We start from the raw sequence: 57,671 nt of genomic DNA, 5'->3' as shown, positions 1-57,671 counted from the left end.
GGAACCCACCTCGACCCCGCTGTCCCAGCGGACGCCCGCGCCCCCCGGCACGGCGAGGGCGTGGATGGTCCCCGTGGAAGGAAGGAACCCCGCGGCCACGTCCTCGGAGGTGATGCGACACTCGATGGCATGCCCCTCCATGGGGATGTCGCTCTGGCCGAAGGGGAGCGACTCCCCTCCCGCAACCCGGAGCTGCCATTCCACGAGGTCGATCCCCGTCACCAACTCCGTGACGGGGTGCTCCACCTGAATGCGCGTGTTCATCTCGAGGAAGAAGAACTCCCCGTTCTCGAACAAGAACTCGACCGTTCCCGCCCCCACATAGGAGACGGCCTCCGCCGCCCGTACGGCCGCTTCCCCCATGCGCGCGCGCTGGGCCGCATCGAGCACGGCAGACGGTGCCTCTTCGACGAGCTTCTGGTGGCGCCGTTGGATGGAGCATTCGCGCTCACCCAGGTGCAGCACCCGCCCTCGGCGATCGCCCAGGACCTGAATCTCGATGTGTCGCGGGCGCCCCAGGAAGCGTTCCAGGTAGACCGCCCCATCTCCGAAGGCACCCTTCGCCTCGCGCGAGGCGGCCTCCAGAGCACGGGCCAGGTCAGCCGGGCCCTCGACCACCCGCATCCCCTTGCCACCCCCACCGGCCGAGGCCTTCAGGAGCACAGGGTATCCGATCTCCTCCGCGAGTCGCGCGGCTTCTTCCGCGTCCTGCACCGCGTCGACCGCGCCGGGCACGATGGGAACGCCGGCGTCCGCCATGCGACGCCGGGCCTCCGTCTTGTCCCCCATGGCCGTGATGGTGTCCGGGTCGGGACCCACGAAGACCAGCCCCGCCTCCTGCACGGCCTGTGCGAAAGGTGCCCGCTCGGCGAGAAAGCCGTACCCGGGATGGACGGCGTCCACGCCCGCCCCGAGCGCCACCTCGACCAGGCGATCGCCCCTCAAGTAGCTCTCGCTCGCGGCGGCGGCGCCCACACAGACCGCGCGGTCGGCCAGACGGACGTGGGGAGAGCGGCGATCGGCTTCGGAATACACCGCAACGGACTCGATCCCCAACTCACGGCAAGCGCGAATGACCCGGACGGCGATCTCGCCCCGATTCGCGATCAAAACGGACTTGAGCACCGACGCGGGCCTCCTGAGAAACGGCGGCGCTCCCGACCGTCCGGCCGGGAGCGCCTGCAAGGTAGACCCGAGGCCCGGAGGAAGGAATCCCGCTTCCCCGGGCGATGCAGCCGTGGTTCTACCGAGATCGATGGCCCTCCACTCTGGTGCGGCTCCGGTCCCTCAGGACCTCGAACTCGATGGGCTCGTCGTCGTCGTAGGAGCCGAGCACCCGCCACACGTCGCGGGGCTCGTCAACGGTCCGGCCGCCGATCGCCAGGATCACGTCTCCGGCCCTCAGGCCGAGGTCACTGTCCTCGTCGACCGCCAGCACGAGCACGCCCGCCTCCGCCCCGAAGTAGCGTCCCAGATCGGCGTCGAGCTCCCGCAACTCCAGTCCCAGGCCCCAGTTGGGACCGCCGAACCCCATCTCGGGGGTGAAGAGGCGAACCCGGTTGCCGGCCCCACCGAGGTTGAGCTCGCGAACCCGGTTGCCGAGTTCGCGGGCGTCGCCCAGAGCCAACAACGGCTCCGTCCAGACCCCGCTCGCTTCTTCCACCTCCACGGTCACGGTGCGCTCATCCCCATCGCGGAGATAGGTGACCTCGACGCGGTCGCCAGGGTCCCAGGTTCGGGCGAGCGCCATGAGCCGATCGAGCGGGCTTTCCTCATCGCCCTGACGGAAACCGCGGCTCCTTCGGCCCTCCAGCGGCTGATCGAGGTCCTGGCCGTTGATGGCGACGATCACGTCCCCTTCGCGCAGGCCGGCCGCGTCGGCCGGGCTTCCCTCGGTGACTCCGGTGATCCTCGCTCCCCGCTCATCCGCATCCAGGGTGAGGCTCACGCCCATACGCGCCCGGGCCATCCCAAACGTCCGGACCTGAACGCCGGGCGCGGCCCGCCAGTTGAACTCTCCGCTACACACACACTCGCGCTCGGGCGGGTCCTCCTGGGCACCGAGGTTGGCCGCCCCCACCCCACTCGCCGTCGCCGCCAACGCGAGGCAGGCCGTGAGCGCCCGCCCCTGAACCATCCCTTTCATCGCCCCTCCTCGAATGAACCACGAAGTCCAGGGATACGACGCGCGCGGGGTGGCAGAGAGTTGCCGGGGGGCCGGCGCACCAAGGGCTTCCCCAGCGGGACGCTACAGAGGGATGTTGCCGTGTTTGCGCGGCGGGTTGCTGTCGCGCTTGCCCTGGAGCATGTCCAGGCCCGAAACCAGCCGACTCCGCGTGTCACGCGGGTCGATGACGTCGTCGACATACCCACGCGCCGCTGCCACATAGGGATGGGCCAGCTTTTCGCGGTACTCGGCCATGCGCTCCTCGGTGGCAGCCGCGGGGTCGTCAGACTCCGAGATCTCCTTCCGAAACAGGATCTCCACGGCTCCCTTGGGGCCCATCACCGCGATCTCGGCCGTGGGCCAGGCCAGGTTGAGATCGCCGCGGATATGCTTGGAGTTCATCACGTCGTAGGCACCGCCGTACGCCTTGCGGGTGATCACCGTCATTTTCGGAACGGTCGCCTCGGCGAACGCGTACAGGAGCTTCGCTCCGTGCCGGATGATCCCACCATGTTCCTGGGCCACACCGGGCAGGAACCCCGGCACATCCTCGAACACGACCAGCGGAATGTTGAACGCGTCGCAGAAGCGCACGAAGCGCGCACCCTTCTGCGACGAGTCGATGTCGAGGACGCCAGCGAGCACCTGCGGTTGGTTCGCGACGATGCCAACCGCATGCCCACCGAGATGGGCAAACCCCGTGATCAGATTGGGAGCGAACAGACCGTGCACCTCGTAGAACACGGCGTCGTCCATGATCTCGCGGATCACCTCGTGCATGTCGTAGGGGCGATTCGGCGAGTCCGGTACGAGGTCGAGCAAACGCTCCGACCGGCGGTGGGGAGGGTCGGAGGTGTCCCGTCGCGGAGGAGACTCCAGGTTGTTCTGGGGCACGTAGCGCAGAAGATCACGCACGGCAGCCAACGACTCCGCCTCGGTGTCGTGCACGAAGTGGCACACACCCGATCTACTCGCATGCACGTCCGCGCCGCCCAAGCTCTCCATGTCCACGTCTTCGTGCGTGACGGTCTTCACCACGTTCGGACCGGTCACGAACATGTACGAGATCCCACGCACCATGTAGACGAAGTCGGTGATGGCGGGAGAATAGACGGCCCCACCGGCGCAGGGCCCCAGGATCACGGACACCTGGGGTACCACTCCAGACGCGAGCGTGTTGCGTAGGAAGATGTCGGCGTACCCGCCCAGGGAAACCACCCCTTCCTGGATCCGCGCACCACCGGAGTCGTTCAGTCCGATGATCGGTGCGCCATTCCGGACGGCCAGATCCTGGAGCTTCACGATCTTCTCGGCGTGGGCCTCGGACAGCGAGCCACCGAACACCGTGAAGTCCTGCGAGAAGACGTAGACCAACCGGCCATGCACCTGCCCGTAGCCGGTCACGACACCGTCACCCAGGACGCGCTGTCCCTCCAGTCCGAAGTCGTGGGAACGGTGGGTGACGAACCGGTCCAACTCCACGAAGGAATCGGCGTCGAGCAGGAGGTCGATGCGCTCGCGGGCGGTCAGCTTTCCGCGCTTGTGTTGCGCCTCGATCCGCGCCCGTCCCCCGCCCTCGAGCGCCTTCTTGCTGAGAGCCTCGAGGCGCTGGAGCTTCTCTTCCACCGACATGCCGACGACCCGCTAGTTGAAGGTGCGTCCCAGGTAGCGGAGTTGTCCGTCCCGGATTTCGTAGAGTTGGTGACGGCGAACGATCTGCCCGTCCTGGATCGAGATCCGGCCGGTCGCCCCCGGAAAATCGCGGATGCCTTCGAGCTGAGCCTCGAGGTCGGCAGGCGTGCGAGCCCCGCGGCCCAGCGCCTCGAGGATCAGCGAGGCTGCATCGTATCCAAACGCGGGGATGGGGCTCCGCAGCGTCTTACGCACGACCTGTTCGTAGCGCTGCACGAACTGCTGGTATTCGGGGCTCTCCCCCTCGGGATCGCGGGCCGACGCCACGACCACGCCGTCCAGGTGGCGACTGTCGACGCGGTCGAGCACTTCCGGGCTGGCCCAGGCCCCCGTACCCAGGATCTGTACGCCCAGGGAATCGAGCGCGAAGAACGAGACCTGCGGCGCGATCAACTCGACGTCCGACTCCGGCACGGGCAACACCAGCGCCTGGGCCTCGAACTCGGCTACCGCCGTCAGTTGCTCGCGGAAGAACGTGGTACCCGGGTCATAGGTGTACTCCCGCACTTCGCGGGCGAGGCCTCCATCCGCGTTCTGGAAGGCAGCCCGAAAAGCCTGCGCGTCCGCCTCGGCGATCGGCGCGCGTGGGTACACCACCGCCACACGCTGGTATCCCTCCCGCGCCGCGTACTCGGCAAGGGCGCGCGCAGCTCCGGGGTCGTTGCTCCCGAGGGAGTAGACCCCCCGCATCTCGGGCACCCGCTCGGCAGTGGGAGACACCAGTGCGAGTCCGGTGGTGCGCGATCGCGCCGCAGCATCCAGCTGACGATCGAGCAGCGGCCCGATCACTCCGAGCGCGCCGGCTGCCTCCAACTCGTGGAGAGAGCGTTCTGCGCGGGCAGGGTCCCCGCCATCGTCGCGGACCTCGAGTCGCACCGGGCGCCTCGACTCCTGCGCGCGGGTCTCGAACGCGACGCGAATGCCCTCCTCGATGGCCGCGGCGTACTCCCGGAGGACAGGCGAGCCCGTGGTCGGCAGGATGGCACCCACCGCGGCGTCTCCACCCAACACCGTCTCGGCGTTCCCCTCCACCAGCGACTGAGCGACCCGTCGGTCCTCGGGCGTGAGCGACTGCTGCAACAGATCGCGCCCGATCTGAGCGGCTCGCGCGACCTCGCCGCGGAAGTACAGTCCGACTGCCGACTCGAGACGCACCAGCCGACCGAACACCGTCTCGGGCACTGTTTCCGACAGCGCCAGCAGCGTGTCGGTGGGTGTGCGCCGCACCAGCGCCTGCGCCAACGGGAGAGCCTCTCGTTCCACGGCGCCCGCGTCGCCACCCTCGAGCCGCAGCAAGGTCCGGAGCCCCGCGATCGGCTGACCGGCGTCCTGGGCGTTGCGCGCAGCCAGCAAACCTGCCTCGCCCCGACGGGAGTCGCCGCTGGGAAGAAGCTCCACGTATCGGTCGGCATCGGCCGCCGCGGCCGCCGGGTCCCCGAGCTGCTCCTCCGCAGTCGCGCGCAGCCAGAACGCCCGTGACGACCCAGGGACGGTCCCCCAGTCGTCGATGACCTCGGTGGTCAACCTGCGAGCGGTCTCTGCGTCACCCCCCTCCAAGGCGACGCGTGCATCGGTCAGCAGTCGCTCCGCGGTCGCCCCGCCGCCGCTGGGAACGGCACCCCGTTCGATGGCCGGATCGACGGGGCGCGGTTGCGCAGGGTCCTCACCCGAGCCGGCCTGAACGGGGAAACACCCTACCAGCAGAACTGAGCCGGCCAGCAGGGCTCTACGCACGAACCGCCCAGCCGCCAGCAGGCGACCGGGCGATTCGAGAAGCAGGCCAACGGAGAGGCGCACGCCCACCGTCACTCCGTCACTCGGAGGCGCCCGCCGGCTCCGGTTGGGTGTCCTCGTCGGACACCTCCTCAGCGACCGGCGCCGGCTGTTCCACGCGGCGCCCGGGCTTGCGCTCGGGAATCGTCGTGACTTCGAGCACGATGCGGCGATTGGTGGCGTCGGACTCGAGCACCTTGACGTCCACGGTCTCGCCCGGGGCGTAGTACTCGTCCAAGCGCTCGGGATCTTCCACACCGGTGTGCGTCGGCGGGACGAAGCCTTCGATGTCGTCCCCGAGATCCACCACCACGCCGCCTTCCTGATTCCGAACGACCGTGCCCTCCTGCTCCACTCCGGGAGCGAAGCGCTCCACGATCTGGGGCCAGGGATCATCCAGCAGTTGCTTGATCCCCAGGGAGATGCGCTTCCCTTCCGCATCCACATCGAGGACCATGACCTTCAACTCCTGCCCCTTCTCGACCACCTCCGACGGGTGCTCGACACGCTTGGTCCAGCTCATGTCGGAGACATGGACGAGCCCGTCGATGCCCGGCTCGATTTCGACGAAGGCCCCGAACGACGTGAGGTTGCGCACCACACCATCCAGCACGGTGCCAGTCGGATACTTGACGGGCAGGGCCAGCCAGGGATCCTCCTCGATCTGCTTCATGCCCAGCGAGATCTTCTCGTCGGACGGATCGACCTTCAGCACCACGGCCTCGATCTCGTCTCCGATGTTCACGAGCTTGCTCGGATGCCGGACGTTGCGCGTCCAGGACATCTCGGAGATGTGCACCAAACCCTCGACACCCTTCTCCAGCTCGATGAAGGCCCCGTAGTTGGTGATGGATACCACACGGCCACGAACGCGCGAACCCACCGGGTACTTCCGGTCGATCTCCGTCCAGGGGTACGGAAGCAGCTGCTTGAGCCCCAGGGAGATGCGCTCGCGATCCCAGTCGATGTCCAGGACCTTCACGTCGAGCTCCTGGCCGATCTTCACGACTTCGGAGGGATGCCCGACCCTGCCCCACGACATGTCGGTGATGTGCAGCAGGCCGTCGAGCCCGCCCAGATCGATGAAGGCACCGAAGTCGGTGATGTTCTTGACCACGCCGGCCCGTACCTGACCGACCAGCAGCTCCTTGACCAGCTTCTTCCGCTTGGACTCGCGCTCGGTCTCGAGCAGCACGCGCCGCGAGACGACGATGTTCCGGCGGCGCTTGTTGAGCTTGATGATCTTGAAATCGTAGGTCTCGCCCAGCAGGTCCTCGATGTTGGGAACGCGCCGCAGGGCGATCTGCGATCCAGGCAAGAAGGCGTCGACGCCCATCAGGTCGACGGTGACGCCTCCCTTGATCTTCCGGCTGAGCGTGCCTTTGACGGGCCGGTCCTGCTCGTAGGCTTCTTTGATGCGCTCCCAAACGCGGAGGAAGTCCGCCTTCTTCTTGGAGAGCACGACGACACCCTGCTCGTCTTCCAGGCTCTCCAGCAGCACTTCGATCTCGGCACCGGGCACCAAGGTGGCCGGATCCTTGAACTCGTCGAGCGGAACGGTTCCTTCGCTCTTGAAGCCGAACTCCAGGATGACGTTGGTGTCGGAGACGCGAAGCACCTTGGCCAGGACGATCTCGCCCTCTTTGACCTCTTGCAGGGTGTCTTCGTAGTCCGACAGCAGCTTGGCGAAGTCGTCCCGCGAGATGGAGAGATCGTCGTCGCCGTAGGGGTCGTCGAGGAGATGCGGGTCGGCGAAGCCGATGGAGGGAGTCGTCTGGGCCATGAACCATCCGTGAGCCGGGGCGGCTCTTCTGCCGGGCGGGTGCCGTGGGCGGCCCGGGTTGGGGTACACGTACCGTGGGTCATTCGCCCACGCACGCAGTCCCGGCTCCGGAACGCTCCGAATCCGGGACAGATCAGAAAGCTAGATGCGGTGGCTCAGGGCGTCAACCGACGCACAAGCCCAATCACGGCATCGACTTGGGCGTCGAAGTCCAGCCGGCTCGTATCGATGACATGGGCGTCGGGCGCGGCCCTCAAGGGAGAGAGCTCCCGGTGGGCATCGGCGAAATCGCGCCCCTGGATCAGGGACGCCTCCGCGATGATCTCCTCCGGTGAGGGCGGGTGAGCCTGTCGCTCCAGTAGCCTGCGCCGTGCGCGCTCGTCCAGGTCCGCGGTGAAAAACACCTTCACCTCTGCGTCCGGGAAGACGACCGTGCCCATGTCCCGACCGTCCGCGACCAGTCCCCCGCCCCGGGCCGCGTCCCGCTGCAGCCGCAGCAGCACCGCCCGAACCGCGGGAAGTCCCGAGACGGCGGATACGTGGGCCGTGACCAGGGGGCTCCGCAGGGCCGCGTCCTCGACGATTTCCCCTCCGAGCAGAACCTCCACGCCGTCCGGCCCCGGACGGGCCGAGACCCTCAGGCCTTCCAGTTCCCCCACGCTCATGCGCTCCCAGGTGCCCAACGGCCAGCCCGAGCGCAGCAGGGCCAAGGTCAGGGCCCGGTAGAGCGCGCCCGAGTCCAGGTGGCGGAACCCCAGCCGGCGGGCCACTTCGCGGGCCGTGGACGACTTCCCGGAACCGGCGGGCCCGTCGATGGTGACCACCGGCTGCCGGCTGCCGGTGGAGGGACTCCAGCCCGCCGCTCGGATGCGCTCCAGCTGACCGAAGAATTCGGGGTACGACACGGCCGCCACGGAGGGATCATCGACTTGGATCGTCGACCCGGGCAGTGCCGCCAATACCCCGAAGGATAGAGCGATCCGATGATCGCTCCGCACCTCGACGCGTCCGCTCAACGCTGCGGCAGTCCCTTTCACCGAGAAGCCGTCGGGGAGTTCCTCGGCCTCCACCCCCACCGCGCGCAGGTTGTCGACCACCGCCTTGATCCGGTCGCTTTCCTTGACGCGCAGTTCCCCTGCACCGGTGACGCGGGAGGTCCCCTCGGCGCGCGCGGCCAGCACCGCGAGGATCGGGAATTCGTCGATGACGCTGGGGACCTCCTCGCTCGTCACTTCGACGGCACGCAGCGGAGAGGGCCACACCACCAGATCGCCACAGGGCTCTCCGGCCAGATCGCTGCGCCCGATCAGCTCGATGCGCGCCCCCATGCGCTCCAGGATGGCCAGCAGGCCGGTCCGGGTGGGATTGAGACCGACGGAGCGGAGCCGCAACGGTGGACCCGCCGGTCGCAGCAGTCCCCAGGCCACCCAGAACGCCGCCGCCGAGAAGTCGCCCGGCACCCGCCAGACCCGCGCCGCCAGCTGCGCAGGTGGCTCCCGCATCTCGATGCGCCAGGCACCCTCGTGCCAGTGCTCGATGAGCGGGACGCCGAGGGCCCTGAACATGCGCTCCGTGTGGTCCCGGGAGCGCCGCGGCTCGGAGAACAACACCCAGGCGCCGCTGACCAGCCCGGCGAACAGGAGCGCGCTCTTGACCTGGGCGCTGGCCACGGCGGAACGGTGATCGAGCGGCCCCAAGCTTCCCCCGATCACCTCGATCGGCAGGCGGCCCGGAACTCCGAGGAACTCGAAGCGCCCCCCCATCGCCGACAGCGGGCGGGTCACTCGCTCCATGGGTCGCCCGCGCAGCGACGCGTCGCCATCGACGACCGCGCGGAAGGGGCACGCAGCCAGCATGCCCAGCACCAGGCGGGCGGTGGTCCCCGAGTTCGCGCAATCGAGCGGGTGGTCGGGGGCCCGCAGGCTCCGGATCCCTCGCCCTTCGATGGATACCCCCGAGGCCGACAGGTCACCGACTTCGACACCGAGCGCGCGCAGCACCGACGCCGTCGCCTGCGTGTCCGCGGAGACCAATGCACCTCGCACCGTCGAGGCTCCCTCGGCCAGGGCGGAGAGAAGCAACGCCCTGTGGGTGATCGACTTGTCCCCGGGGACGTCCAGTTCGATCACAGGCCGCGGTCCCGGCCGCGGGCGTCGGCCGCCACAGGCGCCGACACCAACTCCTCCTCCGGGAACGGAACCTCGATCACCAGCCCGTCATGAGCCACCGAGACCGGCGTGAAGACGCGAGCCGCCTCTTCCTCCAACGTCCCCGGCGAATCCGAATAGCGCGCCGAGACATGGGTCAGAACCAAGCGGCGAACCTCCGCCTCTCGGGCGACCTCGGCTGCCTCGCGCGCCGTCGAATGGAACGTCTCGCGGGCCCGCCCGACCTCCTCGTCGGAGAAGGTGGCTTCGTGCACGAGCAGGTCCGACCGCTGCGCCGCCTCGATCACGGAACGGCACGGGCGCGTATCGCCGGAAAAGACGATCTTGCGCCCCGGCCGGGGATCGCCCACCACCTCGTCCGGGCGCACCCAGCGGCCCTCCTCCACTTCCACGGGTTCGCCCCGGTGCAGCCGCCCGAACAGGGGCCCCGGAGGAACTCCCAGCGCGCGAGCGCGCTCGACGTCGAAGCGCCCCAGGCGCTGCTCTTCCTCCAGCGTCCACCCGAACGCCTGCGTACCGTGCTCCACCGCGAACGGACGGACCTGGTACCCGTCGCGAACCACGCCCTCACCCGCCGCCAGCTCGCGGATCAGGACGGGGAACGGAACCCGTTCGACCCCGAGCGATGTGGTCGCCTCCAACACCGGCGCCGACCGGGGAGGGCCGAACAGGTGGACTGGGTCGGTGCGCCCCTGCAGCCCCAGGGTGCGAAGCAGGCCGGTCAGCCCCAGGAGGTGGTCGGCGTGGATATGGGAGAAGAAGATGTCCCGGACCCCGAACCCGGTGCCGTACCGCATCATCTGGCGCTGGGTCCCCTCGCCGCAGTCGAACAACATCAGATCGCCCTCGCGTTGAACCGCGAAGGCGCTGACGCCGCGTCCGACGGTCGGTCGGGCTGCGGCCGTTCCCAGGAAGGTGACTCGGATCACGGCGGTCGGCTCGGCTGCCACAAGAGAACCGAACGCTCGCACGGGGGTCAAGCGCTGGCGCCCCTTTTGGCTGCGGCCCTCGAACCGTATCCTGCGATCATCCGACCCGAGCCCGGAGCCCGTCATGTACGACCGCCGCCAGTTCCTCGATGCGATCCGCTACCCCGCCGCCGCTCTGGCCATCGGCGGCCGCTTCTCGGCACCGTCCTTCCGGCGTTCGGCTCCGGAGATCATGCAGGATCTGGCGGCAACGCCGGGCACCCCCGCAGAGGTAGCCGCCAACGAGGACTTCTGGTATGAGGTGCAGCGTGCGTTTTCGGTGGACCGCTCGCTGGTCAACTTCAACAACGGTGGCGTGAGCCCCTCGCCCATCTGGGTGCAGGAGGCCATGAAGCGTCACCTCGACTACTCCAACGAGGCGCCGGCCTACACGATGTGGCGGATCCTCGAACCCCAGCGGGAGACGGTGCGCCAGCGCTTCGCTCGCGAGTGGGGGGTCGACACTGAAGAAATCGCCTTCACCCGCAATGCGTCCGAGGGCCTGCAGACCATGCAGCTCGGGATCGACCTGCAGCGCGGGGACGAGGTGCTCACCTCCACCCAGGACTACGGCCGCATGATCACGACCTTCCGGCAGCGCGAGCGCCGCGAGGGAATCGTGATGCGACAGATTCAGCTACCGGTCCCTGCCGAAGACCCGTCCGAGGTCGTGCGCCTGTACGAGGAGGCCATCACTCCGCGCACTCGCATGATCCTCATGTGCCACATGATCAACCTCACGGGTCAGATCCTACCCGTGCGGGACGTGGTGGCCATGGCGCGGCGGCACGACATCCCCGTGGTGATCGACGGCGCCCACGCGCTGGCCCACTTCGATTTCAAGCTGTCGGACCTCGAGTGCGACAACTACAGCACCAGCCTGCACAAGTGGCTGTTCGCACCGCATGGAACCGGGATGCTCTACGTGCGTCGCGACAAGATCGAGGGCGTGTGGCCCTTGATGGCCGCTCCCGAGGGAATGAACGGGAACATCCGCAAGTTCGAGGAAATCGGAACCCACCCGGCAGCGAACTACCTCGCCATCGGTGAGGCACTCACCTTCCATCAGGGTATCGGGGCGGCTCGCAAGGATGCGCGTCTGCGCTACCTGCGTGATCGCTGGGCCGACGCGCTCCTGCAGCACGATCGCATTCGGCTCAACACCAGCCAGAAGCCGGGCCTGGCCTGCGGCATCGCCAACGTACAGGTCGAGGGCATCGATTCGGCCGCGTTGACCGAATGGCTCTGGTCCACGCATCGGATCCTGGTCGTCGCCATCAAGCACGCCGAGTTCGAGGGCCTCCGTGTTTCTCCGAGCGTCTACTCGAGCCTCGAGGAGGTCGATCGCTTCATCGAGGCCATGGAGACGGTGGTGAAGCGAGGCATCCCCGCATGAGGGGCCTCGCGCTGGCACTCGCCTTCGTGGCCGCGGGTGCCGGCGCCGTCCACACACGGCTCGAGTGGAGTCGCCCCGCGGCGGACGAAACCCTCGACGAGGCTCCCCTGGAGATCCGGCTGCGCTTCTCCACGGCGATTCAGCTCCTGCTGACCCGCCTGGAGTTGAGGGCGCCGTCCGGGGCCTTGGTCCCCTTGGGCTCGCCCGAATGGGTGCCGGGCTCGGACGAACACGAGGTCCGGGTGGCGATCCTCGAGCCGCTCGGATCCGGCCTTCACCAGGCATCGTGGGGAAGCGCCGGTCCCGACTCCCATGCGATCGAAGGGGACTTCGCGTTCACGGTACGGGCCACTCAGTCCGTGGCTCCCACAGCTGCCGCGCAAGACAGCGCGAGCGTGGTGACGCCACTCCCCGGGCCGGCCGCGACGACCCCGCCCGCTGCAGGGCGGAGTGCCGCCCCCCCGTGGGACCCGGTGGGCGTGGCCGGACGTTGGATGTTCCTCCTGGGGACCATGCTGATGATCGGCATCGTGGCGTTCCGTTGGAGCGTCGTGGCGCCTTCGGCGAGCCGTGGGGAGACCGCCCTCGCCGAGGCAGCCCGTCGGGGCCTCCGGGGAATCGGCTGGGCAGCCATCCTGATGGCGCTGGCCGGCGCGGGGGTACGAGCGTACGTCCAACTCGCGTCGACCCGGGTGGGCCCGGCGGCGGTGCTGTTCCAGAGCCCCTGGGGATGGGGGTGGTGGCTCGGCGTTGCTGCGGCGTTGCTCTTCGGCACCGGTTTGCAACTCGCGACCCGGACCTCCACGGGCCGCCCGGGATGGCTGCTGGCGTCGGTCGGAGCGCTCGCCGCCGGCGCGGCACCCGCCCTGGCCGGACACGCGTGGGGGTACGAGGGCGCACTACGTCCCTGGGTGGTGGTCGCCGATGTGCTCCACGTCCTGGCAGCGGGCACCTGGATGGGCTCGCTGGCGGTGCTCGCCCTGGTGGCGCTCCCCCTCCTCCACCGCGCCCGCGATGCGGACGGACGCGTGGCCGTGCTCCCGCTCTGGGTGGCGGGGTTCTCGCGGGTCGCTCTGGCGGCTGTCGCAGTGATGGCGATCAGCGGTGGCTTCAACGCTTGGACCCGGCTGGGGTCCTTCGGCGCGCTCACTGCGAGCGAGTACGGTCGCACGCTGCTGATCAAGCTGGCCGTTCTGGCCGGCGCGGGAGCACTGGGGTTCTACAACTGGCGGGTCGTCAAGCCAGCGCTCTCGGAGACACCGCGCACGTCCCTCCTGCGGATCCCGGCGCTGCTGGAACTCGCCCTGGCCCTGGGTGTCCTCCTGGTGACCAGTGCGCTGGTGGTCAGCCCCCTTCCCTGAGGGGCGTTCATCTTTTTCCCGAAACGAGGCACCGATGCGACGGGTGCGGATCTCGGTTCCCGACCTCTCTTGCGGCCACTGCGTCCAGGCGGTCCGCACCGCCCTGGAGCCCCTCGCGGGGGTCTCCGATGTCGACGTGTCCCTGGAGCGGAAGGAAGCCGAGGCATCCGTGGCGGAAGGGGTGGGCGACGAGGTCATCCTGGACGCCGTGCGCCGCGCCGGATACACCCCGGAGGTCGCATGACTTCAGCGCATCTACTTGTGTTGAGCGTGGCCGTTCTCGGCTGCCAGCCCTCAGAGCCCCGCGCGTCCGAGGAGACCGGATCGCTTCAGGCACAAGCAGATACGATCTCCTATCTCCAGTTGTATGAGAGTGGTGTTCCCTACGGCGAGTTCATGGCTGCCGCCGAAAGGCGCAGGGAGACCTGGCAAGCGAACTACGCGCGGGCCGTGGTGGCGCCCCCCCTTCTGAAGCGCGCCGCGACGGTGGGCCCGGTGCGGCTGCTGGTGGTCGCCGAGGACTGGTGCGGTGACTCCGCCAACACCATCCCGTATCTGGCGCGCCTATCGGAAGAGGTACCCAACCTTTCGCTCCGTATCATCAACTCGGAACGTGGCCGCGCCGTGATGGAGGCACATCGGACGCCGGACGGGAGAGCAGCCACTCCGACCGTGGTGGCCCTCTCGGAGTCCGGCTCCGTGCTGGCGTGTTGGGTCGAACGCCCCGGCGTGCTCCAGACCTGGTACCTCGAGAACGAGCCGAAGCTCGGTCGGGACGAGCTGCTCGCGCAGAAGTACGACTGGTACGACGGGGACCTGGGGGAAAGTACCGTCCGAGATCTGATCGAGTTGCTTGAAGCCGCCAGGAGTGGAAGTACTCGCTGCCCGGGAGCCTGAAGCCTCCCCGGGGTCGCCTCCGACACCGTTCGGGGATCATATGCCGGGGGTGGGAGTCGAACCCACACGGGCCGAAGCCCCGGGGAGTTTAAGTCCCCTGCGTCTGCCGTTTCGCCACCCCGGCCCCTGAACCGGTGCCGTTCGCGCAGAAGCGTCGCCTCCGCTGCGCCGAGGCGCAACGCCGTTGCGAACGGGGCTGCTGCGGCCGCTCACGGCACAGAACTTGTCCCCTACCCGTCGGTTTACCGATTGCATCCCTCAACCACTGCCCACCCCGGTCGTGCCCACATCCATCGCCCACATGATCGGCGGTTACACCGCAGTCGAGCTCGCCGGGGCCAAACCCGGGCACGACGCCCGTGCTCGCATCCTCTGGGTGCTGGGCCTCTCCATCGTCGCCGCCAACGCGCCGGACCTCGACTTTCTCCCTGGCCTCGTCACCGGCACCTCCACCGCGTTCCATCGAGGGCCTACGCACTCCCTCCTGGCCACACTGTTGGTCCCGCTCCTCCTCGCGCTCGTGACCAGGCGCCGGAGCGGAGCGCCATGGGCCGTCTTCCTGGCCGGCGCGGCGGCATACGGCTCGCACGTGCTGCTGGATCTCCTGGTCCCCGACCCACTGGGGGACGGCGGACTCCGGTTGTTCTGGCCGTTCTCGCCCCAGATCGTACGCTGGCAGTTGGGATGGCTGGAGTCGCTGGACTCGCTGCGTGCCGTCGACGCCGTGGGTCTCAACGTCAGCTTCGTCCGGACCCTGTTGAGCGCGGCCGGAGTTCGCGTCTTCCTCGTGGACGCGATCGTGGTTGCGCCCCTCTTGCTCCTGGTGCCCCTCGCACGCGGGCTACGTCGGTTCCGCCGCGCCGCGGGTGCCACGCCCGCCCGGCCCGCTAACGCCGGGTGAACGTCACCCTCAGACCGTCCAGGCGGTAGGTACGCGCCCCGGGGTCACCTGAGGCGATTCCAATGCTGACCCAGGCCGTCTCCTGCTCCACGCCGGTATCGAAGTTGACGGTGGTCTCGCGCGGAAACCACCGGAGGCCGGGACCGCCGCTGGCGTCCAGCGTTCCGTCCACGGTCACCGCGCCGCTTGTAGAGGGCGGCTGGGAAGAGACCTGTACGATGGCTGACCAAGGCGCGACCCCGGTGGAGTCCTCAGTGCCCACCTGATACGCCAGATCGACCTGGTATTCCTCTTCCGCGGCCACGGTGAAGGCTCGTTCGATCCACACGCGCCCCGTCCCTGTCGAGTCGCTCAGGAAGATCTTGAGGGAAGCCTGGCCCTCGACCGCTGCCCCGCCGTCGACATCCACACTCCAGTTGACGGCCGGACTGATCGACCCAAGCGCCGCGGGGGTCCATCCCTGCAATCCGCCCTCGAACGAATAGGTCTCATCGATTTCCGGGACGATGGTGATGTCCCCCGGATCACAGATGCCCGCCCAGGATGCCCCCAGGAGGGCAACCCCGACCACAGCATGACGTGCCTTCACGCTCCACCTCCGGTTCCCCGACGTCTCGGCAATATAGCGGCCAGGAGGGGAGGCAGGCCTGGCCCGCCGACGCCATGGAGGGGATGTCAGGGATTGAGCCGCGTGACCACCCAAACGCCCGAGCTCCCCCCCCGGTCGTAGCGGAAGCGATCGTGAAGGCGGTATTCCCCGGCCTGCCAGAACTCGATGGAGCCAGGGCGTACGCGGAAGCCCGACCAATGGGGCGGGCGGGGCACGTCGCGACCCGCGTAACGCTGTTCGAGTTCCTCGACGCGTCGCAGCAGCTGATCCCGTCCGCCGAGGGGTTGACTCTGATCCGACGCCCAGGCCCCCACCTGACTGCCTCGAGGCCGGCTGGCGAAGTAGGCGTCTGCCTCCTCGGGGCTGACCGGTTCCACGCCCCCCTGAACGCGCACCTGCCGCCCCAGAGGCTCCCAGTGGAAGGTGAGCGCGGCCCTGGGGTGGATTCGGAGCGCTCGGCCTTTGGCCGAATCCAGGTTGGTGTAGAACACGAACCCGCCGTCTTCGACCCCTTTGAGCAGGACGATCCTCCCCTGCGGATGCCCGTCCTCTCCCAACGTGCTCAGGCACATCGCGTTGGCTTGAGCGATGGCAGGATGCGCCTCCGCGTCCGCGAACCAACTACGAAACTGATCGATCGGGTCGTCCGCCAACTCCGCGCGTTCCAGCCCCACGTCAGCGCCCTCCGATTTCGGTGGCAAGCTCCGCTCCCGGTGGAAGATGGCGTTCGCGGCAGCGCGTCGCACCTGCTCCTCCGCGCGCCTGTCCCCTTGAAATTCGACCACATAAGACATTATGATCGTTTTCGCGGGATATAGAAGCCCACGTGCTGCATATAACTCGTCTATGTGGTCCTTCATGAGCGATATCACCCTCTCCACAGCGGAAGCAGCCGATCTCCTGGGTGTCCACCCGTCGACGGCCAAGCGCTGGCTCGACGAGTCCGCCTCCGGCGTCGATCGCACCGAAGGTGGGCACCGTCGTGTAGGACTGTCCGAGTTGCTCGCCCTGGCTGAGCACAAGGGCGGCAGCACCTTCCTGGCTCCGTTCACTCCCTTCGAAGCTCACGCCTGGCAGGCGATCCGTGAGGAGGAGACCTCGGCCAACGGGGTCGCGTTCACCGAACTCGCCGTTGGCTGGCTTCTGTACGCCGACCCACGTCGCATCGGACTGCTCTTCGAGACCCTCGCGCGGAGAGCGCGCCTTCCGTTCGAGCGCCTGATCGACGGCCCCCTCACCCACTTCATGCACGCTGTCGGGGACGCGTGGCGGCAGGGTCGCCTTCGGGTCGCGGACGAGCATCTCGTGACGCAAATGCTGCTGGAGTCTCTCATCCGCGTGGGCAGCCGCTGGTCGGAGCCCATGGCGCTCCGCGCCGACGCCCCCCAGTCCGTGGTGGCGTGCGCCGAAGGCAACCTCCATCAGCTGGGCGCCCTGTCTGTTCGACTCACACTCGAGCGTTTCGGATGGCGCGCCTGGTACCTGGGGCCCGACGTCCCCGTGGCCGAGGTGCTGTCCGCTCAGCAGAGTCAGGATGCATCTCTGGTCTGCATCGCATTTGGCGCGAGCCAGTGTCAGGCGGATGTGCTCCGCTGTCTCGACGCGACCGAGCGCATGCTCTCCGAGCGGCCCGCGAGCTTCCGTGTTGTGCTCGGCGGTCCGCCGTGCACTCCAGAGGTGATCGCCGGACGAGCCCATCCCTTTGCGAGCCTGGACTGCCTGAGCTCGATGCAGGCGCTGGCCGATTGGCTCGGCGAGCACCACGGGGAGGGCCGTTGAAGGCATCGCTCTCCTCCCATCCGGAAGGGCGCGGCATGCTGCCACGCTCGCTGTGGCCTCTGGCCGTCTTCACCGCCCTCTCCCTCGCAGGGTACGGCACCTTCGCACTGGCCCCTCAGCGCATCCCCTCTTCGATGCCCGCGGTGATGCGGTTCTACCAGATGTCGTTCGAAGTCTCGGCGCAGGCGCACATCGTGGTGGCGTTGCTCACCGCACTGTTTGCGCTGCGACGAGCCGCCGGATGGCGCTGGCTTCGCGCACTGTTGGCGACCTCCGGTCTGGCCTTCCTCTCGGAGTGGGTCGGCACCGGCTACGGCCTGCCGTTCGGACCCTACCGGTACACCGGGCTCCTGGGCCCGCGGATCGGCGGCAGGGTTCCGTGGAGCATCCCGATCAGTTGGTTCCTGATGGCGCTTCCGTCCTTTCTGCTGGCTCGTCACGCGTTTCGCCGGCGTGGCCGTGCCCTGCGCCTGGTGGCGGGTGCGGCGCTGCTGACGATCTGGGATCTCGCTTTGGATCCCGCCATGAGTCACCTGATACCGTACTGGGTGTGGGGGGAACCGGGCCCGTACTACGGCATGCCACTGGTGAACCTCGTGGGGTGGATGCTGACAGGGCTGGTATTGATGATGGTCCTGGAGCGACTCGGAGCGGCAGACTGGGGCACTGCGCTCCCCCCTCAGTGGCTCCGCGGCTACTACACCCTGATCCTGGCCATGCCCGTGGGCATGCTGGCGCTCGCCGGTGTCTGGGGCGCGGTGGCGGCCACCGGCCTGGCCTTGGTGCTCTGGGCCGTGAGCGCATTGCCTGAACGCGCGGCGCAGGCGGTGCTCCCTTCGGAGAGCGCTGCTTGAACGCGCCGGTCGCCCGCGCGGACGCGTCCATCTCGGCCTGCGTGCGCAGCGAACTCACCCGCGTGGCCCGCGCGCTCGCAGCCGAAGGACTTCCGGTTCCGTCGCTGCAGGGACAGCTCCACCGGCCCGCGCTCGCGGCCCTCGTTGCCGGGGAGGCATCCCTCCCCGACGGATTCTGGATGGCCGCCCTCGCGCTGGAGATGGTCCATGAAGCCTCCCTCATCCACGACGACATCGTGGATGAAGCGAGCACGCGCCGCGGTGCCCCCACGCTGGTGGCTCGCAAGGGAGTCGCCGGCGCCCTCATCGGTGGGGATCTACTGCTGACCGCCGCGTACGTGATCGCGCAGCGGAGTGGACAGCCGGGATTCGCTCGCCATTTCGCGGAGGCCGTCTTCGCCACCGTCGACGGCGAGCGCCGGCAGGGTGCCACCGCCGGTCAGCGGCTCACGCTCGATGAGTACCACGCCATCGTCGAACGCAAGACCGGCGCGCTCTTCGGCTGTGCCGCTCGGCTGGGTGCCGGCGCGCGCGATCGGGGCACGCACGCGGACTGGGAACGCCTGGGTGTGGAGTTGGGAGCGCTCTACCAACAGGTGGACGACCTGCTCGACTACGTGCCGGGAGCCGGCACCGGAAAACCCTCACTGCAGGACCGGCGCCAACGCAAGTGGACGTGGCCGCTGGCCTGCGTCGATGGGCTCGCCTGGGACGCACCGCCCAGCACGCTCCCGACGACCGCTCTGCAGCGCTGCGTCTCGAACCTGGTGGAGCAGGCCGAGGGGCTGGTGGAGAAGGGCGCTGATCTCGGCTGTGACCAGATCCAGCTACGCGCTCTGGTCGAGCGCTGGCTCCGGCCGGCGCGTGTCGCCTTGCCCGACGTCGCTGCGCCGCGGGGCCTCATCGTTGGTACGGTGCGGGCGAGCGCGGCCATACCGTCGCGCATGCTGGCCAGAGGCGACTCCCGATCGGCCTTGTTGCGCGCGCATTCGCAGTCCTTCTGGCTGGCCTCGCGCCTCTTTCCCCGAGAGGTGCGCCACCGCGTGGCGGGCGTCTACGCCTACTGCCGCATGACGGACGATCTCGTCGATCAGGCCGACCCCGCGCGCAAGCAGGAGACCCGGGCGGACCTCGATGCGTGGCTGGTGCTGTCAGAAGACGCCTTCCGGGGAGCGCGGACGGGGTGCGCGCTCCTCGACCAGGTGATGGGCGACATGCGCGCGGCCGCTGTCCCGTTCCAGTACGTCGAAGACCTCATCGCGGGCATGCGAATGGACCTGGAGGACCGGACCTACGCGACCATGGGGGAGCTGCGAGTGTACACCTACCGCGTCGCATCAGTGGTGGGAGGGTGGCTGACCGAGTTGTTCGGCGTCCACGATCGCTGGACCCTGTCCCGCGCCGCCGCGCTCGGGCACGCGATGCAGCTGACCAACATCCTACGTGACGTCGGAGAGGATCTGCGGGCGGGCCGGATCTACCTCCCCACGGCGGCTCTCTCCTATCACGGTCTAGGCCGGGACGACCTGTGGGCAATGGCCGAAGGGCGTCAGTCGATCGATCATCGCTACCGCCAGCTCATGCAGGAGCTGATGGCCATCGCGGAGGCTGACTACGCGGCTGCCTTCGAGGCGATTCCTCGTCTGCCGACCTTCGCGCAACGACCGGTCGCCGCGGCCGCGCGGATCTACATGGGCATCCACGCGGCCATCCGCCGCAACGGCTATGACTCGCTGACCCGACGCGCGTTCACGGGCTGGGCAACGAAGGTCCGTTTGGCGCGCACCGGACTCCGTGACCTCCAACGGCAGCGCAGCACGGAGCTCGACGCAGCTCTGTCTCCTGGCGATGTGGCCCTCTGGATTCCGGCTTCCCTCGAACGCGGCGCAGTGGCGTGAGTCGAGCGATCGGCGTGTTGATCTCCCTGTTCTCGCTCGTGCGTCCCCTTTCCGCGCAGGATCCTCCTCCGCCTGAGCCGGACCTGCCCGCGGCGGAACTGCTGCTGGAGCGCCTGCGTGCTCTGGACGAGCGGACGGATACCGATGCGAGGTCACTCCTCTGGAATCGTCTCCGCACTCAGTATGTGTTGGCGGTGGCGCGGGAGGAGTGGATCCTCGAAGCACAGCAGACACTCGAGGCTTTGCGCAGTCCGGGCGCGGATCCCTCCGGGCCCGAGACATCGCGCATCCAGGCCTACGACGGCGCGCTCGAGGTGGTGCGCGGGAAGCATGCATTCTGGCCGCGGTCCAAGCTCAACCACGTACGTCAGGGATTGGAACTGCTCGACGCTGCAGTCGATCGGAGTCCTCGGGACGTGGAGGTCCGCAACCTTCGGCTCCTCAGCACCTTCTACCTCCCGTTCTTCTTTCGCCGCGGTGACTCTGCCCGGGCGGACCTGGAAACCCTGGCGAGTCTCCTTCTGGAAAGCCCCGACGCCCTTCCTCCTGAGGATCTCGTGCCTGTCATCGACTTCGTGCTCGAGCGCGGCACGCTCGCCGAGGAAACCTCCACCGCCCTGCGTAGCCTGCGCGCCCGCCTCGCAGCCGCGTCGGACGCACAGCCTCGCTGACGGTGTCGACTCCGCTGGCGTGGGCGTTTCTCGACCGACTGCTCCTTCCAGTACTTCTACGGTCGCTGCACGCGGTTCGGATCCTCGGAGCGCCGACGGCCCTCGACGCCACTCGCCCGCTCCTGATCGTGGCCAACCACGCCAGTTGGTGGGATGGGTTCCTCGTGCAGCGTCTGGCTCGTCGCCTCCGGCCGGTGGCACAGCTCCACACGATCATGCTGGAGCGTGAGCTGCGACGAGCACCCTTCTTGCGCCACACCGGGGCCTTGGGGCTGGTTCCGGGATCGCTGGCCTCGACGCGCTCCCTCCTGAAGCGCCTCCACGCGCTGCGCCGCGCCTCACCCGAGTTGGTGGTGCAGGTCTACCCCCAGGGTCGCATCGTCCCGTCTCGGCGGCGTCCCTTGGGGTTCCAACGGGGCGTGGGAGCGATCGCCCGGGCATTGGTCGATCCCATCATCCTACCCGTGGGCCTCCACCTCGAGCCGCTCAATCATCCGCGCCCCACGGCGTTCGTCGTTTGTGGCCCTCCCGTGCCGGACGGACGCACTCCGAGCGCGGAGGAGCTGGAGGACCACGTGACGCGAGGCCTTGACCGCTTTCTGGCGCGGATCGACGAGGCGGGCGAGCACTGGAGCGATCCAACCCAAGAGGATCCACAATGAGAGTAGCAGTGATCGGAGGGGGCTTCGGCGGCCTGGCGCTGGCGATACGCCTCCAAGCGGCGGGCGTATCTGTAAAGCTGTTCGAGAAGAGACCGCGCCTGGGCGGGCGCGCCTACCAACTCCAGGAAGACGGGTACACCTTCGACATGGGCCCGAGCCTCGTCACCGCTCCCCACATCCTGGACTCCGTGTTTCGCGCCGCGGGTCGCCGCCTCCTGGACGAGGTCGATCTGGTACCGCTGGACCCCTACTATCGCGTGTTCTTTCACGACGGTAGCTCAATCGACTACGTCGGCGATCCCGAGCGGATGAAGGCGCAGATGCAGGCGTTCAGCTCCGTCGACGCCGAACGCTTCGACGACTTCATGGAAGCGATCCAACCGATCCACCAGTCCGTCATCGAGGACCGACTGGGAGGCCGCCCCTTCGACACCGTGGGTAAGCTGCTCCGCTTCGTTCCCCGCATGCTGCGGATGGGCGCGCATCGTACGGTCACGCGCTTCGTGGAGCGCTTCTTCGAGGACCCCCGTCATCGCTTCCTCTACTCGTTCCACCCTCTGTTCGTCGGTGGGAATCCCTTCGCGACCCCGGCGATCTACCTGATGATTCCCTATCTGGAGCGAGAAGGGGGCGTCTGGTTCGCCAGAGGGGGCATGTACTCCCTGGTCGAAGCCCTCGAGCGCACCTTCCTGGCAGCGGGTGGCGAGATCGCCACCGGCACGGAAGTGGATGCGATCCACGTCGAGGGTGGTCGAGCCCGCGGGGTCCGGGTGGGTGGCGTCGTCGAGCCGTTCGACGCGGTGGTGAGCAACGCGGACGTAGCGCACACCTACGGACACCTGCTCCGCGGGACGAAGCGTGGACGCTGGTCCGACCGCCGCTTGGCCGGACTCGACTACACCATGAGCTGCGTCGTGCTCTATCTGGGGGTTCGGCGCACCTACCCCCAGTTGGCCCATCACACGCTCATCCTGAGCGAACGGTACCGCGGCCTGTTGGACGACATCTTCCGCCGAAAAGTCCTCTCTGGGGACTTCAGCATGTACCTGCACGTACCGACTCGCACGGACCTGGCGATGGCGCCGCCCGAATGTGAGAGCATGTACGTCCTGATCCCGGTTCCCCACCTGGGCGCGGACGTCGACTGGCGGACCGAAGGCACGCCCTTCGCCGACCGCGTCATCGCGTTCCTCGAAGACTGGGGACTGGAGGGACTGCGTGACGCGATCGAGGTCCGACGCATCTTCACGCCCCTCGATTTCGAACAGCAACTGAACGCGCATCTGGGAAATGCCTTCGGACTGGTCCCCCGCTTCACCCAGACCGCGTGGTTCCGTCCGCACAACCGCAGCGAGGATGTGGCGGGGCTCTACCTCGTGGGCGCGGGAACGCATCCCGGCGCGGGGGTGCCCGGCGTGCTGCTCTCCGCCGAGGCGACCTACGAGGCCATGCGCGCCGACCTGCAGCTACCCCCCGCGTGGGACGACCGGGAGCCGGGTCGCGTCGCCCTGCTGGAGGACACCACGGAAGCGACCGTGGCTGGGCGCTGAGCCGGGCTCGCCCGCCCGGTCCATGGTGCGACCGCGGGAGCCGACGCGCGCTTCGGCGCGGTCCTGTCCGCATCCACCCCTATTGGGAGGGCGACGCACCCTCCATCTCTCCCAGTTGGAACCGGAAGGAGTCTTCCAGAGCGGGCCGCAGGAAGCGATAGCCGGACTCCTGCGCGCGGGCAGGCATCACACGCTGACCGTGTAGCAGCAGTTCCTCGCCCATCTCGCCGAAGATGGCGCGCACCGCGGTCTTGGGAACCGGCAGCAGCGTGGGCCGCCTCAGCACCTGGCCCAGGATCGTCGTGAAGGTCGCGTTGGTGACCGGCTGAGGCGCGGTGGCATTGAGGACGCCACGAAGCGTCGGCCGGTGCATGACGTGATAGATCAACCCGACGGCATCATCGAGGTCGATCCAGCTTACATATTGCCGGCCGCTGCCCAAGCGGCCCCCGGCGCCCATCTTGAAGGGAAGGATCATCGTCCCCAGCGCACCGCCGGCGGGGCTGAGAAGCATGCCGAGACGGAGCAGCACCACCCGAGCCGAGCGTCCACGCAGGGGCGCCCAGGCCGCTTCCCAGCGCTTCGTCACCTCCGCAAGGAACCCGCGGCCCTCCCGGGCATCCTCCGTCAACACTTCGTCGCCCCGGTCTCCGTAGACCCCGATCGCCGACGCTCCGATCACCACTTTGGGGGGACGGCGGAGCATGGAGACCGCCCGCGCCATCGTCCGGGTGCCGCCTTCGCGGCTCTCGAGAATGGCGCGCTTTCGCTCGGCGTTCCACCGACCACCGGCAATGGACTCACCTGCCAGATGGACGAGGACGTCGATGCCCTCCAACCCGTCGAGATCCACGTAGTCGCGCTGCGGACTCCAGTGGACCTCGCCCGGCTTCGCCTGACTCCGCACCACCGGGATCACTTCGTGGCCCGCCGTCGTGAGGAAGTTCTGCAGGCTCGTTCCCAGGAGGCCCGATGCGCCCGTGATGGCCACCCGCAGGGGAGGTCCTGGATACCGCTCTGCCATCGAGAGATCGTCCTGCAGACGCCGATGCCTGAAGCGGAACATGCGGTCCAACTCTCGACGTGCGGCGGCCACCCCACCCACGAACTTGAGGAGAGGCCCGGCCGGAAGGTCCCACTCGACCTCGTCCGAGTAGCGGGTATGCCCGTCCACCCCTTCGAAGTAGTGTCCGTGGGACCAGTGCGCGAACGGGCCATCGACCTGTTCGTCGCGGAACAAGCGATTCTGTTCGAAAGCGGTGTGACGCACTCGCCAATTCACCGAAACCGGCCCACGCGAGACTCGGAGCAGCACTTCTCCTCCGTCGGAGATCCCACCCCGCCGCTCCAACACCTTCACGTCCGCCCACGGCGGGGTCAGCCGCTCGAACGCCCCTGGCCGAAGGTGCCATCCGAAGACGGCCTCGGGGGCGAAGGGGAGCAACGTCTCGAGGTGGTATCGATTCATCGCGATCCTCCGGGCCCCCAACGCTCGAGATAGCAGTCCACCTCGACCTTCCGACGTGTCGATTCCGAGGTCATTGAACGCACCTTGCCGAATACCTCGCGCTCCGGCCATCCCCGATCGTAGCGCCCCAACGTCCAGAAAATACCCGAATACGAGTTCGGGTCCCTGCCGTCGATCCCGTACTTGTTGTTGAGCTCGATCATGATCTCCAGAGCATCCCGCGCGGACGGCGTCCACTCCAGGATCTTCTTCCCCCAGAGCATACGCAGGTAGTTGTGGATCCGACCTTCCGCGACGAGCTGCCGTTGTGCGGCGTTCCACAGCGGATCGTGTGTCTCGGCCCCCTCGAAGGCGGCCAAGTCGTAGAGGTAGGGACGCTCGTCCACCTCGTGCGCTTCCAGGGTCTCACGCGCCCAGTCGGGAAGCGACTCGTAGCTGTCGTAGTCGGAGCGTAGCGCACACATGTTGAACCCGATCTCGCGCCAGGTGACCAACTCGTCCAGGAAGCCCTCCGCAGCCGCCCCGAGTCCCCACCAGCCTTCTCGGCGACCGTCGACCCGGTCGGACAGCCGGAGCGGCGTCCAACCCTCGCGGCTCAGCGTCGCGTCGACGACCTCGTGGGCAGAGAGGTGCCCCCAATGCAGCCAAGGAGACAGTCCGGAGGTGCCGCCACGGTCGGGATGCCTGCGGTCCTCCGGGTATGCGCCCAACTCGTGATCGAGGAATGCGTGCAGGCGCGCGCGCGCGGGTCCACTGCCGCCGTTGAACGGCACCGGCCGCACCGAACGGTCCACGGGCAAGCCGTCCCACGCCTCCGGCTCGTCGAGAATCGGGTCGGCCGCCCTCCACGCGTCCGGCAGCCGCAGGTCGTCCAGGACCGGAAGACCAGACCAGTCCGGTCGGGCGGCCGGCCGACTCAGGAGGTGCTCCGGGAGCTGGCGCTGAAGGTAGCGTCGGAATGCGAAGGCCGTGGAGAAGACCTGATCTGTGCTTCGCATGGGAAGGAGGCCGTTGGAGTCGACGATCTCCAGACGCGTATCCACTCGGCCGGCCGCCGCCGCGTGCATCCGTGGGAGAAAGAACGCTGGGAAGTCATCGCTGACCACGACGGCGGCATCCCGGGCGAGATGTTCGAGGAGCCCTGAGCCCGCGCCCCGGTGGGGCTCGAGGTACGGGAGGTAGAACACCGGCGCTCGCGAAAGAGCAGCCCGGTGCTCGACCATGCCATCGATCACAAAGCGATGGTGTCGCTCGGCCGCCCACCGGTACCCGCACCGAAGCGGTTCGAACACGAGCAAGGGGCGCTGGAGCGTCCGCGCCAGCTCGATCGCTCGATCGAGGGCGAAGTTCCAGGAGAGACGCCGGTGCGCCACCATCCAATAGAGCACGTAGCGCGCATCGAGACGCACTGGACGACGATTCAATGCGTGAATGCGCACCGGGGGTACGGATCGACTGGTCTCGAGGTCGGTCATGCTCGCGGAGGCGCCGGAGGAAGGAACTGCTCTGGATACGCCCTACGACGACAGGAGTGCCGCCGCCAAGCCGGACGAAACCACCTGCAAGGTCAGGTTGTCGCTGCCGTGCGGACTGGCCGCTTCGACGACGACTGCCACCCCTCCGATGGCCAGGGCGGCGAGGACCGTGTCCGCCCCGCACCACGCCCCCCCCAGCGCCGCCCAGACGAGCACGGCCAGGACGCTGGCGCCCAGCACCGCCAGGGAGCCCTCGACGGTCCGGTGGGCGCGAATGCCGAACAGGCCCGGCACGCGGTAGGGGTGGGCTCCCCAACGCGTCCCGACCGGCTCGGCCAGCGCGTCTCCCCATCCACCCACCAGATAGCCGACCGCCGCGTAGGGGCCCCACCACCACTCGGAGAGGAGACCGCCCACCGCCGTCGCCAGCATGGGAACCCACACGAGTCGCCCTGCATGCGGTCGATCCTTCTCACGGGCCAGGGCGCCGAACAACGGAGACCGGTCTCCGCGCACCAGCGCCACCAGCACCACGAGCACCACGACCCCACCGAGCCCGACGACAGCCGCGGTTCCCCCCGCCAGGCGCGCAGCGGCCGCCACGCTGAAGATGGCGAAATGGAAGACCTTGCGGGTGTATGCCGTCGCGACGCCCCGCCGTTTCATGCGGGTCACGAGCCACCATACCGGTGGGACCGTTCCCAGGGCGAGGCCGGCCCCGGCCAGGCAGCGCCACAGCGCGAGGGCGACCACTTCAGGGCCGTCCTCGAAGCTCAGTGCGCCAGTGCGCTCCGTTCCGAGAGGATGGATCCCACCACTTCGCGCAACTGCTCACGCAAGTCGTCCTTCTTCAAGACCACCCCTGCGGTCCGCGCCTCGAGCTCCGTCCTCTCCTCGGCCGTCAACGTCTTGCCGGTGAGGACCACCACCGGAAGCCCCAGGTACTCGGGGTCGGATCGGATCTCGTTGAGGAAGGTCATGCCGTCCATGACGGGCATCATCAGGTCGAGGAGGACCAGGTCTGGATGATACCCGGAAAGGACGTTGAGTGCCTCACGGCCGTTCGCGACCGATTGGACCTCCAGCTCGGTGCTGGAAAGGTAGCGCTCCACCTGGTCCCGGGTAGCGGCATCGTCATCCACCAACAGGATGCGCCGCCCGTTGCGCGGCAGGCTGCGCCAAAGCGTGCGGAGGAAGGCGTCGCGCTCGACCGGTTTGGTGAGGAGGTCCACCGCACCGAGCGTGCGCCCACCCCCTTCCCCGGCCACGATGCTCACTACGACGACGGGCACGTCCTGGAGACCAGGATCTCCCTTGAGTGCGCGGATGAACTCCCACCCGTTCATCCCGGGCATCATGAGATCCACGGTGATCAGATCGGGGCGTCGTTCGCGTGCCTTCGCCAACCCGTCCTCACCGCTCGCGGCGGTCACGACCTCGAGGCCGAACTCCTTCAGGTGGTGCACGATCAGGAGGCTGGAGTCGCGCTCGTCATCGACGACCAGGGCCAGCTGGCGGCCCCGGGCTCGTAGCCGTGGATCGAGGTCCAGGTCGTCCAGCGTACGGCCGGCGACCGACAGGGGGTCCCTCTGGGTCCGACTCGGCGGCTCCGGGACGACGATCTTGAAGGTGGAGCCCTTCCCCACCTCGCTGGACACCTTCAGGTCGTAGCCGAGCAACTGACAGATGGAGCGGCTGATGGTCAGCCCCAGGCCGGTGCCGCCATAGCGCCGTGTGGTTCCCGCTTCGGCCTGCTGGAAGGCTTCGAAGATCGCCTCCAACCGATCCTGCGAGATGCCGATCCCGGAGTCGACGACGGATAGGGCCGTCACCTGCCGGGACGCCGGGGACGCATCGACTTTCACCACCACCTCTCCGGTCTCCGTGAACTTCAGCGCATTGCCGACCAGGTTGATGATGACCTGCTTCAAACGGCGCGGGTCGGTGCGGAGCGGCCGCAGATCCTCTGGCACCTCCGCCCGCAGCTGCACAGCACGGCCCCGTACCTGTCCCTCCATCTGGTGCAACGTCTCGCGCACCAGGGTTCGTACGTCGACCGGGGCCAGCTCGACTTCCATTCGCCCAGCCTCGACCTTGGCGAGATCGAGGACGTCGTTGATCAGGGTCAGAAGGTGCTTTCCGTTGTCCTGGATGCGGCGGGTGAACTCCAGATCCTGGTCCGTCAGACCGCCGCCGCGGTTCTTCAGCAGCACGTTCGCGAATCCGATCACCGAGTTGAGCGGGGTCCGGAGCTCATGACTCATGCTGGCCAGGAAGTGGCTCTTGGCCCGATTGGCGGCCTCGGCTTCCTCCTTCGCAACGCGCAGAGCCTCTTCGGCGCGACGCCGCGGAGTCACGTCCTTCCCGAAGACCACGACGCCACGGGGGCCGAGGTCTCCCAGAATCGGGTTGAAGAAGAGTTCGAAGTGCCTCTCCTGCCCGTCGATCTCCTCGGTGCGGACCTGCGAGAAGCGGGCCCCTGCCAACGCGCGCTGATACAGCTCGCGGTACCAGTCCACCTCGTCGATGCGGAACACTGCTTCCAGGGGAGCACCCACGCGCGGCTCGCGCCCGGTGCGTGCCTCAACCATCAGGGAGAAGGCCGAGTTGAACGTGATGAGCCGCAGCTGCGGGTCCACGGACCAGATCGCGTCGCCGGTGTTCTCGACGAGGGCCGTGAGGTTCGCCTTCGACGCCTCCAGCGCCCGCTCGGCCAAGCGCTGGTCGGTCACATCGCGGAAAATGCTGCGCGTCGCGACCGGGCGCCCATCCTCGAAGCGGCAGTTCATGTTCCCAGAGCAGATGATGATCCGCCCATCGGCAGCGACGAACTCCACCTCGACGTGCGTCGCGGACTCACCGGCCAACACGCGTTGGAACTGTCTACGGAATCGGCTCAGCGAATTGGGGTGGACGATGGAGAAAAGGTCGAGCTCGGCAATCTCCGAGTCGGTGTATCCCAGCGTCTGTTTCCACGCTCGATTCGCGTAGAGGATCCGTCCGTCGGGGGCCGCACTCTGCAGCAGGTCCGAGGCGTTGTCCAAGAAGTCCTGGAGCTGGTGACGGCTCTCCTGGAGAACCCGCTCGTGCGCGAAGGCTTCTCCGCCCAGGCGCAAGCGCGCGTACAAGCTCAGCAGCAGTCCCACCAGCACGGCCAGGTAGCTACCGACCTTCAGCACGTGGGCCATGTCGTAGAGCCCGTCGAACGGCCTGGTCGAGAAGGCCATGTAGGCGACGTGTGAGACGACGCCCATCCAGAGGCCCATGACCAGCCAATGCTGGAAGCGCTCCCGCCGCCACCCCTCTCGCCGCAGGAAGCCCACCAGCACCAAGGCGAAGAGGAGGGCCGGGATCAATTCGAAGGGCCGTTCGATCCCCAGGCTCGGGCGCAGCGCTTTGGGCATCGCGCCTTGGGTCGTCACCACTCCCAGGACCAGCGTCGACGTGATCCCCACGAGGTAGAGCCACAGATCCCGGGGCCGGGACCCTTCCGGCTTCAAGCGGTCTCCCGCGGCGAAGGCGCCCAACAGGAAAAGGCCCAGGTGGATCTGGGCCGCGAGCCACGTCCAGCTGTCGCGCTCGGCGAAGCGCTCACCGGCATGCAGCGGGGTGAGCGGACCAGACACGACCGCGTGCACGGCCGTGAGCGCCCCAGCTCCGAGGAAGCCGATCGCGACGTAGATGAACAGGCGCTCCGGACGCGCATAGTACCGCACCAGCGCCAGCCCACCGACGGCGATGGCGAAGACCATCGCGACGGCTTCCAGCAGGGAGTGTAGCGACGCGTTTCCCAGCCAGGCGGTGGTGCGACCCAGCACCGCCAACAGCAGGAACGCGATGAGCATCACCCAATAGGTGATGATCCGCGAACGAGTGCGGTCGCGCCCCGGGACGGGCTCCGAGAAGAGGGCGGACGGACCGGCCTCGGGGGCTCCGGCGCGCACACCGCTCCGCCGCGGGCGTCCCTCCGGGCTCAGGAAGCTGGTTTGCGCCACCTCTCGATGGCCTCGATCAGCGCGTCCTCGTCCACGATCGGCTTCGTCAGATAGTCATCGAAGCCCAAGCCGATGAAGCGTTCGCGGTCTCCCGCCATCGCGTGGGCGGTCAGCGCGACCACGGGGAGCTCCGTCAGGTCCGGGATCTGCCGCAGGTAGGCCAGGACCTCGGTTCCGTCCATCTCCGGGAGGGAGATGTCCAGGAGCACCACCTCGGGGGGATCGCCAGCGATCCCGGCCAGGGCCTCCTTCCCGTTCTCGTACTCGGAGATCTCGTAGCGGTCTCCGAGCAGCGCCTGGATCAGGAGCCGGTTGTCCGGGTTGTCCTCGACGACGGCAATTCTTGGCTTCACTCGGCGATCCTTTTCCGATGCCCCCGCGACGGTGGGGGGCCCGACCAGCTCGAGCAGCGCCCTGGCAAACTCGGTTTCCAGGGCCGCCACCAATGCCTCGAGGCCAGAGACCTCCCCGGATTTCAGGGCTTTCTCCGCGTCCTCGGCATGCCCGGCCAGCCGGACTGCACCCAGGTTCAGGGCCGTGGAACGAAGCGAATGAGCGGCCCGAACCGCTTCCTCCCGCCCTTCAGGGCGAGAACCGTGCCGGATGGCCCGAATCCTCTCGGGCGTCTGCTGCTCGAACATCTCGACGAGCTGTTGGGCCAGTCCGTCGCCACCCCATTCCTTCAGGCGTTCGAAGCGCTCCCACTCGATGGCGGGGTCGCTCATGCGCGGGCCCCCAGTGCGTCCCTGAGCGCCCGCAGGCCGGCGGTCGCACCGTCGGGGTGACCGTAGACGGCCGATCCGGCCACGAGGACCTGCGCTCCGGCATCGGCCACCTCGGGCGCAGTGAGGGGATCGACGCCGCCGTCCACCTGGAGGACCGCCTCCGGCCGCCCGGAGCCTGCCAGCAGTCGGGACGCCTCCTGGATCTTGGGCAGCATCGACCGGATGAACCGCTGCCCGCCGAACCCGGGATTGACCGTCATCACCAGCAGCAGTTCGAGGTCGCCCACCACGTCCCCGACCGAAGACAGTGGCGTGGCGGGATTGAGCGCGACGCCAGCGGGGACGCCCAGTCGCGCGATCTCGGACAGCGTGCGATGCAAGTGCGGACACGCCTCGCGGTGGACGGTGATCCGATCCGCTCCCGCCCCCACGAAGTCCGCCAGATAGCGATCAGGGTGCTCGATCATGAGATGCACATCGACCGGCAGGCGGGTCGCCCGCTTGACCGCTTCCGTGACGACAGGGCCAATCGTGAGGTTGGGCACGAAGTGACCGTCCATCACGTCCACGTGGATCCAGTCCGCCCCGGCTCGCTCCACTTCCTGAACCTGTTCAGCCAGGCGCCCGAAGTCGGCGGACAGAATCGAAGGCGCGAGCAGGATCACGCGTGCCCCCTGCGCAGGATCTCCACTGCGTCTCCCCGCGCAATGTGTACCTCGGTCGCCAAGCCCACGAAGAGCCCGGTCTCGACGACACCGGCCCGAGCCTGCAGGGCGCGGTCCAGGGCAGCGGGGTCGGAGATGCCGGACGTAAAGTGACAATCGAGGATTACGTTCCCGTTGTCCGTGCGATAGGCGGTCCCATCGGATCCCAGTCGGAGACGCGGCTCCGCGCCCAGCCCCCGCAGGAAGCGGTCGTGCGCGCCGTGCATGAACGGAACGACCTCGACAGGCAGTGGGCAGCGCTCTCCGAGTCGGCTCACGCGCTTGGTCTCGTCCACCATGACCAGGAACGCGCGTGCCGCTTGTACAATCATCTTCTCACGCAACAACGCCCCGCCCAGGCCCTTGATCAGTTGAAGGTCAGAGTCCACCTCGTCGGCACCATCGACGGCGAGATCGAGAACCGGGTTGCTCTCGAGCGTGACGAGTGGAATGCCCTCCTCGTGGCACACGCGCTCGGTGCGCTCCGAGGTCGGTACGCCCGCGATGTCGGACAACCGGCCATCTCGCAGCGCGCCGCCCAACGCCCGCAGGAACAGATCGGCCGTCGAGCCCGTGCCCAATCCCAAACGCATGCCGGAGTCGACCCGCAGAAGGGCGCTCTCCGCCACGATCGCCTTTTGTCGCTCCGCGTCCACTGCGGACCGTGGTTCCGGTACCACCCGGGCTCAGGCCACGGCGCGGGTCACGAGAGACCGCAACTCGTCGGGCATGATCCCAACGCTCCGCCCCACCTCTGCGCCGTCCTTGAACATGATGACGGTGGGAATGCTGCGAATGCCGTAGCTCTGCGCGACCGTCGGGGCATGGTCCGTATCCACCTTGACGACCAGCAGCCGACCCCGCTCCGCGCCGGCGATTTCGTCGATCATCGGTGCCAACATCCGACAGGGGGCACACCAGTCCGCATAGAAATCCACGAGCACGGGCACGTGTGCATCGAGGACGGTGCGTTGGAAATCCTCTTCCTGGACCTTGACGGGCCTGTCCAGCAGAAGTGGCTTCTCACAACTGCCACACGTGGGGCGCGCGTCGGCGCGCCCCACGTCCACTTTGTTCAGCGTCAGGCAGAAGGGACACCGTACGGTGGCGGTCCGGTCTGTTCTCTCACTCATCAGGCCCCTTCCCTACCGGTACTCAGAACTCGAACTGCAGCCGCGTCAGGATCAGTCGCCCGATCTCGGGGGCACCGATGAACTCCTGATGCATGCTGTCGAAGACGTTGCTTGCGGTGATCCCGAAGCTGGCCCCCGAGTACCAGGGCAGCGCGTAGCTGAAGTTCGCGTCCACCACGGTGTAGGCATCCACCTCGCCGATGTACACACCCGAGTTCATCGGGAATCCGGCCGTGAACCGCGCCCGTCCCTCCAGCGTGACTCCACTCCGGATGTCGGAGAAGCGGGCCCCCAGGGACCCCTTCCTCTTGGGGGCGTTCAGCGCGACGTCGAGCGACCCGGTGCAGTCGACCGTGCCATCTTCGTTCGCGTCGAAGCAGTCCTTGCTCACCAGCGACAGACCTCCGGTCAAGGAAAACCGATCGCTGACCAGGAACTGGCCCGCGAAATCCGCGCCCCAGAAGGTCACATCACCGAAGTTCCGATAGGTCAGGATCAGATCGGGCGTCTCCTGCCCGTCCGGAACCACCGTACCCAGTGGGATCCGTGCGTAGGCGGTGGTCAGCGCGGTGGCCAGCCCCTGGATCGCCGCTGCCGGAACCCCCTGGCCCGCCAAAGGCGCCAGGCGCTGGCCGAGGTACGCACCGAGCGTCTGGGGATCCAGGAACACCGATGGCGTCTCGACGCGCAAGGGACCGATGAAGTCCTGTACCTGCGTCCGGTAGAAGTCCGCCGACAGCAGGAAGCGCTCTCCGAGGATGCCCTTGTACCCGGCCTCGATGCTGTTTGTGATCGTGGGCTTGATGCGGCCGATCGCCTCCGGGCCCGGATCATCGAAGAACGAGGCCTCCTCGGAGTTGAAGCGCCGCAGCAAGGTACCGATTCCGCCCGCCAACGGGTTGCCACTGGTCAGCAGTGTTGGCAATGCCGGGTTCTGCAGTAGCGGCAACAGCGGTTGCAACTGCGGATCGACGGCAGCCTGCTGCAGAAGAAGCCCGACCACCGTGGGCGCGAGGGCATTGACGAAGAGCGCGCCGTTGGCCGGGAGTTGTCCGGTCTGGAACGGCGAACGCATGCACAGCTCCTGGAAGCCGCCCGCGCACGTGTCCGTGAAGGAGAAGCCGGACTCCGGCACGCCCAGGGTGCGCACGTCGTAACCCACGGATCCAACCGGGATGCGCCCGGCCAACAGATCCAGGAAGAGGTTGTTGGTGGTGGGCGTGGAGAAGGCGCGATTGAAGGTCAGGCGGAAGTTCTGGTTCTCGTTCGGGTGGAAGACGAGCGCGGCCCGGGGCGAGAAGACCAGATCCTCCAGGCGATTGTGATCATCGACGCGCAGCGCGGCCACGAGATCGAACTGATCCGAGAGGGCCGTCGTCGAGTGGATGTAGCCGCCCATCTCGTTGATGGCGTCGTCGTCCTCGTTGCGCCCGGTGATGGTGCCTTGCGTCTCCGGGCGCGTCCACTGTCCGTCCGCGCCGAAGATGAACTCCTGGCGCTCTCCGACGTTGAAGGCGTACTGGAGTTGGCTGGCGTAGAACTTGGACTCGTCGATGATGGGCTGCCCGGTACGCAGCAAGTAGGTGTCGCCGGCGTTGCTGGAGTTCAGGAAGAACTGCGCGAACAGGCCACCCTTGTTCAGTCGGGTCTGGAAGTAGGAGTAGGTCCAGTCGTCCGCCTGGCCCGCTCCGATTCCGGTGAGCTCGATGCTGGAAACCGACCGATTCATTCCCGCATTGAAGATCAACTCGCCATCGTCCCAGGGTCGGAGATCCAAGCGAGCTTCCCCGCCCCACCGCTTCTGATTGAAGTCACGGTTCCCGATGAGCGGGTTGCTCGGGTTCTGAGCCTGGGCGGCCACCTCGGCCGGGTCGCTGTACTCCCAGTCGTTCCCCTGCGAGTACTGACCCGAGACCTTGAAGCCCACGTTCTCGGAGAGGCGAACACCGGAGCGGAACTGCCCCTGGAACACCGAGCGCTCGCCGCCCGCGAAGGCGACACGCGTCCCCGGATCGTCGATCGGAGAGGTCGTGATCATGTGCAGCACGCCGCTCGCGCTGTTCGGCCCGTAGAGGGCCGCGCCGGGCCCGAGCACCACCTCGATGCGTTGCAGGTCGAGATTGTTGATCGGAATGAAATTGAAGGCGTTGACCCGGAGCGAGGGCACGCTCGCATAGCGGTTGTCGGCCATCACCAGGAGAGCACCGGAGAACACGTTGTTGAATCCGCGCGCGACCACGTTGCTCTGGGACAGCCCAGACTGCGCGACATCGACGCCAGGGAGCGCCTTGACGTGCTCCACTGGGGACAGAGCCGTCCGCTCCTCGATCGCCTCCGCACCGACGATGGTCACGGAAGCCGGCGCTTCCAACGCCTTCTCCTGTCGACGCGACGCGGTGACCACGATGGGATTGAGCACGAAGGCGGTGGAGCGCAGCTCCACGGTGACGTCCGTGGTCTGGCCTGCGGTGATGGTGACTCCGTCCACCCGGGTGGATTCATACCCCAGCAGGGACACCGCGAGCGAGTACGTGCCGGCTACGAGCGAGAACCGGAACTGCCCATTCGCATTCGTGAACACCCCGGCCGCCTGGGCATCGCCGGCTCCGAGGACCTCGACGGCAACGTCGGACAGCGCAGCCCCGGTTTCGGCATCCACCACCCGTCCGTTGAGCGTCCCCTGTTGCCCCTGGAGGGGGGTGGTCACGAGGCCGAGGCCGACCAGAGCCCCGAGCGCGAGACTCGCCAGTTTGGTACGCATCGAACTCCTCATGGGAAAGGTTCAAGGGCGGCTCGCAGAGCCGCCGCATGCGACTCGCCGCCCGGGTCCGGACGGACGTTCCCGGGGGTGGTTGGTCGAAGGTAGAGGCGGGGCTCGGGGGCAGCAACCGGTTGCAGTCCTTGAACCTTGGTCGGGTCCCGCCTGGCGATGCATGGCTCCCCCCGTCAGGTTGGGGCGCTGCCCCCGTGTCGCGGAGTCATGGATGATCGACCCCATCGCCGTGGAAGCGGTCGAGCGAGCGGCCCGCCAGATCGCGGGCCAGGTGCATCGCACTCCGATCCACACCTGCCGGGCCCTCGATCGACGGGCAGGCTCCCCACTGGCGTTCAAGTGCGAGACGTTCCAGAAAACGGGCTCCTACAAGGTCCGCGGAGCACTGAATCGTGCGCTCACGCTGCCGGACGAGGCACTCGCCCGCGGGCTGGTGACGGTGTCCGCGGGCAACCACGCCCAGGCCGTCGCCTGGGCCGCACAGCGCGCCGGGACGCATTCCGTGGTCGTGATGCCGGAATCGGCACCACGGGCCAAGGTCGAGGGCGCGCGGGGGTACGGTGCCCGCGTCGTGTTGGTCCGGGACGCAGCCGCCGCCTTCGAGGAAGCCGAGCGCTTGGCCGCCGAGGAGGGCTACACCCTGCTCCACCCGTTCGACGACCCGCACGTGATCGCCGGCCAGGGCACGGTTGGACTGGAGATCCTGAGTCAGGTGCCCGACGTCGAACGGGTCGTCGTCCCGGTCGGGGGTGGCGGGCTGATCGCGGGGACGTGCGTCGGGTTGGGCGCGCTGCGTCCCGAGGTCGAGATCTGGGGCGTCGAGCCGTCAGGCGCCGCGGCCATGCGGGCAAGCCTCGATCAAGGGAAGCCGGTGCGCTTGACCCGGGTCGCCTCGATCGCCGACGGGTTGGCCGCGCCCATGGCCGGCGCCCTCACCTACCCCATCGTCAGGGAACGTGCCCGCGACGTGGTCACCGTGGAGGACGCCGAGATCGGTGACGCCATGCGATGGATCCTCGAGCGAGCCAAGCTCGTCGTCGAACCCGCGGCGGCGGCGGGATTGGCTGCACTTCTCGCCGGGAGGATCCCGCCCCCTACGGGCGGAGGGGTCACCGTCCTCATCCTCTCGGGGGGGAACGTCGACCCGGACCGGATCCCAGCACTGCTGCGAGGAACCTGACGTGTGCCGTCTGGTCGCCTACGCCGGACCGAAAGCGGAGCTGGCGCCTCTCCTCTTCGGAGGCCAGCACTCGCTCCGCCATCAGAGCTGGGCTCCTCGCGAACTGCTGTCGGGCTCCGTGAACGCGGACGGGTGGGGGATCGTCTGGTTCCACCGGGGGCAGCCCCTGCGCATCGCGGACGAGCGGCCGATCTGGCAGGCAGGAGAACTGGAACCGCTCCTCCGAGCACAGCGCAGCTCCGTGGCTCTGTCCGCCGTTCGCAACCGCACGGACGGGGTTCCGGGAGGTGCCGTGGGGACACCGCCGCTACTGCGGGGCGGCTGCGGCTTCGTGCTCAACGGGTTTCTGGCCGGGTATCGTGAGCGCCTGCTCCGACCCCTGCTGCACCGCTTGTCGGATCCGACGCTGTCCCTGTTGGAGGGAGCCACCGATAGCGAGTTGGTGTTCCTCAACGTGCTGGAGCGCATCCGGGCGGGAGAGACCGCACCAGACGCCCTGGCCGCGACGGCAACCTGGGTGCTCCACCTCGCGCGCGACCACGGTCTGGATGCCCAACTCAACTGTGCGCTGGCTACAGCGGACGGCGTAGCCCTGACCCGGGCCTCCAGCCGGGGCGCATCCAACAGCCTCTACCTGGGCCGGGCTTCCCCTCTCGTCCCGCGGGACGGCACCCTGGCCGCGTCCGAACCCCTCGACGACGGTGCCACTTGGGACCCCGTTCCCGAGGGGTCGTTGGTCACCTTGGACCCGGCCGGTGGGAGCCGCATCACGCCCCTCCCCGCCGGGCCGTGACCCCGGCGGGGCCAGCCGGCGCCCAGCCGTTGGCCTGGCGCACGGCGGCCGCTGGGACAGGTCTCGAACCCAGGTCCAGCCCGCGTGCCGTGAATGCCTCGTAGTACCGCGCTGCCCGCGCCCAGACGTCGGGTCCCAGGTGCAGCGGCCTCAGTCGTTCTCCCGCTTCCAGGGCCAATTCGAAGGCCCAGCAGGCCCGGGCTCGGCGCCGGGGATCGGCCAGGCCGTCCCGGGCCGCACCCGCCCGGTCCGCCGCCGTCGGCAGGGGGAGCGCCTCCAGCACGCGCGCGAGCGCCTGTTCGTCGTAGAGTAGGCAAAGGCTGAACACCAACGGCGCCGCGAGCCACTCCACAGGCACTGTGTCTAGGCAGCGCAGCTCCAGATACCCTCGCGGACGCACGTCGGGAAACAGGGTGCTGAGATGCGTACGCCAGGCAGTCGTCGGCTGCCCCCCCTCCACGAAGGGCGCACTTCCTGTTAGGAAGGGCTCGGCCGCCAGGGCATATTCGAGATACTCGTCGACCGGCGCCCGCCCCGGTCCCACGACGCCGGTCCGGCTCGGATCCAATGCGAGCCACTGCGCTGCGCGCACACTGCGCCAACCGGTGTCTCGTCCGTCGGCCATCGGGGAGTTGGCGAAGATCGCCGTCAGCAGCGGGGCGATGCGGTTGGCCGCGTTCCAGCGGAGGAAGGGCCGAGCCCCCAGGTCGAGGTTGATCTGCAGCGCGCAACTCTGCCGCATCATCCGGACACCCGCGTCCCCGCGCGCGTCGAAGTGGGCCTGCATGGCCCGATAACGCTCCGCCGACAGCTGCAGCGTCGTCTTCGTCAACGGCGTGACCGGATCGTAGCCGAGTGCCAGCAACTCGACTCCCTCGAGTGTGGTGAGGGGACCGTGCACGGCCTCGAGGCAGTCGATGGCTCGATCGATCGTCGGCGCCGTCGCTGTGCTCACTTCAAGCTGTCCCCCGGGCTCGAAGGAGATGCGGCAGCCGCAGGGCGCCTGGAAGGTCCCCTCCGGGTTCCAGGTCCAATTCACCCGCGCTGCGAGACGCTCCAGGCGCGCGCGCATCCCTTCCCTACCTTCCACAGGCACGCGACTTCCGACGGGCGCCATGGGTAGAAGCTCCAACTCGAAGCCGACCCGATCCGGCAGCGCCGTGGCCTGCGACGCACGAAACAGCCGATTGGCGACGTCCGCCTCCAGGACCTCCCGATCGTGATGGTTCATCCCCGAGGTCCGCTCAACGCCAGCGCGAAGCGACCGTCCCGGTCGCTCATCCACTCCTTCAGCTGCAGCCCCGCCGCCGTGCAGAGGGTCTCGACGCCCGTGCGGTCGTACTTGCAGGAGATCTCCGTACGGAGGCGCTCCCCGGCGCTGAAGTGGATCCGCTCGCCCGCTACGTCGACCGCGTGGGGCATGCGGGCGACCAGGTGCATCTCGATCCTGCCTTCCTCCTCGTTGTAGAATGCCAGATGCTCGAAGCGGCCTGCGTCGAACGAACCCTGGAAACGCCGGTTCAACACACTCAGAAGATTGCGGTTGAAGTCCGCGGTCACTCCTTGCCGGTCGTTGTATGCGCGCTCCAGCTCCTCGACGCTCTTGCGCGGTCCTGGCTTGAGGTCCACGCCCAAAAGGAAGTGATCTTCGGGAGCCATCCGTGCCCGCACCCCCGCGAGCAGTTGGATGGCGGCCTCGGTTCTGAAGTTCCCGATCGTGCTTCCGAGGAACGCGAACAGCGTCGGCGCCTCGCGCGGCTCCGGCAGTGGGTAGCCGCCCGTGATGTCTCCCACGGACGGCTGTACGGAAAGCCCGGGAAACTGTCCGCGCAGGCGTGCCGCCGTCTGCTCCAGGAACTCCCCACTCACATCCACGGGAACGTACGTCGCGGTCGCATCGCCCCCAGGCGTGATGCTACACAGCTCCTCGAGCAGCAGCTCTGTCTTTTCGGCACTGCCCGCGCCAAGCTCCACCAGCGTGCGCGGCGCCAGCTCCCGCATGAACTCCGGGGCCCACAGCTCGAGGAGCGCCCGCTCGGTGCGGGTCGGGTAATACTCTTCGAGCCGCGTGATGCGCTCGAACAACTCGGAGCCGCGCCGATCGTAGAAGTACTTGGACGAGACGCGCTTCGGCCTGGACCGCAGCCCTTCGAGCAGGGTGGACGCTTCAGACATCGCGAGCGCAGCGGAGGCCGCTGAAGATCTGGCGTCGGATCGGATAGTCCCAGTTCCGGAACGTCGCACGGATGGCACCCGGACGCGTCGCCCAGGAACCGCCACGCAGGACCTTGTACTCGTTCCCGAAGAACACTTCCGAGTATTCCTTGTACGGAAAGGACCGGAATCCCGGGTATCCGTGGAAGTCGGTGGCCGTCCACTCCCACACATCGCCGATCATCTGCTCGCACCCACAGGGCGAGGCCCCGTCGGGAAAGAATCCGACGGGAGCCGTGTCGAAGGCGAGCTGGTCGAGGTTTGCGACCCTCCCGGTCGGCATCGCATCGCCCCACGGATAGCGCTCCTTGCGCGACGCTACAGAGTTCCAGCTGGCAGCGGCCTCCCATTCGGATTCGGTCGGGAGACGTTTCCCCACGAAACGTGCATACGCCTCTGCCTCGTGGTAGTTGACGTGACACACGGGGTGATCGGGGCGCACCGGGCCCTCCCGCTCGAAGACGCGCACCGCCCAGCGCTCCCCTTCCAGCGCCCAATACTTGGGTGCCGAAACGTCCTCCGCACAGCGCCACTCCCACCCGGCATCCGACCAGAGTGAGCGCTCGTGATACCCCCCGGCATCCATGAAGCGGAGGAACGCACGGTTGCTGACCGGCGCCACGTCGATGTCGAAGGCCGGCACCTGGATCGCATGGCGGGGCCGCTCGTTGTCGTAGGCCGTCGACCGATCGTCCGTTCCGATCTCGACCAAGGCGCCGGGAAACCGAGCCATCACGCCCTCCAGCTCCTGAGCCCGCCCCCACGCCTCGGGGAACGCGCGCACACGGGGAGGAACCCAAGGGGTGCCCTTCTTGAGTTGCAGCGTCTGCAGAATGGTCTCGTTGTGCTGGTATTCGTGCTGAAGAACGAGGTGGTAGACGAAGCCCTCCTTCCGCAGCGGATCCTCGTTGAGTTCGTCGAGGCCTCCGTCCAGCAGGCGCTCGGTCACGCGCGCTCGGATCTCGCCCAGGATCCGTACGAGCTCCGACCGTCCCGGCAGGTGCAGACGATCCCGGGTCGAGCGCGGGTTCTCGAAGGGATTGTAGACGCCGCGCAGACCTTCTCCCTGTGCCTGGGTCCCCTGCAGCCGCTCGAAGAGCCAAACGTCTTCGAAGTGACCGATATGGCCGAGATCCCAGACGATGGGACTCATCAGGGGATCGTGCTGGAGCCGCAGATCCTCCTCACTCAGCGAAGTCACCAGCAACCAGGTGCGGGCCCTGGCTTCCGTGAGGAGGTCGAGAAGCTCGCCGGGATCTCGTCGGGAAAGCGGGGCTGGCATCGAGCGTCCTTCGTCGGAGCGGCGTTGGGCGGCGTCAGCACTGCCGTGCGGTGTCGATCCACACAAACGCGTTGAAGGGCAGTTCGGTTCCAACGGTCCCCACACTGTCGCGGCCGGGCGGGACGAACGTCGGCGTCAGCCCCCCTGCGACTGGCCCCCCGCCCGACGAAGCGCGGCCAACCGCACCATCGCCACGATGCCGAAGGCAGGCCCGACGGCCAGCGCCGAGAACGCCGGTCCCCAGCCCCAGCGCTCTGCCAACCAGGGCGTCCCCTGGATGGTCACCATCGTCAGGAGAAAGCCCAGGGACGTCTGTAACGTCAAAGCAGTGCCTGCGGCGTGCCGAGGGGCGACCTCGGTGACGAGCGCGGAGAACTGAGCCGAGTCGGCGACCACGGAGAACCCCCACACCCACGTCACGGGGACCAGGAGCAGCAGCGACGCGTGCTGGAGCCACCCGACCGAGAGGGCGCAACTGCCACTGACGAGCAGGGCCAACGCCGCAATCCGTTCTCGCCCCCATCGATCGGCGCCGCGGCCGGCGACCAGAGACCCGGCCGCGCCGATCCCGATCGTCGAGAACGCGAGCAGGCTGGCCAGCCCGGGTCCGTGCGCGGGATGCTCGGAGAGTACATCACGATAGAAGAGCTGGATCGCGGTCCAGACCGCGTACAGCTCCCACATGTGCCCAAGATAGCCGGCGGTTGCCAGCCGCACGGGCCGGTTCCGCGCGACTTCACCAACGAGGTTCCACGCGAACGGACGGCGCTCGAACACGTGAGGTCCGTCCCGGTAGAAGGCGAGGACAGTCAGCCCTCCCACGATCGAGAACGCGGAGGCGGCGAGCACCACGGTCCGCCAGCCCAGGCGATCCACGCCCACCCCCAGATAGGGCAGCGCCTTGCCGAGGGTGAGAGCCCCGACGATGGCGCCGATGGCGAGCCCCCGGTCGGCCTTGAACCACGTGGCGGCCATCTTCATGGCCGGCGGATACACACCAGCCAAGAACACGCCGGTCGCGAGCCTGGTTGCCGCCGCCCAGCCGAAGTCGGGCGCCAGCACCAGCGCCGCGTTGCTGACGCCGGCCAGCAGGGCGGAGACCGCGAAGTAGAGACGAGCGGGTAGGATGTCCGCAATGTTGAGCAGAGCGGCCAGAGCGGTGCCACCGACAAAGCCCAACTGCACCAGTGCGGTGAGCGCGGTCGCCTGTCCCCCGCTGAGGTCCAGGGTGCGCTGCAACTCTCCCGAGAGGGCGCTGGCGGTGAACCAGACGCCCATTCCCAGGAGCTCCGCCCCCGCCAGAAGGGCGAGCGCCAGCGCGGCCGGACCCCGCAGCTCCTTCATCGACCAGGAAGAAGCACGGAGTGCGTCGCCGAACTCAACGGACGATGTCGGCCTGTGACCTCGGCTTCATCTGCCAGGACCCTGCCCCAGTGGGCACCAGCACACCCGTCAGTCGGGAAGCGACCGAATCCGGCAGCAACCAGGGGAGGTTGAAGGTGATGTCGTCGTCGAAGACGACCTCCAGCACTCCGGTGCCGTCGTTCACGCGCACCACCCGATCCCCGCTCGGCGCAGTCAGGGTGTCGATCACCGTGGCCACCCGGACCTGCACATGGTTGGCGTCCAGCGCACCGCCATTGGCGGAAGCCGCCGCCACGGTAGAGACGATCGCGGGCGTGGGCGTTCCCGTCCGGACCAGGACCTGCGAGGTCACCCCATCCAGGACGGGCTGCCCGAGGTATCGCGCAGTCCTCCCGGTGAGGCGGACGCTATCGCCCTCCGTCACCAGCGGGAAATTCCGGAGCGTGTTGATGGCCCGGATCGCAGTGGGACCATTGGATAGGTGAATGGTGCTGTCTCCGAAGGCCACGCGCGAGTTCAGCGCAAACCCTTCGATGGTGACCTTCTTGCCCACGGGCAACAGCCGAGCTTCGGCGATCGAGACCTGCGCGAGCGCCAGCCCGACCCCCTTCGTTGTATTCACGGTCGGACGCACGTTGACCGGGGTCGTGTCCGCGTCGAGAACGAAGAGCGTGTCACCCAGCACCAGTGTGTCCACTCCGATCCAGTAGGTTCCTACCGGTAGATCGGCGAATGTGTACTGTCCGTTGACGTCACTCACCTCGGTCGCGAACGCCTCACGCGCCCCGCGCACAGTCATGCGCACGGGAATCCCGGGCACCGATGGATCGGCGGCGTCTTCGCGGTTGTTGGCGTTCGCGTCGAAGTACACGCGTCCTACGACGTTGCCCACAGCCTCGATCTCCAGGATGTCCCCCGAGTCGGGAGCCGTGCAGGCTACGGCCAGCGCTACTCCGGCGACGACGCCGGTGCTCGCCCATCCCCAGCGCGTCATCGTGCGCCTCCAATGCGTAGTCCGATCCGGAAGTAGCGCCCTGCGTCACGTCGCAACAGCACGTCGCCAAAGCCGGCGTTGGCGGTCAGCGGGACCACCGTCTCCGCGCCGATCTGGCTCAGCGTCTGCGTTTCGTCCACGAGGTAGAGCGCCGCGTCGCGCACGCCGGTTTCCGCTTCGATCAGATTGAGCGCGTCGAGGGTGAGCTCGGCCACCTGATTGCCCACGCGGAACGCGGCCACCCGCAGGCGGACGTCCAGTCCCTGCACGGCCGGGCCGCGACACGCGTTGCGCTCGAATGGTCGCCCGGATGTCGCGGCCGTACAGCCGAATTCAGACAGGGCGCCACCGGTCTCTGGTCCCCCGGCGAAGGCAGGATCGTTCCGGTCGGCACCGTCCGCGTTGGCGTCCACGCCGGGCCGGAACCCGGGCGTGAACGGATCGCCCGAGCGGAATCGATACAGCGCACTCAGGGTGCCGCCTTCGAGGAACGGCAGGCGCAGGCCCACACCCGCCACCAGGCGATGAGGAACGTCGAAGTCACTGCGCCCTTCGGCCCAGGGGTCGGAACCCTCGATCAACCCCGGATCGACCATGGCGTCGAAGCTTCCGTCACGCGCCCCGATCAGGTTGTCTTCGGTCTTCGAATAGGTGTAGCTGCCGAAGAAGTCGCTATTGGCCGTGTGCCGGTCCACGGCGATCGTCGCAGCCGAGTACAGCGACCAGCCGTCGCTGTTGATGGCCACCGCGCGCTCGACCGAGGGGAACCGGCGATTCAGCGAGGCACGCGAACGCAGGAGGCTCCCGGTCTGCGCCAGGGGTCCGTAGAGGGGGCGTCCGAACTGATCCGTGCCGCCCGAGGCCAAGGCGGTGTTGGCATCTGCCATGCGCTGGAGAAACTCGGTTCTCCGGAAGACGCCTCCCAGGTGCAACGACGTGCCGGAGCCCACGCTGCGGCTGAACCCCACGGACCCACGTGCGGTGCGCGGCATGCGCAGGTTCGGTCCAAGAAGGGCGACGCGCCGTGCGCTGTAGACGTCCGCGGGAGAGGGGGCCGACGGCCAATCGTCCAACCCTGCGACTGCCTGCTCGACCACCGTCCGACCGTCCCCGACCAGCAACTGATAGATGTCCGTGGGATCGACGGGGGCCATCGAGAGGCCGACCGATCCGCGCAGCACGGTCACTCCATCCTGGGCAACGTCCCAGAGGAAGCCGAAGCGCGTCCCCAGACCAGAGAGCGAAGACACGGAATCCGAGCCCAGGGCCGTCAACGAATCCCACACCAACCCGGTGTTCCAGCGACTCTCCGGGAGCTGCTGGGTCGTGGTCTGGACACCGAAGGTGATGTCGAAGCCCGGCGCCACCGCCCAGTGGTCCTGCGCGAACCCGACGAAACGCACCATGTTGAACGAGGTCGATTCTCCGCCCGGATCGGCGGAGAGCCATGCACCCTCGCCACGGGCGAGATCCGAGGGCCCGCCGAACAGGAAACTGCCCGCCCGGTCCGGACCGGCCGTGTAGCTGTAGCGGGGCACGACGAAGCGCCCGCCGACCTTCAGTTGGTGCTCGTCCCAATCCACATGGAGCGTGGGAGCCGCTGTCAACGCGGTCCGCTCCACCTCCGCAGGCAGGGACGGATCTGTGCCGATGGGAATGCCCACACTGGCCAGCGTGGTCCGAGGAAACGCCTCTCCACCCAGCCCCTCCGATCCCAGGCTCGCTCGACGACTCGCCTCGACCCCGATCCTGGCCTCCAGCGTCATGTTGCGGGCGACCCCGGCGAAGACGGTCGCACCGACAGACGCGTCCCGCCCCTCGGTGACGCCGACCTGCCCCGCACTGGCCGGGATGCCGATGCCCAGCGGTTCCGGCGTTCGCAGCGCGGCCAGGTTCGCGCGAATGTGGAAGCGATTGCCCCCGCGTAGCGCCCAATCGAGGCGGCCGAAGGCCGACACGGCCTCGAACGGCTCGACGTAGGCGCTGGCCAGTTCGGCAGGGCTGCCGGACCAGGGGTTGGCGAGCGTCGCGGGACGAGGTGTTTCGGTGCTCCACCCCTCGACGCCCAGCACGAGTTGGGTGGTATCGGCGACGATCGGCAGGCTCACGCTCGCGCCACCTCGGATGGACCGGCTGCTGGGCACGGTGCCCGCGAGGGCGCTGGAGCTCCAAAGACCACCCCCGCTGAAGTCGCCGAACGCCTCCACCTCGGAGCGATCTCCACCGGCCCGCGTGAGGCCGGAGATGATGGCCCCGCCCCAGTCCACCCATTCCACATCGGGTTCTCCGGTCACGATCTCCACGCCAGAAAACGCCGAGCGGGTCAGGGCCAGAGCCGCCAGCGGATCGCTCGCGGTACCGGGTAGGCGCGCCGGCTCAACGGCGATCCCGTCGATATAGAAGCGTGTGAATCGCGTGGGCAGGCCCTCCGGGGAGAGGTCCTCGGAGACCGCGGTGGAGAGCCGAGCCAGGTCGGCGAGAGTCCGCCCCTGGTCGGGGAGGTCGGCCACATCGAGACGGGACAGCCAGCGTCCCGACCCGGGTCGGATCCATCCCGCCGCGCCGCCAGAGAACCCAACCGTGTCCACTTGCGTGACCGGCGGCGCCTCAGGCTCCAGCACCACCGTGAATCGGGAGGAGCCGCCGGGGCGCACCGGGACGCCGCGTACCAGCTGGGGCCGGAATCCGAGCGCCTCCGCTCGCACGTCGTAGTCCCCCGGGGGGATGGCGGAGAGCTGGACCTCCCCACCCCGCCGTGAGACGGTGCGGTAGAGCGCGCCCGACCCCTGTGACTGCAGGGTGATCTCCGCCTCGAAGACCGGATTCCCCAGCGCGTCGATCACGCGCCCCTGTACCGACCCTCCCGAAATGCTCTGGGCCAGCGTAGGGGCCGGTGCCAACAGGAGGATCAGGAGCCCGCCGATGCGCCGCCAAGCCTGATCTGACCGCATGACCGTCCTTTTCTCGCAGCTGTGTGATCCGGGAGCCCGCGACTGTACCCGTCCCCCCGAAAAACGATCGAACATCTCAAGGATCATACCGGAATCGCCGACACGCGAGCGCGGCGGCCACGAACGAGCCCTGCCCGGCCGGAGGTCCGCCCCTCCCACGGGCATGTCGCGCTTCGCCGCCCGGACCGGTAAACTGGCCGCGTCGTGCCCGCCGGAAGTTCGCCCCCGGGCACGGCCTGTGCCATGACCCAGCACACGCACTCCGGGCTAGGCCCGGCCCACATCGAACTGACCCGATCAGGACCTTGACCCCCGCCACCAAGACCGAGTCGCGTCCGGAGCCCTCGCTGGCAGTCCAGTCGGCGCTGCTTACCGGCGCCCGGGTGTTCGGCTACGTTCTGGCCTTCTTCATTCCGATCGTACTGGTCCGCATCTTCTCGCAGACCCAGTTCGGACTCTACAAGCAGACGCTGCTCGTCGCCGAGACGGTCCTGCCGGTCCTGAACCTGGGCCTCAACGCCTCGCTCTTCTACTTCCTGCCCCGCAATCGTCGCCAAGGGCATCATTTCATTCTGCAGGCCCTGGTCCTGCTCTGGGTGCTGGGCCTCGCAGGCGGACTGGCGATCGGCCTGGGAGCCGAGCCCCTGGCCCGCGCTCTCTGCGAGCCTCAGTTGGCGGCGTGCGTGCCGCAGCTGGCGAGCCTCCTGCCCATCGCCGCCGCATACGTCGCGTTCTCCCAGCCGGGCGATGTTCTCCTCTACCTCCCCATCATCGACCGGCGGCCCGTGGTCGCGGCCGTGCTGACGGTCACGAACGAGGCGCTCAAACTGGCGGTCGCGGCGACGGCGGCGGTCGTGTATCGCACCGTCTCGGCGGTGCTCCTGGGCACGGTCATCCTGGCCGTCCTGCGCGCACTGGTGCTGCTCGTATACGTGCGGAGCCGCGGCCGGGACGAAGGCGGCCGGACCAACCGCGCCGACCTGCGGCGCCAGCTCGGGTACGCACTCCCCTACGCGGCAGCCGTGGTCCTCGAGATCGCCCTCACGAAGGCGCACCACTACTTCGTCTCCACCAACGTGACCTCGGCACAGTTCGCGATCTACTCCACCGGTGTGGTGCAGATTCCGATCGCGGCGCTGTTGAGCACATCGGTGGCGGAAGTGCTGCTGGTTCGCGCCAGCGCGGTCTATCCGACGGGCGACCTCGTCGAGTTGCACCGGCTCTGGATCCGCTCGGTGTCGCGGCTCTGCGTGTTCATCGTGCCGATCTGGCTCGGCGCCGAGTTCTTCGCACCCGATCTCATCGATGTGCTGTTCGGCACCTCGTATCTGACCGCCACGCCGGTGCTGCGAATCTTCCTCTTCGCGTCGCTGCTGACGATCATCATCGACCATGGCATCCTCCGAGCCGTGGGCGACACCCGTTTTCTGTTCCTGGCCAACGGGCTGGGGCTGGCGGTCTCGCTGGCCTGGATGGCCGCCACTCCAGAGCTCTACACCCTCACCGGCGCCGTCTCCGCGTATGTCGTCGGGTTCGGCACCACGCGCGTGCTCGGCCTGGCGCGGGTCGCGCATCGCCTGGGGGTGCCTCTGCATCGCTCCTTCCCCTTCCGGAGCTTGATGACGGCCGCGGTGCTGGCGGGAGTCGCAACCGCGCCGTTCTGGCTCCTGACGCGGAGTTTTGCGAGTCCATTGGCACGGCTTGCCGTCGGCGTCCCCATTGTGGCGGTCGTCTACGGCCTGCTGGTCCTGGCCACCGGCCTGGTGTCCCGAGACGAGGCCCTGCAGCTTCTGGCACGATTCCGGCTCAAGCGGGCGCCTGACACGACCTGACACCAGACGTGAGCGAAGGAGATCCAGTGTCGACATCCGAGGTGCCCCTCGAAGAACGCTTCCAGTTCGGGGAGAACTGGGCGCGCTTCCTGCGCGTGCTGAACGACGACCGGATCGCCGGGGCAGAGCGTTCGTTCGTCGACGTTCTCGGTCTGGACGACCTCAGCGGGCTCGACTTCCTCGATATCGGCTCCGGGAGCGGGTTGTCCAGCCTGGTGGCCCGCCGGCTCGGAGCGCGGGTGCACTCCTTCGATTTCGACCCGAACTCGGTGGCCTGCACGCAGGAGCTACGCAGACGCTACTTCCCGGACGACCCGCAGTGGACGGTGGAGCGTGGCTCTGCGCTGGATCCGGAGTACGGCAAGAGCCTGGGTCAGTTCGACATCGTCTACAGCTGGGGCGTGTTGCATCACACCGGCGACATGTGGAAGGGGATCGAGCTGGCCCTCGATCGGGTGAAGCCGGACGGTCTGTTCTTCGTGGCCCTCTACAACGATCGCGGGTGGGAGAGCCGCATGTGGTGGCACCTGAAGCGCCTCTACGTCGCCCTCCCCCGCCCCCTCCAAGCGCCCTACGCGGCACTCGCCATCCTGCCCTACGAGGTGCGGGACGCGCTGGGCAAGCTGGTCCGGGGTCGGCCCTTGGACTACGTCCGCTCCTGGAAGAGCGTGGACCGCGGCATGAACCGCTGGCGGGACATCATCGACTGGGTGGGCGGCTATCCCTACGAGGCCGTGAGCGTCGAGTCGGTCACGCGATTCGCGGGAGAGCGGGGCTTCACACCGGTGGTGGTGCGGGAGACCCGTGGCCTCGGCTGCCACGAAATGGTCTATCGCAAGAACGGGTAGGCACCCGCACGACTCGCGGCGGACGGTCCGCATCCCACGGACGCCCGCGCGGCGGTGTGACCTAGCGGGAGCCCTTGCCGAACAGCATCACGGGGATCGTCCGCAGCATGATGCGGAGATCCTGCCAGGCAGAGCGCCGCTCGATGTACTCGAGGTCGAGGCGGACCTTCTGCTCGACATCCTCGATGCACTGATCGTACTTGTGGTTCACCTGGGCCCACCCGGTGATTCCGGGGAGGATTCCCTGGCGACTCGGATAGGCCGGCACCTCCTGACGCAAGCGCAGGAAGATCTCGGGTTGCTCGGGGCGCGGCCCCACCAGGTTCATGTCTCCCCGCAGGATATTGACCAGCTGGGGGAGCTCGTCGAGCCGGGTCTTGCGCAGCACCTTCCCGAGCGGCGTGATGCGCGGATCATCCGCCGATGCCCAGACCTGCGGTGCATCGGACTCCACCCGCATCGTCCGGAACTTGTAGATCGTGAAGATGCGGCCGCCGCTGTCGCGGCGACGGCGATCGTGTCCCGAGCGTCCTGCGGAACGCCGATCCTCGCTCCGGCGCTGATCGAGGCCGACGCGCGGCTGCCGATACAGCACCGGACCGGGCGAGGTGACCTTCACGAGAAACGCGATCAACACCATGAGGGGGAGGCTCAGCACCAGGAGGGTCGACGCAGCCACCACGTTCAGGACGCGCCGGATCCGCTCGCGCTTGGGAGTGCTGAGCGCGGGTCCGGTCGGTCGGACCGGGCCACGTGCCGTCCGGGGGAACGGGACCCGGGCTCCGCCCGCTTCACCGGAGATGGTCCAGGGCCGGCGATCACTTCCCGTGGAAGGACCCGCCTGGGTCAAGACGTTCGTCGTCAAGGCGTCCTCTCTGATTCTCTTGGAACCGCTCAAAGCTCGGTGTCCTTCGTAACGCTTAAGGCGTAGTTCCCAATCCCATCCGGTCACGACTCCCGCCCGTAGCCGTGCAAGGGTCGTGCGGCGGGGAGCCAGTCCGGTCCGCCGGCGTAGAATCCCACAACGGCGGGCTTTTCGGGCACCCGCTCGGTCATCGGCGGCGGGAGTGCCTGTGGCCGCGCATCGACGCCTGTGGCCCGCGCGCGACAGCTCGAGCCGCACGCGCCCGATCAGATCGCGACGGATCGGTGCGACCGGGGTCGTGACGATCGGGCCGGCGTCCAACAAAACGGGCCCCGGGGAGCATTCCCCCGGGGCCCGTCCTCCCAGCCTGTAGTGCCTGGCGCGTCAGTCACCCCGCGTCAGCAGATCGTGGCGGTCGAGCCCGTGCTTCTGCATCAACCGGTAGAGCGTGGTGCGGTCGACGCCCGCGATCCGGGCCGCATCGGACATGTTGCCGCGCGCGGTCCGCACGATCCGCTGCAGATAGCCCTTCTCGAACTCCGCCAGCACCTGCTCCCGGGCGGTGTGGTAATCCTGGTTCAGCGGAACGTCGCGCAAGAGGTTCCCGGACCCGGATACCTCCGCTCCTTCCGCGCGGTCGATGAACGGAATCTGGTCCGCCTCGATGTCGACGCCGGGCTGCAGAAGCACGACGGAGTGCTCCATGACGTTACGCAGCTCCCGGACGTTGCCTCGCCAGGGACAATCCAGCAGGGCGTCGATCGCCTGATCGGTGAGCCGCGGCGCCTCCTCGTTCGCGCCGCGATGCTGCTTCCAGAACTGCTTGAGGAAATGCTCCGCGAGGACGGGAATATCCTCGGGGCGTTCACGCAGCGGAGGGATGTGGATGGGTACGACCCGGAGGCGGTAGTAGAGGTCCCGACGCAGCTTGCCCTTCTCCACCGCGGCCATCGGGTCTTCATTGGTGCCCGCCAGGAAGCGCACGTTGACCACGGCGTCCGTGGAGGTGCTTCCCAGTCTCCGGACCACACCGTCCTGGATCACACGCAGAAGCTTGGCCTGGATGGGCAGCGGCATTTCCGTGAGCTCGTCCAGGAACAGCGTCCCGCCGTTGGCAGCCTCCAGCAGACCGATCTTCTCCTTGACGGCCCCTGTGAAGGCACCCTCCACATGGCCGAACATCTCGGATTCCAGGAGGGTCTCGGGCAGAGCGGCGCAGTTGAGCGGGATCATCTCCCGGCTGCTGCGACGACTGTTGTGGTGGATGAATTGCGCAATGACCTCTTTGCCGGACCCGCTCTCACCCGTGATGAAAACCGACGCGTCCGTGCGGGCCACCTTGCGCGCCAGCTCCACCACGCGCTGGAAGGCCGCCGAAACGCCCAGAAGGTTGATCCTGCCGTCGACCGCAGCCGACTTGAGTGGGTCGCTCTGCCCGGCGCGGCTCTCACGGGCCACGGTTACGGCGTGGGCGGCGCGCCCCATCAGGATCTGGAGATGGGTCGCCGAGAACGGCTTGGGGATGTAGTCCCAGGCTCCCGCCCTCAGGGCCTCGATGCTGGACTCGACCGACGGATTCCCGGTCATCACGATGACGATCGTATCCGGATTGGCCTCCAGCGCCGACGCCAGGATCTCCATGCCGGGCACCTGGGACATGTAGAGATCCAGGAGCACCAGGTCGAACGGCTTCCGACGCAGGAGTTCCTGGGCGTCGTCCCCCCGACCACAGACCTCGACCTGATAGCCCTCTGCCCGGAGCAGGTTGCCGCAGCTCTCACGGAGGGTATGCTCGTCGTCGACGACCAGGACGCTGATGGAGCTCTTCACTTCGGCGTCGACGAGCTGGTTCGCCATTTCACTCGATCCTGCGTTTCCCACGCTGCGCGAGGAGGGCCGGCCGGAGCCCACCCGGGTCCGGGTCGCTGTATCTTCCATGATCCTCTTCTGCCGAGCCGACGGTAAAGAGGTCCCGCTCGACCCGCTCGCAGCCACGGGATTGGTGGCGTGCGGGCGACGGACCTCGAAGCCGTGGTGGCAGTTGGCAACAACTGTGCCGCACCACCGCAACAAGGCGGAGCCGGAATCAGGGGCCCGGCCGCGTGTCGCGTCCGGTCAACGCCCGTACTTTCGCCCCTGTGCGGTATGAGCGCGATCCCGGTACTCAGATTGCTGATAGAAGGAACGGACCCTCCGGAGTCGGGTGAAACACGGGCCCCCCCGGTCAGGGTACGGACACTGCGAACAAACCTCTAGCCGACCGAGCACATGTCCGAACTGCTGCCCCCAGGGGGCCACGGACCGATCCACCCCGTACCCAGCGACCCGCGCTTCGCCGGGCCGCTCCTCGACGCGCCGCCCGAGGAGGAATCCGGGGTTTCCTGGCGTCGGTACGTCTCCGCGGTCCTTCGGCAGAAGTGGCTGCCGGCCGCCACGCTCCTGATCGGAGCTCTGGCCTCGGCCGGCGTCTGGATGTGGATCCAGCCGGAGTACGAGGCTTCCGCCAGCCTCTGGGTGGAGCCCGAGTCCGACCCCCGGCGCGGGCCGATTCAGCCGCAGCAGCTCCTGCAGGAGTACGCCTGGGTCGACCTGCTGACCTCTCCGCCCGTGGTCGAGCCGGTGGTGAAGGAGCTCCGGCTGTACGTGCAGCCGACCGAGGCGAAGGACTCGGCGGCCGTGGCCCGCTTCAACGTCTCGGAGAGTCCGCTGGCCGGGGAATTCCGCCTGGCTGTGGACCCGGAGGGCGGCCGCTACACGCTGACGACCGATCGGGGCGAGCTCCTCGAACAGGGCGAGGTCGACGCACCCATCGGGCGTGCTCTGGGGTGGGACTGGAAGCCCGGCCGAACCGAGCTGACGCCGGGCCGGGTCATCGACTTCACCGTTCGGGACCCGGGAGCGCTGGCGCGCCAGCTCGGGAACCGCCTGACCCCGCAGGTGCGGGGGCCGGCGTCGTTCATCCACCTCACGCTCCGCGGGTCCGACCCGCGGATCGTCTCCGAAATCGTGAATCGAGTGGCCGAGCAGCACGTCAAGATGGCCACCGAGCTCAAGCGGGCCAAAGCGGACGACCTGACCCGCCAGCTGGCCGAACAGCGGGACCGCGTCTCCCAGGAGCTCCAGGAGAAGGAGCTCTCGCTGGAGCAGTACCGCATCCAGACCATCACCCAGCCCAATGAGCGGGCGGTGGTCACTCCCGGCCTGCAGATGACCCAGGGCCCGGTGATGCAGGACTTCTTCCAGAAGCGGCTGCGCCTGGATCAAATCGAGCAGGACCGGCGCCGGATCAACGCCGCTCTCGCTGCCGCACCGTTGAACATCGAGGCGCTGGAGTACGTCCCCTCGGTGCAGAACTCGCGGCCGCTCATGGGGGCGATCGCGGAGTTGACGACCGCCAACGCGGAGCTGCGCGTCCTCAAATACCGCTATACGGACGAGGACCCGCGGGTTGTGGAAAAGCGGAATCAGATCGAGACCCTCGAGCGTCAGGTGATCCCCGGCCTGGCCCAGACCGTCCTGGACGGGTTGGCCGCAGAGGAAGTGCATCTGCAAGAGGACGTCGATGACGCCTCCGCCGAGTTGCAGAACATCCCGCCCCGGCAATTGCAGGAGGATCGTCTCACCCGGGACGCACAGAGCGCGCAGGTCCTCTTTCAGGACATCAACAACCGCTACGAGAACGCCCGCCTGGCTGCCGCCAGCACGGTACCGGACGTGCGCGTCTGGAGCCGGGCCAGTCCCCTGGCGCCGCCGGTGCCGGATCAGCGCCTCAGCATGGTGCTGGTGATCCTGGCCGGCAGCCTCGCCATTGGCGTGCTCGGTGCGATCCTGCTCGATCGCCTGGACCCCCGGGTGCACTACCCTGAGCAGGTGACGTCCGAGATGGGGCTCACCATCCTGGGGGCGGTACCCCCCATCCTGCGCGACCCCGGCAAGCGGGGCGAGGAGAACACCCTCCAGGTGGTGGAGGCCTTCCGGGAGCTGCGCCTGAATCTGCTGTACGCCTACGGAAGCGCGGGCCCCGGACCTCTGCTCCTGACCATCACGAGCCCGGGCAGCGGTGATGGGAAGTCGTTGATCACCGCGAACCTCGGCGTCGCATTCGCCGAGTTGGGCCGCAAAGCGCTCATCATCGACGGCGACACCCGCCGGGGTGACGTGCACCAGCTCCTGGGCCGTTCCCGCAAGCCGGGGCTGACGGACTACCTGGCCGGCAACGCCGCCCTGTCGGAAATCATCCAGAAGACCGAGTACGACTCGCTCGACATCATCAGCTCCGGGTCGCGGCTGGCGCACGCGCCGGAGCTGCTGGGCTCCCTAGAGATGAGGGAGTTGTTCGCCGATCTGAAGACGCAGTACGGGGTGATCCTGGTGGATAGTCCGCCGCTGGGCGCCGGGAGCGATGCGTTCCTGCTCGGCACCCTCACGGGCACGCTCGTCATGATCCTGCGCACCGGCGCCACCAACCGGGAGCTGACCTTGGCCCGCCTCGGGCCACTGGCACGCCTGCCGGTGCGGATCCTGGGAGCCATCCTCAACGACGTGCAGCCAGGTGGTGTCTACCGCTACTACACGTCCTACCTCCCGGGATACGGCGCGACCGAGGAAGGCGACGAGTCCGAGCGGGCCGCGCTCTCGGCGGCCAGCGAGGTCTAGCCCGACCATTTCGCGAGAAGACGAAACACGAAGGGCTCCCGCGGCGATCCGCGGGAGCCCTTTTCTTCAGTGCCCCTCGTTCGCGTGTTGGACGCCTCAGGCCCGCTCGTAGCCGAAGATGCGCTGACCGTTCCCCTCGTCCTGGGCTCGGCGTAGCGCGAGGGTCGCGCGTGTGAGGAGATCCACGGGAATCACGGATGTCCCCGCGTGGCCCGGGATCGCGTACACGCCCGCACGAAGCCGCAGAGGCCGCGCGAAGAGCGCCTCGGTGGAGGGGTCCAACCGGGCCAGCAGGCGCTCGGCGAGCCGGTTGGCCCCTTCTTGATCGGTTCCGGCGGCCACCACCACGAAATCGGCGTCGCCCAGGCGGCCAAGCGTGTCGGACAGTCGGGTGGTGGCCGTGATGCCCACCGCCATCTCTTCGCTGAGCCGTTCGGCGCTACGACGGTCCAGCGGATCCCCCTCGGAGCGATCGGGCCCTACCACCACGCAGGCCACAGGGCGTTGGTAGCGGGCTGCATCTGCCGCCACCTCGCCCACGCGGCGCAGCACGCCGCGAATGTTGTAGAAGCCGGTGGTCGGGTCGAGGAGCCCCTCCTCCCGGGCAGAATCGGCGTCCATCTTGGCGGCGACGAAGGCCCGGAGCTGCGGAACCAGCTGCCCACCCTCGAACGGGGCTTCGAGCACTTCCCATGCACCCGATTCGAAGCTCTCCACCCGAGAGGCCGGGTCGAGTGCGCGCTCGGACACCATCACGATCGGGGTGGACGACCGGACGGTCGGCACCCGCGCCAGCGCCCGGACCACGTCCGGGCCCGTCGCGTCGGGCAGGATCAGGCCGATGAGCAGCAGGTCGGGGCGCACCTTGCCCAGCAGCTCCAGGGCCTGGCGCCCTCCAGCTGCACGTAGCACCGCAAAGCCGTGCCCGCCGAGGAGGTCGACCAGCGACGACGCCAAGGCGTCATTCCCCTCGACGACCAGAGCCAGAGGCGTCCGGTCGGATGTCTCGTTTTCGACCATTCGGTTGAAACCACGGGGGTGGGTCGCCGCACCGCTCACCCAACGGCCGGCAGGATTCGGCCCTGCATCTTCCATGCGCGTGTGCGCGTGCGCCAGGGGGCACGGGCACGGGCGCACAGAGCCCGCATGATGACTGGGTTCGAGCGGTCTGTCGGGCCGTGGCCGCGACCGCTCGTCTTGCGTGCTTCGTGGCAGGCGAGCGAGACTCTGTTGCGGGAACGCAACCACACTCGCCTACGTGGGGGTCGCAAGACGAGGGCGAGTGGCACAAAACGTGTTGCCAGTCTTCGCCTTCGCGCGGGGAAGCCGACCCGGGGGTCGCGGCCCCGATCTTGACCTGTGGACCTCCGCTTTCCCGCGCTAGACCCGGGGAGATCCCTGCTCCGCCCGAGAGACGAATCGGGGACGGCAGGGGCCCTGCGGTGAAAGGCCAGCGGGCCGGACAAAGGCCCAGAAACCCAGTGGAGAACGACACTCGCCATGACCAAGCACGGAGCCTTCGCCGCGCTGATGCTCCTTCTGTCGCTGTTCGCGACGGCCGGCGTCTCCGCCCAGGTCCCCCCGATCCGCACGCAGCTCGGTGGCCTGCAGATGACCCGCAGCGACCTCGAGACGCTCCTGGACCGCAACCAGGAGGTCGTGGCCTCCTCGGCGTATTCCGGGTCGATGCGTGAGCGGGCCAGGCGGGATATCGACATGATCCTCCAGCGCCTGCGGGACGGTGACTTCCGCATCGGCGATCGGATCATCCTCCTGATCGAGGGAGAGTGGCAAACCGCGGATACCTTCGTTGTGGAAGCGGGCCCCCAGATCACCCTGCCCGTGTTGGGCGCGATCGGCTTGCAGGGCGTGCTCCGTTCCGAGCTCGAGGAGCACCTCACGAAGCAGCTCTCGCGCTTCATCCAGCAGCCGGTGGTACAGGCGGAGTCGACCATCCGCCTGATGGTGACGGGAGCTGTCAACAATCCCGGTTTCTTCAACGTTCCCTCCACGCTCCTGGTGGGAGAAGCGCTCATGCGGGCGGGCATTCAGCAGGCCTCCAATCTCGATCGGGTGCGCATCACGCGCCGGGAGTTGGACCGCGAGGTCGACATCTGGGAGGGCGACCCGTTGCAGGATGCCCTCGTGCAAGGGCTCACGCTGGATCAGATGAACCTGCAGGCGGGCGATCAGTTCGTGGTGCCCGCCAATGTCAGCTCGGCGGTCTGGGGGCGGGTGGCCCGTGGGGCCATCATCCTGGGCAGCTTCCTGATCTTCGGCGTGCGCATCTTCTTCTGATCGCATCCATGCCGCACATCATCCATGTGGCCGGCGCCCGGCCCAACTTCATGAAGATCGCCCCCATCGTCGATGCCTTTGCGCGCGAGGGTACGCTTCGTCAGACACTGGTCCACACCGGCCAGCACTACGACAGCGCCATGTCGCACATCTTCTTCGACGAGTTGGGGATTCCGCGACCGGACGTCGATCTCGGCGTGGGCTCTGCATCGCACGCTGTGCAGACCGCCCGCATCATGATCGAGTTCGAGAAGGTGGTGCTCGACTCGCATCCGGACCTGGTGCTGGTCGTGGGGGACGTCAACTCCACCGTCGCCTGCGCCCTGGTCGCCGCCAAGCTGGGCGTGCCGGTGGCCCATGTGGAAGCGGGACTGCGATCGTTCGACTGGGGGATGCCGGAGGAGATCAACCGCGTCGTGACCGACCGCCTCTCGGATCTTCTGTTCACCACCGAGGAAAGCGGAAACCACAACCTGCGCGCCGAAGGCGTCCCCGACGAACGCATCCACTTCGTCGGGAACGTGATGATCGACACCCTCCTTGCCCATCGTGACCGAGCGCTCGCCACCGGGATCGTCCAGCAGTTGGGAGTCAAGCCGGGTTCCTATGGCGTGGTCACACTCCATCGGCCCTCGAATGTCGACAGCCTCGAGACTCTGGGGCCGATCGCGGAGGCGCTGGCGCACATCGCGAAGAAGCGGCCGATCCTTTTCCCTGCCCATCCGCGCACGCGGGCCAACCTCGAGCGTTTCGGTCTCATGGAGGCCCTGGGAGACGTGCGCATCCTGGCGCCGCTGGGATATCTGGAGTTCTTGGGCCTCACCGCTCAGGCTGGATTCGTACTCACGGACTCCGGCGGGATCCAGGAGGAGACCACCGTGCTGGGAGTGCCCTGTCTGACGGCGCGCCCCAACACCGAGCGCCCGGTCACGGTCACCGAGGGCACGAACCGCCTGATCGAGCCCACCCGGGACGCCATCCTCGATGCGG

Annotated in this window: 45 protein-coding genes and 1 tRNA gene (2 of these 46 running past the window's edge); 18 read left to right on the top strand and 28 right to left on the bottom strand. The window is 68.0% G+C overall.

Annotated features, from left to right (window positions below):
• From R3E10_02025 to rnz, 7 genes are all read right to left on the bottom strand, one after another.
• On the bottom strand, positions 1-1,125 hold the 5' portion of the coding sequence (locus tag R3E10_02025) for an acetyl-CoA carboxylase biotin carboxylase subunit (GenBank protein ID MEZ4414509.1). It extends 378 nt beyond the left edge of the window; only the first 1,125 of its 1,503 coding nucleotides appear in the window; it begins with the start codon at positions 1,123-1,125; the stop codon falls past the left edge of the window.
• A gap of 118 nt (positions 1,126-1,243) precedes the next feature.
• Positions 1,244-2,146, bottom strand: a complete 903-nt coding sequence (locus R3E10_02020; GenBank protein MEZ4414508.1) for a PDZ domain-containing protein — start codon at positions 2,144-2,146, stop codon at positions 1,244-1,246.
• Between the two features lie 102 nt (positions 2,147-2,248).
• Positions 2,249-3,799, bottom strand: a complete 1,551-nt coding sequence (locus tag R3E10_02015) for an acyl-CoA carboxylase subunit beta (protein MEZ4414507.1) — start codon at positions 3,797-3,799, stop codon at positions 2,249-2,251.
• A 12-nt stretch (positions 3,800-3,811) separates the two neighbouring features.
• Positions 3,812-5,668 carry a penicillin-binding protein activator gene (locus tag R3E10_02010; protein MEZ4414506.1) on the bottom strand — a complete coding sequence of 619 codons (1,857 nt, stop codon included), beginning with the start codon at positions 5,666-5,668 and terminating at the stop codon, positions 3,812-3,814.
• 4 nt (positions 5,669-5,672) lie between these two features.
• Positions 5,673-7,415, bottom strand: a complete 1,743-nt coding sequence (locus tag R3E10_02005) for a 30S ribosomal protein S1 (protein MEZ4414505.1) — start codon at positions 7,413-7,415, stop codon at positions 5,673-5,675.
• 155 nt (positions 7,416-7,570) lie between these two features.
• A complete protein-coding gene (gene aroA, locus R3E10_02000) occupies positions 7,571-9,544 on the bottom strand; it encodes a 3-phosphoshikimate 1-carboxyvinyltransferase (GenBank protein MEZ4414504.1) in 1,974 nt (657 codons plus the stop codon).
• Positions 9,541-10,509 (bottom strand): ribonuclease Z, encoded by a 969-nt coding sequence (gene rnz / locus R3E10_01995; GenBank protein MEZ4414503.1) that lies wholly within the window; start codon positions 10,507-10,509, stop codon positions 9,541-9,543. Before rnz ends, aroA begins: the two co-directional genes overlap by 4 nt.
• Before the next feature lie 127 nt (positions 10,510-10,636).
• On the opposite strand from rnz, the gene R3E10_01990 reads away from it, so the two are divergent.
• Genes R3E10_01990 through R3E10_01975 form a run of 4 tightly spaced genes read left to right on the top strand, consistent with a single transcriptional unit; the run spans position 10,637 to position 14,205 of the window.
• Positions 10,637-11,947, top strand: a complete 1,311-nt coding sequence (locus R3E10_01990; GenBank protein MEZ4414502.1) for an aminotransferase class V-fold PLP-dependent enzyme — start codon at positions 10,637-10,639, stop codon at positions 11,945-11,947.
• A complete protein-coding gene (locus R3E10_01985; protein MEZ4414501.1) occupies positions 11,944-13,308 on the top strand; it encodes a CopD family protein in 1,365 nt (454 codons plus the stop codon). The genes R3E10_01990 and R3E10_01985 overlap by 4 nt, the downstream gene beginning before the upstream one ends.
• Positions 13,309-13,342: 34 nt before the next feature.
• Positions 13,343-13,552, top strand: a complete 210-nt coding sequence (locus tag R3E10_01980) for a heavy-metal-associated domain-containing protein (protein ID MEZ4414500.1) — start codon at positions 13,343-13,345, stop codon at positions 13,550-13,552.
• Entirely contained in the window at positions 13,549-14,205 is a 657-nt protein-coding gene (locus tag R3E10_01975; protein ID MEZ4414499.1) for a thioredoxin family protein, read from the top strand. Before R3E10_01980 ends, R3E10_01975 begins: the two co-directional genes overlap by 4 nt.
• A 41-nt stretch (positions 14,206-14,246) precedes the next feature.
• On the opposite strand, the gene R3E10_01970 is transcribed toward R3E10_01975, so the two are convergent.
• Positions 14,247-14,329 (bottom strand) — tRNA-Leu (locus R3E10_01970).
• Positions 14,330-14,485: 156 nt separating this feature from the next.
• Between R3E10_01970 and R3E10_01965 the strand changes: the two genes are divergently transcribed.
• Positions 14,486-15,106 (top strand): metal-dependent hydrolase, encoded by a 621-nt coding sequence (locus R3E10_01965; protein ID MEZ4414498.1) that lies wholly within the window; start codon positions 14,486-14,488, stop codon positions 15,104-15,106.
• On the opposite strand, the gene R3E10_01960 is transcribed toward R3E10_01965, so the two are convergent.
• Entirely contained in the window at positions 15,093-15,695 is a 603-nt protein-coding gene (locus R3E10_01960) for a hypothetical protein (GenBank protein ID MEZ4414497.1), read from the bottom strand. The genes R3E10_01965 and R3E10_01960 overlap by 14 nt on opposite strands.
• A gap of 86 nt (positions 15,696-15,781) precedes the next feature.
• Positions 15,782-16,462 carry a pyridoxamine 5'-phosphate oxidase gene (pdxH, locus tag R3E10_01955; GenBank protein MEZ4414496.1) on the bottom strand — a complete coding sequence of 227 codons (681 nt, stop codon included), beginning with the start codon at positions 16,460-16,462 and terminating at the stop codon, positions 15,782-15,784.
• Positions 16,463-16,574: 112 nt separating this feature from the next.
• Here pdxH and R3E10_01950 point away from each other — a divergent pair, with 112 nt between their 5' ends.
• The 6 genes from R3E10_01950 to crtI are packed head-to-tail and all read left to right on the top strand — an operon-like array spanning position 16,575 to position 23,130.
• Entirely contained in the window at positions 16,575-17,495 is a 921-nt protein-coding gene (locus tag R3E10_01950) for a B12-binding domain-containing protein (GenBank protein MEZ4414495.1), read from the top strand.
• Between the two features lie 35 nt (positions 17,496-17,530).
• Complete coding sequence (locus R3E10_01945) at positions 17,531-18,349, top strand: carotenoid biosynthesis protein (protein ID MEZ4414494.1); 819 nt, start codon at positions 17,531-17,533, stop codon at positions 18,347-18,349.
• Positions 18,346-20,247 (top strand): squalene/phytoene synthase family protein, encoded by a 1,902-nt coding sequence (locus tag R3E10_01940; GenBank protein MEZ4414493.1) that lies wholly within the window; start codon positions 18,346-18,348, stop codon positions 20,245-20,247. Before R3E10_01945 ends, R3E10_01940 begins: the two co-directional genes overlap by 4 nt.
• Positions 20,244-20,918 (top strand): hypothetical protein, encoded by a 675-nt coding sequence (locus R3E10_01935; protein MEZ4414492.1) that lies wholly within the window; start codon positions 20,244-20,246, stop codon positions 20,916-20,918. Before R3E10_01940 ends, R3E10_01935 begins: the two co-directional genes overlap by 4 nt.
• A 2-nt stretch (positions 20,919-20,920) precedes the next feature.
• Positions 20,921-21,580, top strand: coding sequence for a lysophospholipid acyltransferase family protein (locus tag R3E10_01930; protein ID MEZ4414491.1), 660 nt, complete (start codon positions 20,921-20,923; stop codon positions 21,578-21,580).
• Positions 21,577-23,130 carry a phytoene desaturase family protein gene (crtI, locus tag R3E10_01925; GenBank protein ID MEZ4414490.1) on the top strand — a complete coding sequence of 518 codons (1,554 nt, stop codon included), beginning with the start codon at positions 21,577-21,579 and terminating at the stop codon, positions 23,128-23,130. The genes R3E10_01930 and crtI overlap by 4 nt, the downstream gene beginning before the upstream one ends.
• A 79-nt stretch (positions 23,131-23,209) precedes the next feature.
• Here crtI and R3E10_01920 read toward each other — a convergent pair whose 3' ends face one another.
• The 9 genes from R3E10_01920 to R3E10_01880 form a co-directional block, all read right to left on the bottom strand.
• Complete coding sequence (locus R3E10_01920; protein ID MEZ4414489.1) at positions 23,210-24,598, bottom strand: TIGR01777 family oxidoreductase; 1,389 nt, start codon at positions 24,596-24,598, stop codon at positions 23,210-23,212.
• On the bottom strand, positions 24,595-26,022 hold the full coding sequence (locus R3E10_01915) for a deoxyribodipyrimidine photolyase (protein ID MEZ4414488.1): 1,428 nt from the start codon (positions 26,020-26,022) through the stop codon (positions 24,595-24,597). Before R3E10_01915 ends, R3E10_01920 begins: the two co-directional genes overlap by 4 nt.
• A 93-nt stretch (positions 26,023-26,115) precedes the next feature.
• Positions 26,116-26,826 (bottom strand): hypothetical protein, encoded by a 711-nt coding sequence (locus R3E10_01910; protein ID MEZ4414487.1) that lies wholly within the window; start codon positions 26,824-26,826, stop codon positions 26,116-26,118.
• A 20-nt stretch (positions 26,827-26,846) separates the two neighbouring features.
• On the bottom strand, positions 26,847-30,017 hold the full coding sequence (locus R3E10_01905; protein ID MEZ4414486.1) for a response regulator: 3,171 nt from the start codon (positions 30,015-30,017) through the stop codon (positions 26,847-26,849).
• Positions 30,018-30,046: 29 nt separating this feature from the next.
• Positions 30,047-30,793 (bottom strand): response regulator, encoded by a 747-nt coding sequence (locus R3E10_01900; GenBank protein MEZ4414485.1) that lies wholly within the window; start codon positions 30,791-30,793, stop codon positions 30,047-30,049.
• Entirely contained in the window at positions 30,790-31,458 is a 669-nt protein-coding gene (gene rpe, locus R3E10_01895) for a ribulose-phosphate 3-epimerase (protein MEZ4414484.1), read from the bottom strand. The genes R3E10_01900 and rpe overlap by 4 nt, the downstream gene beginning before the upstream one ends.
• A complete protein-coding gene (rpiA, locus tag R3E10_01890; GenBank protein ID MEZ4414483.1) occupies positions 31,455-32,153 on the bottom strand; it encodes a ribose-5-phosphate isomerase RpiA in 699 nt (232 codons plus the stop codon). The genes rpe and rpiA overlap by 4 nt, the downstream gene beginning before the upstream one ends.
• Before the next feature lie 30 nt (positions 32,154-32,183).
• Positions 32,184-32,630: a thioredoxin gene (trxA, locus tag R3E10_01885; protein ID MEZ4414482.1), complete on the bottom strand. Its 447-nt coding sequence runs from the start codon at positions 32,628-32,630 to the stop codon at positions 32,184-32,186.
• Between the two features lie 22 nt (positions 32,631-32,652).
• On the bottom strand, positions 32,653-35,391 hold the full coding sequence (locus tag R3E10_01880) for a TonB-dependent receptor (protein MEZ4414481.1): 2,739 nt from the start codon (positions 35,389-35,391) through the stop codon (positions 32,653-32,655).
• Positions 35,392-35,614: 223 nt separating this feature from the next.
• On the opposite strand from R3E10_01880, the gene R3E10_01875 reads away from it, so the two are divergent.
• Complete coding sequence (locus R3E10_01875) at positions 35,615-36,583, top strand: threonine/serine dehydratase (protein ID MEZ4414480.1); 969 nt, start codon at positions 35,615-35,617, stop codon at positions 36,581-36,583.
• A 1-nt stretch (position 36,584) separates the two neighbouring features.
• Complete coding sequence (locus R3E10_01870) at positions 36,585-37,376, top strand: class II glutamine amidotransferase (GenBank protein MEZ4414479.1); 792 nt, start codon at positions 36,585-36,587, stop codon at positions 37,374-37,376.
• Here R3E10_01870 and R3E10_01865 read toward each other — a convergent pair.
• The 6 genes from R3E10_01865 to R3E10_01840 form a co-directional block, all read right to left on the bottom strand.
• Positions 37,351-38,607: a glutamate-cysteine ligase family protein gene (locus R3E10_01865; GenBank protein ID MEZ4414478.1), complete on the bottom strand. Its 1,257-nt coding sequence runs from the start codon at positions 38,605-38,607 to the stop codon at positions 37,351-37,353. The two genes, R3E10_01870 and R3E10_01865, sit on opposite strands and share 26 nt — an antisense overlap.
• Positions 38,604-39,551, bottom strand: coding sequence for an L-histidine N(alpha)-methyltransferase (egtD, locus tag R3E10_01860; GenBank protein ID MEZ4414477.1), 948 nt, complete (start codon positions 39,549-39,551; stop codon positions 38,604-38,606). Before egtD ends, R3E10_01865 begins: the two co-directional genes overlap by 4 nt.
• Entirely contained in the window at positions 39,544-40,872 is a 1,329-nt protein-coding gene (gene egtB / locus R3E10_01855) for an ergothioneine biosynthesis protein EgtB (protein ID MEZ4414476.1), read from the bottom strand. The genes egtD and egtB overlap by 8 nt, the downstream gene beginning before the upstream one ends.
• Before the next feature lie 135 nt (positions 40,873-41,007).
• On the bottom strand, positions 41,008-42,216 hold the full coding sequence (locus R3E10_01850) for an MFS transporter (GenBank protein ID MEZ4414475.1): 1,209 nt from the start codon (positions 42,214-42,216) through the stop codon (positions 41,008-41,010).
• 34 nt (positions 42,217-42,250) lie between these two features.
• Positions 42,251-43,231, bottom strand: coding sequence for an SdrD B-like domain-containing protein (locus R3E10_01845; protein MEZ4414474.1), 981 nt, complete (start codon positions 43,229-43,231; stop codon positions 42,251-42,253).
• A complete protein-coding gene (locus tag R3E10_01840; protein MEZ4414473.1) occupies positions 43,228-46,182 on the bottom strand; it encodes a carboxypeptidase-like regulatory domain-containing protein in 2,955 nt (984 codons plus the stop codon). Before R3E10_01840 ends, R3E10_01845 begins: the two co-directional genes overlap by 4 nt.
• A gap of 305 nt (positions 46,183-46,487) precedes the next feature.
• Here R3E10_01840 and R3E10_01835 point away from each other — a divergent pair, with 305 nt between their 5' ends.
• Both R3E10_01835 and R3E10_01830 read left to right on the top strand, forming a co-directional pair.
• Positions 46,488-48,014, top strand: coding sequence for a lipopolysaccharide biosynthesis protein (locus tag R3E10_01835; protein ID MEZ4414472.1), 1,527 nt, complete (start codon positions 46,488-46,490; stop codon positions 48,012-48,014).
• A gap of 26 nt (positions 48,015-48,040) precedes the next feature.
• The gene (locus tag R3E10_01830; GenBank protein ID MEZ4414471.1) at positions 48,041-48,862 is read left to right on the top strand and encodes a class I SAM-dependent methyltransferase; all 822 of its coding nucleotides are present in this window, start codon (positions 48,041-48,043) and stop codon (positions 48,860-48,862) included.
• A 61-nt stretch (positions 48,863-48,923) separates the two neighbouring features.
• On the opposite strand, the gene R3E10_01825 is transcribed toward R3E10_01830, so the two are convergent.
• Positions 48,924-49,727, bottom strand: a complete 804-nt coding sequence (locus R3E10_01825) for a sugar transferase (GenBank protein MEZ4414470.1) — start codon at positions 49,725-49,727, stop codon at positions 48,924-48,926.
• A gap of 384 nt (positions 49,728-50,111) precedes the next feature.
• Entirely contained in the window at positions 50,112-51,584 is a 1,473-nt protein-coding gene (locus R3E10_01820; GenBank protein ID MEZ4414469.1) for a sigma-54 dependent transcriptional regulator, read from the bottom strand.
• A gap of 411 nt (positions 51,585-51,995) precedes the next feature.
• Here R3E10_01820 and R3E10_01815 point away from each other — a divergent pair, with 411 nt between their 5' ends.
• Positions 51,996-54,383: a polysaccharide biosynthesis tyrosine autokinase gene (locus tag R3E10_01815; GenBank protein ID MEZ4414468.1), complete on the top strand. Its 2,388-nt coding sequence runs from the start codon at positions 51,996-51,998 to the stop codon at positions 54,381-54,383.
• Positions 54,384-54,479: 96 nt separating this feature from the next.
• On the opposite strand, the gene R3E10_01810 is transcribed toward R3E10_01815, so the two are convergent.
• Entirely contained in the window at positions 54,480-55,403 is a 924-nt protein-coding gene (locus tag R3E10_01810) for a response regulator (protein MEZ4414467.1), read from the bottom strand.
• A gap of 480 nt (positions 55,404-55,883) precedes the next feature.
• Here R3E10_01810 and R3E10_01805 point away from each other — a divergent pair, with 480 nt between their 5' ends.
• The gene (locus R3E10_01805) at positions 55,884-56,681 is read left to right on the top strand and encodes a hypothetical protein (protein ID MEZ4414466.1); all 798 of its coding nucleotides are present in this window, start codon (positions 55,884-55,886) and stop codon (positions 56,679-56,681) included.
• Between the two features lie 8 nt (positions 56,682-56,689).
• Positions 56,690-57,671 carry the 5' portion of a UDP-N-acetylglucosamine 2-epimerase (non-hydrolyzing) gene (gene wecB / locus R3E10_01800; protein ID MEZ4414465.1) on the top strand. 134 nt of this gene lie beyond the right edge of the window, so the window shows 982 of its 1,116 coding nt (coding positions 1-982); it begins with the start codon at positions 56,690-56,692; the stop codon falls past the right edge of the window.

Source organism: Gemmatimonadota bacterium, assembly GCA_041390105.1.
GTDB lineage: Bacteria > Gemmatimonadota > Gemmatimonadetes > Longimicrobiales > Gaopeijiaceae > JAGQIF01.
This window is presented reverse-complemented; position numbering and strand designations above follow the sequence as displayed.

Bases quoted from the DNA above. Each gene is read 5' to 3' on its own strand.
- R3E10_02020 (MEZ4414508.1), bottom strand. From the start codon at position 2,146: ATGAAAGGGATGGTTCAGGGGCGGGCGCTCACGGCCTGCCTCGCGTTG.
- R3E10_02015 (MEZ4414507.1), bottom strand. From the start codon at position 3,799: ATGTCGGTGGAAGAGAAGCTCCAGCGCCTCGAGGCTCTCAGCAAGAAG.
- R3E10_02005 (MEZ4414505.1), bottom strand. From the start codon at position 7,415: ATGGCCCAGACGACTCCCTCCATCGGCTTCGCCGACCCGCATCTCCTC.
- R3E10_01990 (MEZ4414502.1), top strand. From the start codon at position 10,637: ATGTACGACCGCCGCCAGTTCCTCGATGCGATCCGCTACCCCGCCGCC.
- R3E10_01985 (MEZ4414501.1), top strand. From the start codon at position 11,944: ATGAGGGGCCTCGCGCTGGCACTCGCCTTCGTGGCCGCGGGTGCCGGC.
- R3E10_01980 (MEZ4414500.1), top strand. From the start codon at position 13,343: ATGCGACGGGTGCGGATCTCGGTTCCCGACCTCTCTTGCGGCCACTGC.
- R3E10_01975 (MEZ4414499.1), top strand. From the start codon at position 13,549: ATGACTTCAGCGCATCTACTTGTGTTGAGCGTGGCCGTTCTCGGCTGC.
- R3E10_01950 (MEZ4414495.1), top strand. From the start codon at position 16,575: ATGAGCGATATCACCCTCTCCACAGCGGAAGCAGCCGATCTCCTGGGT.
- R3E10_01945 (MEZ4414494.1), top strand. From the start codon at position 17,531: ATGCTGCCACGCTCGCTGTGGCCTCTGGCCGTCTTCACCGCCCTCTCC.
- crtI (MEZ4414490.1), top strand. From the start codon at position 21,577: ATGAGAGTAGCAGTGATCGGAGGGGGCTTCGGCGGCCTGGCGCTGGCG.
- R3E10_01920 (MEZ4414489.1), bottom strand. From the start codon at position 24,598: ATGAATCGATACCACCTCGAGACGTTGCTCCCCTTCGCCCCCGAGGCC.
- R3E10_01900 (MEZ4414485.1), bottom strand. From the start codon at position 30,793: ATGAGCGACCCCGCCATCGAGTGGGAGCGCTTCGAACGCCTGAAGGAA.
- trxA (MEZ4414482.1), bottom strand. From the start codon at position 32,630: ATGAGTGAGAGAACAGACCGGACCGCCACCGTACGGTGTCCCTTCTGC.
- R3E10_01880 (MEZ4414481.1), bottom strand. From the start codon at position 35,391: ATGCGTACCAAACTGGCGAGTCTCGCGCTCGGGGCTCTGGTCGGCCTC.
- R3E10_01875 (MEZ4414480.1), top strand. From the start codon at position 35,615: ATGATCGACCCCATCGCCGTGGAAGCGGTCGAGCGAGCGGCCCGCCAG.
- R3E10_01865 (MEZ4414478.1), bottom strand. From the start codon at position 38,607: ATGAACCATCACGATCGGGAGGTCCTGGAGGCGGACGTCGCCAATCGG.
- egtD (MEZ4414477.1), bottom strand. From the start codon at position 39,551: ATGTCTGAAGCGTCCACCCTGCTCGAAGGGCTGCGGTCCAGGCCGAAG.
- egtB (MEZ4414476.1), bottom strand. From the start codon at position 40,872: ATGCCAGCCCCGCTTTCCCGACGAGATCCCGGCGAGCTTCTCGACCTC.
- R3E10_01850 (MEZ4414475.1), bottom strand. From the start codon at position 42,216: ATGAAGGAGCTGCGGGGTCCGGCCGCGCTGGCGCTCGCCCTTCTGGCG.
- R3E10_01845 (MEZ4414474.1), bottom strand. From the start codon at position 43,231: ATGACGCGCTGGGGATGGGCGAGCACCGGCGTCGTCGCCGGAGTAGCG.
- R3E10_01840 (MEZ4414473.1), bottom strand. From the start codon at position 46,182: ATGCGGTCAGATCAGGCTTGGCGGCGCATCGGCGGGCTCCTGATCCTC.
- R3E10_01820 (MEZ4414469.1), bottom strand. From the start codon at position 51,584: ATGGCGAACCAGCTCGTCGACGCCGAAGTGAAGAGCTCCATCAGCGTC.
- R3E10_01815 (MEZ4414468.1), top strand. From the start codon at position 51,996: ATGTCCGAACTGCTGCCCCCAGGGGGCCACGGACCGATCCACCCCGTA.
- R3E10_01810 (MEZ4414467.1), bottom strand. From the start codon at position 55,403: ATGGTCGAAAACGAGACATCCGACCGGACGCCTCTGGCTCTGGTCGTC.
- R3E10_01805 (MEZ4414466.1), top strand. From the start codon at position 55,884: ATGACCAAGCACGGAGCCTTCGCCGCGCTGATGCTCCTTCTGTCGCTG.